Consider the following 56,208-nt stretch of genomic DNA (forward strand, 5'->3'; position numbering starts at 1 on the left):
AAGAAGGAAAAGGTAAGTACAAAGATGCCAAAATAGGCACTGTTGTTTTCGACTACTCGCGAAAGTCGTTTACTCTAATAACAAGCCAGCCCATTAGAAAAGGTGGGAACTCCCTCGGCAGTGCAAGACCTCTGCGAGCGATCCACGAGCACGGCAAGACTCCCTTGGAAGTTCTGGCTTTACAAACCTATCACCTCTCTCAACTTCATCCTGCCAGTGGCTTCCAAGCCTGTAGGCTGCCCTGGGTGCTCCATTTTGCCGACAAAAGCGGCAAGGAGTTCCAGCGCCTTGGCGATAACATCTTCAGTATCCTGCAAAACATAGATCGCCAGAAGTTAATTGCCGTCTAGCAAGGAAGGAGGCTCTCCCCTGAGGGCCCTGCTAGGATGGGGAAGGGTTTGGGATGCCGACTATGTTCACCAACAACGAGGTCTGGAAGACCTTTTTGAGTAACCCCGTTGTCTTCTGCGGGGGCTTCCTAAGCGGCCTGCTGCGCTTGGACATCAGGCAAGATCCGCTGCGGAGCTGGCTGGAGTCCCAGGGCTTGAGGGTAGAGGATCCGCCCGCCCCCACCCAAGGCCCTCAGTCTATTTCCATCGAGTAGGCGGACAGACAGGAGGGATCCCTTTGAAGAGTAAGGTAAGCTGATGTCCCCCAAACAGTCCGACCCGAGAAGGTGGCAACGGCAGGGATCCCTCGGCGGGGCGGTACTCCTGCTAGCAGGGCTGGTTGCCCTCCAGGCGGCGGATCTGGCCTTGGCCCAGTCGGATCCCGCTTCTCTCCCAAGCTCTGAGCAAGATCCCCAAGCTTGGCTGCAGCGCTACAACGCTGCTCTGCGCCAACTGCCACCTCCGCCCAACCTGCAGTACCGCCAGCAGGTGCGGGTGGAGGGATCCCAAACCTTTACAGCCACCTTGGATGTGCTCTATTGCCGCGACGGCAGTTGGCAGGCTTGGGTAGCCGAGGGGGATCGTGTTCGCCTGTTGGATTCGCGGCAACTGGAAGCGGTGAACCAATCGGACTTGCTCAAGCTGTATTCCGTGTACGTGAGCCGGCCCGAAGCGCTCCTGCCCTCGGTGAGCTTTCATCTAGAGGCTGATCCCAGCCGCTACCGCGTCCTCTCCTCAGAACGGGTAACTCTGGCGGGATCCCCTGTCCAGCATCTGCGTTTAGAGCCTCTCCAAGAGGGCCAGGTGCGGGAGCTGTGGCTGGATCCGGAGTCGGGGCTGCCGCGGCAGGTGCTCTTGTTTTTGTCGGGGGTGTGGGGACAGGCCTATGCCCTGATAGGGTTTGCGGCAGTGCCGGATCCCCAGGCAGGGGTTAGCTACTGGCTGCCGGAGAGCACCCGCATCAATTTGGCCTACGGGTTTTGGACGCTGGAGGGCCTGACCCGCCGCCTGTTCAGGGGATCCCTTTCCATCCGGCACGACTACCAGGACTACCGCATCCTGCCGGAGGGGGTGCAGCTGCGCTTTTTGCCCTCGCAGCCGCCGGTGGATGCGCCGCCGGTGGTGGCCGGCCTGCCGGAGAGCACGCCCCCAGTGGAGCTAGGAGATGTGCAGGTTTTGGGGGTGGATGAGCAGGGAAACCAGCAATTTAGCATTGGCCTAGGCCGACGCAGCGAGGCCAAGACCCCCTTGGAAGACCGCATCGCCGCCTTTAACCTCACCCGACCGGCCAGCCGCAACGCCCTTACCCAGATCGATACCCTAGCCTTCTTGCCTTTGGGGAGCAGCCAGTTGCCTATCTACCTCTTTCAATTCGACACGGGTCGCCCTCTCTATCCCCTGCAAGGGGTGGAGCGCCCGCGGGTGGATCCCAACGGGGTTTTCGATCCCAGGCCGCCCGCCATCAAACTCTTTGGAGACTAGCTCCCCATGCTGACCGATGCCGCCTACGGCGTAATCCCGATCCTGCCCCTCCCGCCCGCCCAGGGATCCCATCTCTACCTGCTCATCCAGCATCAGAAGGGGCACTGGGCCTTTCCCAAAGGCCACAAAGATGAGGGGGAAAGCGACTTGGCGGCAGCCCAGCGGGAGTTGCGGGAAGAAACCGGCCTAACCGACTACCAGCTCCTGACCCTGCCCGGCCAGCCTGGCCCTTTGACGCTGCAAGAGGCCTACACTTTTATAGATCCCGAGGGAAACGCGGTGGCCAAGACCGTCACCTACTACGTGGCTCTGCTGCCACCCCAGTTTCCTCCCCCTGAGCTGCAGGTGCAGCCAGAAGAGGTGGCCGCCTACCGCTGGTGCTCCTACCCCGAGGCGTTGGAGCAGATCAGCTTTGAAGAAAGTCGCCAGCTCCTGCGCCGCTGCCAAGCCCATTTGGAGCAGCTTTGGAAATTGGAGAAGACCTAAGTTCCGTATTTTTACGGAAGAGGTTTATCGGGGTTACCTTTACTATCTTGTCCTGCAGGCTTTCCGTGGGAAGTTCCCGAGTAAGAAAGCCAGCAGACAATCTGAGGGATAGCCTTCACCTTTAGAGATTGGCTGATGAGCAATAGTCATCGATCTCCCCAGGAGGAGAGTTTTTCTGAATACGGATTGAACGCTGAAACTGCCTTTGAGTTCGTGCAGCCTTGGCCGTCTTGTTGGGCTTGGCTCATCTAAAGATCTCGTCTGGGTCAGGGCTGGGCTTGAACTGTATTCTGGAAAGCATTTTTTCACCGGCTTGTGGGGTAGCTAAGACTTCAGTCGTGTCATCAACCTCAGCGCAGGAAATTGTCCGAGCACGTCCTCTCGACCCATGAACCGTCCCCCCGTCTGTACAGAAGTCTCGGCCCATCTGCTGAACGCAGAGGTCAGCTTCACAGGAGTTGTTCGGTATTTCAGTGCCTTGGACAAAGGGGAGGGGCTGGGCACTTGGTCATTGGTGTTTCACCAAGGTCGCCTGGGGTTTGCTCACCACAGCTTGGAGCCCTTGGAGCGCTTGGATCGCCACCTGCGTCGGCTCAGCCATCAAGTCTTTTCTCTGACTCGCCAAAATTGCCTACGCATCCATCGGCAGGTGGAGGCGCTATTGGCTCAGGAGACTGGGCCTCTACCTGCAGACCTTCTGGGGCTGAGTTGGATGGTAACGGAGCAACTGCTGCCTTGGGAAGCTGCGCGCAGGTTGAATGCTTGGATCGGCGAGGAGGTGCTGCAAAATCTGTTGCTGGTTCCAGGGGGCTTTCAGCAGGAGATCATCCCACTGGACAACGTGCCCACCCTGGGCCAGTGGGATGGGGGATCCCTGCTCGACCTGATCCAAAAGCGGCTACGGGCATGGCAATCTTTGGGGCCTGAGATCACCTCCCCCTACCAACGGCCCTACTTTGCCAGCCGGGCCCAGGCAGAACGCCTTCCCGCCGAGCAACAGGAACGGCTAGGCCGGTTACTGAAGGGGTTTAGCTTCCGCCAGTTGAGCGCCCTTCTCGATCAAGACGACCTCCAGATCGCTCGCCGCCTACATCCTCTGGTCAAAGCCGGTATCCTTGTCCTGCGGGATCCCCAGCCCCCCTTTGATCGGCTGCCCAAAACCTACTCGGCCAAGCTTGAGACAGAATCACAGCCCTCAGAAACTCCCACCGTCCCTCTTCACCTGGCCAACGGGCTTGCAGATCTAGGCCCATCTCCCCAGGCCTCGAAAACCTGGATTGTGGCCTGTATTGACGACAGCGAAGCCATGCTCAGCGAGTTGCAGCGGTTGTTGGAAGGGCACAACCTGGTCATTCACACCATCAGCGACTCTTTGAAAGCCCTGATGAAGCTGACCACCCTCAAGCCAGATTTGATCCTGCTGGACGTGGGTATGCCCAACGTGGATGGCTACCAATTGTGCAGCCTCATCCGCAAATCCTCCGTGTTAAAGGATGTGCCGGTGGTGATGGTCACAGGCCACAAAGGTCTGATCGATCGGGTGAAGGCGCGCCTGGCCGGTGCCACCGATTACCTGACCAAGCCCTTTCGGCAGGAAGAATTGCTGCAGATGGTGTTTCGCTATCTCAGCTAGGGATCCCTCTAAAGGTTCGTCGAAAAAGAGATAAGGAGATGTCGATCATGGTGAAAGTTCTTGTGGTGGAAGATGTGGCCTCGGAGCGACAGCTCATCAGCGATTACCTCCGCTCAGAAGGCTATCAGGTGGTAGCGGTGGCCAACGCCCAAGAGGCATTGCAGCAGATCCGCAACGACAAACCCGATGTGGTGCTGACGGACTTGGTCATGGAAGGCATGAGCGGGCTGGAATTGTGCCGCCAAATCAAGAAAAACCCGGAAACCCAAAAGTTGCCCGTTGTGGCCTGTACTTCTAAAAATCAAGAGCTGGACAAACTCTGGGGCATGAAGCAAGGGATCGATCTTTATCTGACCAAGCCTTTTACCCGCGAAGACATTTTGCGGGCCGTGAAATCAGTAGTGCTCAGCCCGAGCTCATGATTTTTGCCACTCCTGTCCTTGCTGAGCTGCGCCTCCAGTTAGGATCCCTGTGATTATCACGAATTGTTCTTAGGAGATGTCTTAGAATTGGCAGAGCGAGAACGGCAATGGCGGTAGCTTTCTCCCCACACAGCCCTACTTCTACCCGTACCGGCGAGCTGTACTTACATCTACAGTTGGGGGTAGACTGTCGGGCCCTTTTGCCCATGGCATTTGCCCAGGAAGCTCTAATTGTTGGCCCGCACCACTTTACCCTTCTCCCCAACCAGCCCGCATGGGTGCTGGGCTTGTTCAACTATCGCAATCGCATTCTCTGGGGACTGGATCTGCCGCAATTTCTCGGCCTAGAGCCCTTGGACTTTGGGCAGCCCGAACACCACTTGGTGGTGATGCGCCCAGAATTTGGGGGCTCTGCATCGCCAGTGCGAACAGGCTTGGGCCTGGCAACCCAACACGTGAAAGGAGTAGCTCGAGTGCCCGCCGAGGAGATCCAACCCTTAACAAAAGCCCAGGCAGCACAAAACAACTTTCGACTGGAGAACTTCTACGACTCTTGCAAAGGGCTGGTGTTGGAAGGGGATGAGCCTCTCTGGGTGCTCGACCCTCTTGCCATTGTCCAAAAGCTCAACTCAGTTGATTCCTCGGCAAACCCTTGATCTTGGCGACCTTTTCCCCGACTTACCCTCACTTAAAGGCAAAATTCTATGGTTTCCTTCCGTCCCCTCTTTCTCAGGCCTGCTCCATCTTCCCGGCCCCAACGCAAAGTCGCGGGATCCCGCCTGGCCCTGGCAATCAGTTTTCCTCTGGGCATCAGCTCCCTGCTGTTTGCCGTCTCTGCCGGCAGCGTAGCCCGCACCTATTTCGAGTTCGAGCCGGCGATCTCGCGGCAGTTCACCCTGCAAAACCTGAGCGATCAGGTGATCTATTTGGATGAAGTCTTGACCATGTCTGCCCGCATGGCCGCTGCCAGCGGGGATCTGTCCTGGGAAGAGCGCTACAACATCCATGTCCCTCAGTTGGATGAGGTGCTGGCGGAGATTCAGCAATTGGATCCCGCCTCTTACGAAGCCTATGCAGCCAAAACCACAGCAGCCAACATCAAGCTGGTGGAGTGGGAAGTGCAGGCTTTTGATCTGATTCGGGCCGGCGAGCAGGAACGGGCTTTCAACTTGCTGCACAGCCCTGAGTACGAAGAGCAAAAGCGCATCTACGCCGAAGGGATCAACCAAACCCTGGAGGCCATTCGCAGCAACATTCAGGCCAGCGTCCAGCTTTACGAGCAAAATCTGCTGCAGGCTTTGATCTTTTCCGGCATCAGCTTCCCGATTCTGCTGCTGAGCTGGGGGATCATTTTGATCCTGGTGCGCAACTTTGTGCGGGAACGCAACGCCACCTACGAGCGACAAGTTTCCGACACCCGACTGGCCCAGCGGTTTGCCGATATTGCCCGGATTCGCCAAGAGCAAGAGCTGATCGATCCCCTAACTGACTTGTTGGGCGAGATGCGCCAGCGCTTCGGTGCCGAACGAGTGGCCTTCTATCGCTTGACCGCTCCCGAAGAGGCGCAGGTTATCGCTGAATCTCACGACAGCCGCCTGCCCGACACCTTGGGCACCCTCCTCCGCAGGATCCCGGCTCCGATCCAGCAGGCTCTCCACGGCGGGCAAGTTTACGCTTTTGGCCCGGTGCCTAGGCCAGATCTGGGCGCCGACTACCTGCAGAGGCTGGCCACAGCCCAACTGAAAGCCGAGATGATAGCGCCGGTGGTGCGTGGCGATGAGCTTTACGGTTTTTTGGCAATAGGCCGCGCCCAAAGCCAGAGCTGGTCTGACGAAGAACAGAAAACCTTGGCAGAGCTGGCCAACCGCCTGGGTCAAGCTTTGGGTAACCTGGGGGCGCTGGAGCAAAAAGCCGTGGCCGCCCAGGAACGGGAGCGGTCGGAAGCGCTGCAAAGAGAGCTGCTGCAGCTTATCAGCGAGGTCACAGAAGCCTCGCGGGGGGATCTCACGGTGCGGGCGCAGCTAACAGCCGGACAAGTTGGCATCATGGCGGACTTTTTCAACGTCATTATCGAGAGCTTGCGCGACATCGTGATTCAAGTGCAGCAGGCCGCCGGTCAAGTCAACCAATCCATTGGTCGTGACGAGGCAGCCATTCGCGAGTTGGCCGAAGCCGCTCTCCGACAGGCCACCCAAATCGAAGAGACCTTGCGCTCTGTCGAGCAAATGACGCTCTCAATCGAGGAGGTAGCCGATAAAGCCCAACAGGCCGCCACCGTTGCCGAATCTGCCGCCGCCACGGCCATCAACAGCAGCTTGACTATGGATCGCACAGTGCAAAACATCCTGCAACTGCGGGAAACGGTGGCCGAAACGGCCAAGAAGGTGAAGCGGCTGGGGGAATCTTCCCAGCAGATTTCCAAGGTGGTGTCCTTGATCAACCAGATTGCGCTGAAAACCAACCTCTTGGCGGTGAACGCCAGTATCGAGGCAGCCCGTGCCGGCGAAGAAGGGCGAGGTTTTGCGGTGGTCGCCGAGGAAGTCGGGGCACTGGCGGCCCAGTCGGCAGAAGCCACCCGCGAGATCGAGCGCATTGTGGAAGGGATCCAACGGGAAACCGGCGAGGTGGTACAGGCGATGGAAACCAGCACCGGCCAGGTGGTGGAGGGAACCCGCTTGGTGGAAGCAGCCAAGCAGAGCCTGGGACAAATTGTGGAAGTCTCGCGGCAGGTGAACCAGCTCTTTCAGGCCATTGCCCGCTCCACCGATGCCCAGGCAGATGCATCTCAAACGGTGCGCCAGTTGATGCAGCAAATCGCCAACATTGCCGCCCAGACGGCGGCAGCCTCGCAGCAGGTGGCCAACTCTCTCCAGGCTACGGTGGCGGTTGCCCGTCAGTTGCAGACTTCTGTGTCCACCTTCAAGGTGGGGGAGGCGGTTTAGCATGGGGCCGAATCCCACTTCCCTCGACCCACGCGAGTGGCAGGTTAGGCTGCAGTTTTTGGACGAAGCCCAGGCTTACCTCGACACCCTGGAGGCAGGGGTGTTGGGCCTGGGATCCCAGAGTTTGGATCGCCCCCGTTTGGATCGCTTGCTGCGGGCTGCTCATTCCATCAAGGGCGGGGCGGCCATGATGGGCTTTCCGGTGCTTAGCGACTTGGCCCATCGCCTGGAAGATGGTTTCAAGATCTTGCAGGTGGATCCCCAAAAAGCCGACCCCGCAGTGGAGCGCAACCTCTTGGCGGCGTTGGATTGCATGCGCCAAATAGCCCAGCAGCACCGCCAGCAGCGGCTTTTGGACGAATCTTGGCTGGCAGAGCGGGTGCAGCCTCTTTTCGATCAATTGCGAGAGCAGTTGGGAGAGTTGCAGCCTGAGGACAACGTCCAAGTCCTGGCAGCAGAGGCCGGGGGCGATATGCGGGTGCTGCTGTTTGCAACCGAGGTGGAGGCCTGTCTGCAGCGGTTGGAAGGTGTGCTGGCCCACCCCGAGCAGCCCTGTTTGCGGGAGGAGTTTCTCATTGCTGCCCAAGAGCTGGGGGCGCTGGGGGAAATGTTGGATCTGCCTGCCTTTGCCACCCTGTGCGGCTCAGTAGTCCAAGCTCTGGAGACGCTGCCGCCAAATGCCAAGGAGCAGGTGTTGCCCGTTGCTCAGGCGGCTTTACAAGCTTGGCGACGCTCGCAGGCCCTGGTGCTGGTCGGTCAGGTCGCTCTTCTCCCCAGCTCCTGGGATCCGGCAGAGCCTCCAGTTTCCCCCCCGCCAGAAGCCCCTCCCCCTGCAATGGCAGGAGCCACCGAGCTGCCGGATTCGATTCCAGCCGGGGCCAAAAGCGCTGCCGAGATGCTACGGGTGCCGGCTCGCCCTCTGGAACAGTTGGGGGAGCTGTTGGGAGAGCTCATAGGGGAGCGCAACCGCTTAAACAGTCGCCTGCAACGGCTGCGGGAGCTGGTCAGCTTGTTCAAACGGCGGGTTCGCACTCTAGAAGAAACCAACAGCCGCCTGCGCAGCAGCTACGACCGCGTCGCTGCCACCGTGCCTGCTTCCGTGCTCTTGAAAAAAGAAGGGGATCCCGGCCTGACCTTGGCCGATACCTTTGACCTCTTGGAGATGGATCGCTATGGAGAGATGCACCTGCTGACCCAAGAGGTGATGGAAACCGTTGTGCAAATTGATGAGGTAACCCACGATATCGACACCACCCTGCAGGAGACCGAAGGCAGCGCCCGCCAGCTCAGCCGCCTCTCCAGGCAAATGCAAACCCGTCTCGACCAGGTGCGCATGCAGCCTCTATCGGATTTGACGGATCGCTTCCCCAGAGCGCTGCGGGAGCTGAGCTTAGCCCATGGCAAGCCCGTGGAGCTGCGGGTCTTGGGGGGATCCACCCTAATCGAGCGCTCGATTTTGGAGGCCTTGGCGGATCCCTTGTTGCACTTGGTGCGCAACGCCTTTGACCACGGCATCGAGGCTCCAGACACCCGCCTGGCCCAGGGCAAGCCGGCCAAGGGCCTCATCGAAATTGCCGCCAGCCAACGGGGCAACCGCACTCTGATCACGGTGCGAGACGATGGGGCAGGGATCTGTCTGGATAAAATCCGGGCCCGCGCCTTGCAGATAGGGTTTTCCGCTGCCGACCTGGCTGAGGCCAGCTCCCAGGAGCTGCTGGAGTTGATCTTCCAGCCGGGCTTCAGCACCGCCGAGCGAGTCAGCGAGCTATCTGGACGGGGAGTGGGTCTAGACGTGGTACGCACCAACCTGCAACGAATTGGCGGCCAGGTGCAGGTGGAATCTTGGCCGGGACGGGGCACGCTGTTTACCCTCACTCTGCCCGTTTCTTTGAGCGTCACCCGCGTGCTGCTGACAGAATGCCAGGGGTTGATGTTGGCTTTTCCGGCCAACGCAGTGGAAGAATTGCTTATCCCCCCGCAGTTGCCTGCCGATTCCTTTCTCTGGGAAGGGGAGCAGATCCCTTTAATTCCTGTGGGCCACTGGTTTCGCTTCGCGCGCTGGCAGCCTCGCCGGGAAATTGACGAGACCCCCCTTCTCGACCGACCTGTGGTGCTGCTGGTGGTAGAAGACAACCGGCCCTATGGCCTGTTGGTGGATCGCTTTTGGCGGGAGCAAGAGGTAACTCTGCGCCCGGTGGAGGGAGGTCTGCCTCTGCCGTCGGGATTCTCCGGCTGTACGGTTTTGGCCGATGGGCGAATCGCTCTTTTCGTGGATCCGCCTGCCCTCTTGAGCTGGCTGCTCGCCCAGCGGGATCAGCCCTGTCAGTCGGCAAGGGATCCCCTTCCCCAGCCCAGGTTTGCCGCCCAGCCCACCCTGCTGGTGGTGGAAGATTCGGTCAACGTGCGCCGCTTCTTGGCCATGACCCTAGAAAGAGCAGGGTTCCGGGTTGAACAGGCTCGCGACGGACAAGAGGCCCTCGAGCACTTGCAGAGAGGAATTCCCATCCGAGCGGTGATTACCGACATTGAAATGCCGCGGCTGGATGGCTTTGGCTTGCTGGCCCAGATTCGTGCCCACCCCCTGTATGACCAGCTTCCCGTGGTCATGCTCACCTCCCGCAGTGGCGAGAAACACCGCCAACTGGCCCAGCGGCTGGGAGCCAGCGCCTACCTCTCCAAGCCCTTCCAGGAACAGGAGCTGATCCAAAAGCTGCGGCAACTGCTGCAACCAGCCTCTTCGGCACCTTCCACCGGCGTTTTGATGGCGAGGTAGTCCATGCCCCTGCTTTCCCCTCTGCGCCTGCGTCGTCTGGCTCGGCAAGAACAACTGAGAAACCGGCAGACCTTGATTACTTTCCAACTGGGCTCCTACTGCTTCGGCCTCCCTGTTGATCGGGCGCGGCGAGTTTTTAGCTGGGCAGAGTTTCAGCTTGCTCAGGAGGGCGGCCCCCAGCTTTTGGATACCGGTCGTTTGTTGCTGGGCCGAGGGATCCCTTTTCAACCGGAAGGGGTTATTCTGTTGCAGCCAGGCAGTTCTGAGGACGGATTGTCCGACCAGATCGACAACCCAGAAACAGGGGCTCTGCCCATTCCCACTCAGCCCCTCCTGCGCCGTCTGCCCTCTTCCCAGTTGCAGCCTCTCCCCAGCCGCTATGCAGCTCAGGCCCGCCAACGGGGTATTGTGCAGTGGATCCCGCCAGCCGAAGGCCAGCTCCCCCTGTTGGTGTTCGACCCTCATCTCTGGCCTGCCTGTTCTTGAGAAGGGAGAGGGGGCAGTTGCAGCTCTGGATTCTCCACGCGGGTTAGCTCCCAGCGAAAGGGCTCCCCACCCCGTCGCTGCCAATTCAATTGGAAGGGTTGCTCCAAGGCGTTCACCTGATCCCGCGTCAGGTTGGCCAAGGGGCCGCCGGAGCCCTCGATAACAAACCAGAGGGTGGCCCGTCCTTGGCGACTGGGATCCCCTAGGTCGAGCTGCACCTGCAGCGCTTGGGGTTGGAGGCGCAAGCGAAAAAATTGCCCGAAGATCTCGCGGCTGTAGGCCAGCGCCCGCTGCTTGTTCAGGCCCCAACCATCGCTATAGGCCTCAGATACCAACATCTCCACCTGATCCCAGTTGCGCTGCTCCACCGCCCGCAGCAATCTCTCCGTGTGGACGCGGATTTGTCGCTCAGGCCGCCCGTATTGCCAAAAGGCTCCCACCCCGATAGCCAAGACGACGGATCCCACCACCCCCCAGCGCAGCCAGGGGGGAAGGGGTGAAGAGGGGGAATGGAGAGAGGCAGACAAGGGATCCCTCTTGGGCAGTAGGGGGATTGCTCCCTCTAGCCTACGGGATCCACATGTGAGAAGATCAAAGTCCCATCCCCAAATCTGTGCAGCCTTTGCCAGGCACAGCACGCCCCCGAAGTTTAGCCAACCGGTCATGACCAAGTCCACCGATCGCCTGCTGCTGGAGTTTGAGCAGCCTGTTGCCGCCCTGGAGCAACGAATTCAAGAAATTCGGGCCTTGGCCGAAGAAAACGACATCGACGCCTCTGAGCAGATTCGCCAACTAGAGGCCAAAGCCGAAGAGCTGCGCCGCGAGATCTTCAGCCAGCTCACCCCCGTAGAACGGCTGCAGGTGGCCCGCCATCCCCGCCGCCCCACCACCCTGGATTACGTACAGACCATCTGTGACGACTGGTTTGAGCTGCACGGGGATCGCCACGGCCAAGACGATCCGGCCATCGTCGGCGGCCTGGCCAAACTGGGGGATCAGCCGGTGATGATCCTCGGCCACCAAAAAGGCCGCGACACCAAAGACAACATCCACCGCAACTTCGGCATGCCCAACCCCGCCGGCTACCGCAAAGCCCTGCGGCTGATGGAACATGCCCACCGCTTCGGCCTGCCCCTATTGACCTTTATCGACACGCCGGGGGCCTACCCAGGGGTTAAGGCAGAAGCCGAGGGCCAGGGGGAAGCGATCGCCACCAACCTGCAGACCCTGTTTCGGCTGGAGATCCCCATCATCTGCACCGTCATCGGCGAAGGGGGATCCGGGGGGGCTTTGGCCATTGGCATTGGGGATCGCATCTTGATGTTTGAGCACGCCGTCTATTCGGTGATCTCGCCGGAAGGCTGTGCGGCCATCCTTTGGAAAGATGCCAAGAAAGCGCCGCAAGCAGCGGCAGCCCTGCGCATTACCGCCCAAGACCTGCTGCAGCTAGAGGTCATTGACGAGATCTTGCCGGAGCCGGTTGGCGGCGCCCACCGCGCCCCCCTGGAAGCTGCCCAGACGCTGAAAGAAGCTCTCCTGCGGCATCTCAAGGAGCTATCTGCTCTGAGCGGGCGGGAGCTGCGGGAGGAGCGCTACCAGAAGTTTCGCCGCATGGGGGCCTTTCTGGAGCTGGCTCAAGAGAGCTAGACCGGATCCCTACCAGGTGACCCGATCCCGCAGTTGCTCAATCCGGGCCGGCCCGATGCCCTTGACCCGCTGTAGATCTTCCAAGGAGGAAAAGGGACGGGCCTCGATGATGCGCTGCGCCAGGGCCGGGCCAATGCCGGGCAACTGCTGCAGCTCTGCTGCGGTGGCGGTGTTTAAGTTCACGCGGGAAGCTTGCGGGGTAGCCGGCTGGGAAGGGGATCCCCTGTCAGGAACGGAGATCACCTCGACTTCCAGCAGCTCCGGCTCTGCTTCAGATGAGGAGAGGGCGACGGGGACAGGGCTGGGGCAGAGGCGGGCTCTCTCTTCCGCCTGTTGCTGCAGGCGGCGGCTGGGGCCAAAGCGGGCCTCGGCAATGAGCCGCTCGAACTCGCGCACAAAGTGATCCACCACCCGCTCATTACGGATGATCAAAAGGTTTTCGTCGTTGATGTGGTTGGCCGCCATTGACCAGTTGTGGGATCCGGTGATCACCGTGGCCTGAGGAGTGCCGGGATCGACGATGGCGAACTTGTGGTGCAGCTTGTCTCCCGGGGCGAGGTTGGGCACGCCCACGGATGAAGCGGGCACTGTCCAAGGCAGGCGGGCCGCGTCCACCCGGCAGTTTTCGTCCGGGAGCAGCAGCCCCCACATCTCCAGGGTGCGGCTGTAGTCGCGAAAGGCAAAGCCGGGATCGAACACGCCGCGGATCAGCACGTTGCGCTCCTGGCGCAGTTGCCTGAGCTGGTTGGCAATGCCTGAGTCCGTAAAGACGAACAGGGCCAGATCCACCTGCTGCTGCGCTTGGGCCAGGGTGGCCGCGATGATGCCGTTGGAAGTGGCCTCGTAGGGCAGGGAGCGGCTGCTGGGAGAAAAATGTACCCCCACGATGGCATCGCCAAGGTAAACCGTCTCCAGGGGACGCTTGAGCTTTTGCACCCCGAAGCGGCTGTCGGGCAACCCTCCCGGCCCATCTCCCCACATGAGGTTGAACTCCTCGGTGTAGAGGCGAGCCAGCTCGGGGCTATCCAGCAGCAGCAGGTGGTTGGCGTTGCCCACACTGCCGGGGGCATCGAAATCCCCGTGGATATCGGAGAGGGTAAAATTGGCCGATCCGGTCAGCACCCGCTGCCCGTCGATAATCACAAACTTGTGGTGCATCAGGCCGCTGCCCTTGGAGCCGTCGGCGGTGTCGTCCAGCCAGGGCACCTGCCCCCCATCGAGCAGGGCATAGACATCCCGCGTGGCGATCTCTTCTGGGGAGAGGCGCCCATCCCGGTTCACATCCACCAAGTTGCGGTACTCCTCGTACTTGCGGCGGCTGCGCTCGTCCAACGCCCGCACTTCGGCAGGGGTGAGCTGGTGCCAGGCCCGCACATAGGTATTTTCGGTAATCACCCGCACCGGGATCCCGGCCTGGCGCCGCTCGGCCAGGGCCTGGGCAATCAGGGGCAGGTTCAACTCTTGCACCGCCACATCCAGCGACTGCTGGGCGGAGCGGATCTGGGAGAGGATCAGCTCCTCCAGGTTGTAGCCGTAGCGATAGACCTGGCGATAGGGATCCCGATAGGTGCTCTCGCGGCTTTGGTTGAACGCCACCCGGATGCGGGGGTGCTGCGGCAGAGGGGCCAGGGTGGGCAGCTCTGGCTCTTGGGGATAAGGCCGAGGTCGGGGGCCCACCCAGTAGCCAATGGCCACCAGGAGCAGCAGCAGGGCAGCCCAGGGCAGCCAACGACGCAGTTGCCGCCGCCAAGATGGGATCCCGATCCCGTTCATCCCCTTTCTCCCCTCCAGCAACCACACCCAGAATACCGAACTTTACCGTAGCCACTTCTACGCAAAAGTGACCCCTGCTCTGCTCTAGGGCCACCCGTGCGAGAACGGCTTTTGACCCTAAGATGGAGACGAATGTTTTGAGTTATTAACTTTTGTTATGAATCGCAAAGCCCTCACCCTTGGACTGACGGCGGCCACCTGCTTGGCCTTGGTCGGTTGTGACAGTTCCAGCAACGATACAGCCATTGCCCTGCCGACGCCCACTCCGACTCTCTCTCCCAGCCCTACGCCGCTGCCCAATATCGTCGCCGTTGCCGCTGCTAACCCTAACTTCAGTACCTTGGTGACGGCCCTGCAGGCAGCGGGCTTGGTGGGGGCTTTGCAGCAAGAAGGCCCCTTCACGGTCTTTGCTCCCACCAATGCTGCCTTTGCCGCTTTGCTCCCTGGCACGGTGGAAGCCTTGCTGCGGCCTGAGAACCGGGCAGAGCTGGTGCGCATTCTCACCTACCACGTGGTTCCCGGCTTGGCCCCCTCCAGCGCCCTCAGATCCGGCCAGCAGGTGACGACTTTGCAGGGATCCCCTGTCACTGTCACCCTTCTTGAGGGCGGACGGATTCGCATCAACAACGCCAACGTGATCACCGCGGATATTCAAGCTGCCAACGGCATCATCCACGTCATCGACACCGTCTTGATCCCACCTCGCTAAGGCTTCAGGCATTATTAAGAAAGAAGATCAAGTCCGGCAGTGATTGGGAGGCCCAGCGTGGAACGGCCCAAGTGGGTAGCCATTATGACGGGAGCTTTGGCCATTGCCCTGGGGGTGGGCTATTTGTTGTTGGTGCAGCTATTGGACTACCGGGGGGGCGAGTTTTTGCCAGCGCCGCTGGAGCCGCCGGCGGTTTTGCCAGGGATCCCTGGCCTTTTTGGCCACTTGGGCTGAGGGCGATCTCGATTGGCGTTTTCTGTCTTCAGCTTCTGGTTTTGCCGGTGGGTAGCTGTTCCTAAACAAAGCTTCTTGCAAAAACTGTATGCCCAGCTGCAGCTAGCCCTATGCTAGAGAAGCGGCTGCGGAGCCCGCTTGCGCCGGGGTTGCCAGCGGAGAGGGTTCAGCCGTCCTAAATTCGCGAACGCTTCTCTCGCCTTTGCAGATCTCTAGACTAGATAGATCTTCAGGGTTTGCCTGGGGATCAGGATCTGTTCCCGATTGGGCATTTGGGCAAGCTGTGGGTTGGCATGGTGTTGTCGCGCTCCACTTGGCTGTGGTTGTTGACGGGGCTGGGCTTGGCGGCTCTCAGCCAATACCTGCAATGGGTTGAGGGCATCTACAGCTTTGTGGCTCCCTATTCGGTGCCGCTGGCGGATCTGGCGGTGGCCGGCATCCTGGGCGGAACAGTGGCGGCAGGGCTGGTGGCACGCCATTGGTGGCAACAGGTTCGCCGACCGCAACAGGATCCCACCCCAGCGGCCAAGCCGCGGCGGCGGGTTAAGTTGACGCGGGATCAGGTGCAAGCAGATCTGCAGGATGTCGATCGCCTTATCCAGAAGCTGCAGGACGACATTAGCCGTCGCGCCTTGCAGGCCAAGGCGCGGGAGATCGATCGACGGCTGGCCCAGGAAGAATTGCACCTGGTGGTGTTCGGCACCGCTTCTGCCGGCAAAACCTCTCTCATCAACGCTCTGCTGGGGCAGCCTGTGGGGGAAACCGCTCCCACCCTGGGCACCACCCAGCAGGGATCCATTCACACCTATCAACTGGAGGGCTGGAGTGGCCCCATCTCCCTCACCGATACCCCTGGCCTGCTGACCATCGGCGGCGCCGGCGAGGCGGAGGCCCGCGCCCTGGCCCAGAAGGCGGATCTGTTGATTTTGGTGGTGGCCGGGGATCTGCTGGCCTCAGAATATGCCGAGCTGCTCGAGCTGGCCCGGCTGGGGAAATCCACCATCCTGGCCCTTAACAAGACGGATCAGATGTTGCCGGAGGAGGTGGAGATCATCTTGGCCCACCTGCGCCAGCGCACCGCCGGCGTCATTCCCCCTGAGCAGGTGGTGGCCATTGCCGCCGACCCGGAGCCCTTGAAGGTTCGCTACTGCTTCCCCGATGGCTCCAGACAAGAAACCTGGGAGCCGCAGCCCCCCGATACAGGCGCCCTGGTCCAGCAGATGGCCCGCCTGCTGCAGCAAAAGGGATCCCATCTGCGCCTGGCCAACGCCCTGTTGCAAACCCAAACCTTGAGCGAGGCCGTCCAACAGGCCCTGCGGGAAGAGCGCTACCACCAGGGTCGCCAGATCGTGGAGCGGATGCAGTGGGCCACCGCTGCTGCCCTGGCCGTGACCCCCCTTCCGGCTTTGGATATGCTGGCGGGGGTGGTCATCCAGGCGCGCATGATCGGGGAGCTGCATCAGGTGTTCGATCGCCCCATCACCCTGCAGCAGGCTCAACAAATGGCCCACAGCCTGGCGCAAATGATCGTGCAGCTTGGGGGACTGGAGCTGGCCACCCAGGCCCTGGGCTCTGCCCTCAAAGCCAGTCCCTGGATGCTCATGGGGATCCCGCTGCAGGCGGCCAGCGGAGCCTATCTGACGCGGGTGGCGGGGCTGAGCTACCTGGAGTGGCTGCAATCGGGGGATCCCTGGCAAGAGGAGCTCCTGCAAGAGCGGCTCAAGCAGCAGCTTCACAGCCGTTATCCGCTGGCCTTTCTCAAGCAATTGGCTCGCCAAGCCCACTCCAGCAGCTAGCCGAACAGCCCAAGCTCAGCTAGGGCCATTTCAAAAGCAAAAAACCCGTCGCTAGCCCAAAGCAACCCCCTCGGCGGCATGGCCATTCGCCGGCAACTGGTTGAGATCCAACTGCCAAAGCTGAAATTGCTGCGGCTTCCCGGCCTTGGGCACTTGCAGCCAGACCAGTCCCCTTTGCCCCACCTGCAACACCTCGGATCCGACGGGCACGGCCACCTGGGCCAAGGGATACCCCCCCTCGCTATACAGCCAGAGGGAAGAGAACTCCTCCCCCTCGCGACACAGGAGCAGCACGCCCCAAGGGGCCTTGGCCATTTGCAGGGGCCACCCCTTCAAAAACCAGCGGCGCAGCCGCAGCGGGTTGACCTGCACCGAGCAAAGGTGGGGGCAGCATCCCTGGCCTCCTCCATCCCCGCCGGCAAAAAGCAGCCGCTCCCCCAAGCTGAGCACTCTCCCCCTGGGATCCAGGGGTAGGCGATAGCGCAGCGGCTGGGAGCCCGTCTGCGGAGGCCAGGCCGCCGGATAGGGCAACACAGTCATTTCCACCCACTGCCGCCCCAATCCCGCCAACAGCACCAGATGCTCCGAGAGAGCCAGCAAGCGGAGCAGGGATCCCGTTGGCACCTGCCAAGGCCAGCGAAAGTAGCAGTGGAACTCCGGAAAAGGTTGAGCTACGGTTGGCCCAGCCGGCAGCCATTGCACTGCCCCAATTTCTTTGGCAGTGGCCCAGACCAACTCCTGCCGCTCCGCCAGCCAGGTGGCTCGCCAATCCTCCGCAAAACTCAGCAAGGTACGGACGCGCGCGGGACTCAGGTGCAAAAGGTTGCTTTTGGAAAAAGCCAAAGCCTCCGGGAAGCTCGGCAAGGGCAGCACTTGCTGCAACGGTTCGGCCAAGGAGAAACAGGCCAGAGGCGGCGCTCCTGAGGCAAGGGTCTGCAGATCCAGCCACTCCAGCCGCTGAGGGGTTACCCGCAGCAGCAGCGGGGATCGGGAGCCGCTCGGATCTTCACAGATGCAGAACTTTTGCTCAGGCAGGGACTCCATCCCGCCCTCGCCAACAAAACCCGGATCCGGCAGATCCCAGACCTGCAGGCCGGGAGGTGACCGCCTGGACAGGCGAGGGCCGACCCAACAACCGGCTGGCTCCTGCCACTCCCGGGCAAAGGTTGCCAGGGCCGAACGCATCTGGGCCGCGGTGCGAAACCGCCGCAGGGGCAACTTGCGCAACGTGATCTCCAGCAGTTCCTGCAGCGGGGCCGGGATCCCTTCCGGACAGACAAACGGCTGGTTGAGGTGGGCGTGCATCAACTGGCTGGGGGAGCCGGAAAAGGGTCGCCGGCCCGTCAACAGCTCCAGGAGGATGATCCCCACCGCGTAGAGGTCAGAAGCGGGGCTGAACTGGCCGTAGAACCGCTCTGGCGCCATGTAGGCGGGGGAGCCGGTGGCAGAGATCTCGCCGGGAGCAGGCTGGGGGTGACGAGCGATGCCAAAGTCCGTCAGCTTCAGTTGCCAACCCTGGGGCGTGGGCTTGAGCAAGATATTCTCTGGCTTGACATCGCAGTGGATTACCCCCTGTCGATGGGCATGATCCAAGCCGGCCAAGATCTGATCCACAAAGCCCAAAACCTGCTTGACCGGCAGCCACAGCCCCCGCTCCACCTGGTCGATCAGCTCCCGCAGCGTGCCCCCTTCGCAGTACTCCAACACCAAATAGCGCCCCTCACGGGCATGTTCGAGGGCGTAGCAGCGGGTGATGTTGGGGTGGTTCAATGTCAGCAGGTAGCGCAGCTCCCGCAGCAGGTTGGGGGTGGGAAAGCGCTCTGCCGGCAGCTCCTTGAGGGCCACCAGATCCCCCCCGTGGCGGGGCCGGGCACAGAACACGCGCCCATACTGCCCTTGGCCGGCCAAACCCAAAATTTGGTAGCTGTCGTGAATCGACTTGGTGGTACGGGTGCGTCGGGACACGGCCCCAGGGGAATCCATACCGGCACTTTGTATCGTTATATCCCCTGCCCGCTCTCTTCTTGTCCTAATCTCGGCACGGGAACGCTGGACACCTAGGCACCTTTGCCGACAGGGCTGCTCCCCCTGCACCCCCCAACAGAGAGCTTAGGAGCCGGTTAACTGCTTGAGCAGCTCCGCCGCGTGAGCCTCCACCTTGACCTTGGTGATGATGGCCTCGATCTTCCCCTCCGGATCGATGACAAAGGTGGTGCGGTGAATGCCGTTATAGACTTTGCCCATGAACTTTTTCGGGCCATAGACGCCGTAGGCGCTGGCCACCTTGGCCCCCTCGTCCACCAGCAGCGGAAAGGGAAGCTGCAGTTTTTGGGCAAACTTTTGGTGGGAACGGGCGTCGTCGGCGCTCACCCCCAAGACGTGGATCCCGTGCGCCTGATACTCGGCGTAGGCATCGCGAAAGCCACAGGCTTCTCGGGTGCAGCCGGGAGTGTTGTCCCGCGGGTAGAAGTAGAGCACCACCCGCCGGCCCCGCAGCTGGCTCAGGCTGACCAAATTGCCCTCGGCATCGGGCAGGGTAAACTCCGGCGCCGGATCCCCAACAGCAAGAGCCATAGACGGGATCCCTCCTCAGGTGGATTTTTTGGGGGAGAGGATCATCGTGATGTTTCGCCCTTCCTTTTGGGGGGGCTGCTGCATTTCCGCCACGCCTTCTAGGTCTTTGAACAAGCGCTGCAGCAACTCTTCCCCCAACTCGGCGTGCTGGGCCTCGCGACCGCGAAACATCACCGTGGCTTTTACCTTGTCTCCATCCCCCAAAAACTGCTGAGCGCTGCGCAGGCGGACGTGGTAGTCGTGCTCGCCGATGTTGTAGCGAAACTTCACTTCCTTGATCTCGGCGGTGTGTTGTTTTTTGCGGGCCTCCCGTTCTTTTTTCTCCTTCTCAAACTTGAACTTGCCGTAGTCCATGATGCGGCAGACGGGAGGATCCGCCTTGTCGCTGACCAAGACCAAGTCCAGATCTTTTTCTTCGGCCAGGCGCAGGGCTTCGCGCGGGCTCATGATCCCCAACTGGGTGCCATCGGTGTCGATGAGGCGAATTTTGGGGAAGCGGATGCGCTCGTTGATGGCCGGCAGCTCTGCGCGCTGCTTGCGGGGCAAGCGGTCAAGTGGACGTTCTACGGACAAGTTTTCCTCTCTGTGAACAACAACCTAGATGGTAGTACTCAGAGAATAGCAGCCTCTTTTGCGCCGTTGCTGGCCGACGGACTTGCACCCCCAAGTGGTCTATCGGCCAGGAGGGCAAGGCATGCTGCACCTATACTAGCCGGCATTTTTTGTTTTCTTCTAGGGGTTCGCCGACCCACTGGAAGGAAGAAGGATGCTGGATTGGGGCAGCAACCGCGGTAGGATAACCAAAGTGGCGCTCCTGCCGGTGAGAGGGCAGGGGGGGGGCTTGTTTTCCGGTTAGCAGGGAGGGCAAAAGTGGTGCAGCTCGGTTTAACGGAACGGGAACTGAAAGAGTTGGCCCAAAAGTCGGTGCAACTGATCCTGAGCCCGCGAGAAGGAGATAGCGAGGCGCTGGCTCAGTACAAAGCCTCGGCCGAATTCCGGGCAGGAGTTCATCTGGCCTGCGCGGCCATGGTGCTCGTCTTGGCGGAAAACAACGAGCGGATTAGCCAGCAGTTGGCTGCTCTCCAGGAAAAGGGATCCCTACCTCTACAGGAACCTTCCCAAAAACCTGCCAGCTAGAGCTGTGCCATGGTTCCAGAGACAGACCCACTGCAAGTGCGCAGCGAGCGGGACGCGATGGGGGAGCGGCAACTGCCGCAGTCGGTGTACTACGGCATCCAAACCGCCCGCGCCCTGGAGAATTTTCCCATCAGCGGCCTCAAGCCGCTGCCGGAGTACGTGGAGGCCTGCGTGCTCATCAAAAAAGCGGCGGCGGAGGTCAACGGCGAGCTGGGCTGCATTCCCCCCGACGTGGCCAAGGCCATTGTCCAAGCGGCAGACGAGATCCTCCAGGGATCCCTGCGGGATCAGTTTGTGGTGGATGTGTACCAGGCCGGGGCGGGCACCTCCCACCACATGAACGTCAATGAGGTGTTGGCCAACCGCGCCCTGGAGATCCTGGGAGAGCCCAAGGGGCGCTACGAGCGGGTCAGCCCCAACGACCATGTCAACTACGGCCAATCCACCAACGACGTCATCCCCACCGCCATTCGCCTGGCGGCCCTGCTGCGGGTGCGGCGGGATCTTTTGGGCACGCTGGACAACCTGGTGGCGGCGCTGGAGCAGAAAGCACAGGAGTTCCACGGCATTCTCAAGGCGGGCCGCACCCATTTGCAGGATGCTGTCCCCATAAGGCTGGGAGATAGCTTCGGCGCCTATGCGGCCATCTTTGCCCAGCACCGCCGCTGGATCGAGGAGGCCAGCCAGGCTCTGGGCAGCTTGGGGCTGGGGGGCAGCGCCGTCGGCACCGGCCTCAATACCCATCCCCAGTACCGGCAAAAGGTGGTGCAACGGCTGGCAGAGTACACCCAGTTGCCCCTTACCCCGGCCCCCCATCCCATGGCGGCGATGCAGAGCATGGCCCCCTTTGTGCACCTGTCGGGATCCCTGCGCAACCTGGCCCAAGATGCCATCAAAATGGCCAACGACCTACGCCTGATGGATTCCGGCCCCAAGACTGGCCTCAAAGAGATCCAACTGCCGCCGGTACAGCCCGGCTCCTCCATCATGCCCGGCAAGTACAACCCGGTGATGGCCGAGATGCTGAACATGGTCTGCTTTCAGGTGATCGGCCTGGACACCGCCATTCTCCTCGCCGCCCAGGCAGGCCAATTTGAGCTCAACGCGATGATGCCGCTGATTGCCTATAACCTCCTGCATAGCTTGCAGATCCTCAACAACAGCCTGCGCGTCTTTACCGAGCGCTGCGTCCGCGGCATCACCGCCCAGGCGGATCGCTGCCGCAGCTATGCTGAGGGGACGCTGGCTTTGGTGACTGCCCTCAATCCCTACATTGGCTACCTGCAGGCGGCAGAGGTGGCTAAGATCTCCCTGGAAACCGGCAAGCCCATCCGCCAGATCGTGTTGGAGCGCAACTTGATGAGCCCGGAACAGGTGGCCAAGGCGTTGAATCTGGAGGCGATGAGCCAGATGCGCTCTTAGCCCCTCCGCGAAAAGGGCAATTAGCCCTCTCGCCTGCCCCTTCCCCCTAGACTAAGTAAGACTCTCCTTTGCCAAGGCAGGCCATGACCGGAGAACGACTGAGCTTGCGGACGAAGCTGGCCTATGGGGTGGGGGATCTGGGCACGGGCATGACGGCCAATATCCTCATCTTTTTCCTGCTGCCCTTTCTCACCAATACCGTCGGCATGGCGGCAGGCTTGGCCGGCAGCATCTACGCCATCACCCGCTTTTGGGATGCCGTCAACGATCCCATCATCGGCATCCTCAGCGACCGCACCCGCAGCCGTTGGGGCCGTCGCCGCCCCTGGCTGCTGTTTTCGGCCATCCCCTTTGGCCTGACTTTTGCAGCTCAGTGGTGGATCCCTTTTCCCGGTCAGATGGGCCCCCTTTTCGCCTACTACCTGGGGGTGTCCCTGCTGTTCAACACCTTTTATTCTGCCGCCAACATCCCCTACGCCTCCCTGACGGCGGAGCTAACCCAGGATTACGACGAGCGCACCCGGCTCAACCAATTTCGCTTTGCCTTCTCGGTGGGGGGCAGCATGGTTGCCGTGGTTACCTTTCCGCTGCTGTTTAACCTGCTGCCGGATCGGGCTGCCGGCCATCTGCTGGCGGGGGCTTGTTTTGGGGCCATCTCGGCTGTGCCCCTGCTGCTCTGCTTTTGGGGAGTACGAGAACGTTTTCAATCCCAACGGGATCCGCTGCCTCTGCTGCAGCAACTGCGGGTGGCCTTCAGCAATCGCCCCTACCTGTTTGTCAGCGGCATCTACCTGTGTTCTTGGCTGGCCTTTCAGTTCACAGCCACGATCATCCCCTATTTCATCGTCTTCTGGATGGGCCTGCCCGAGGTGTGGATTTCTCTGGTGGTGTTGGCGGTTCAGAGTGTTGCCGTGCTGACCCTGTTTGCCTGGACATGCCTGAGCGCTCGGCTGGGCAAGCGCGCCATGTACCTGATCGGGGCGGGGTTTTGGCTCATCTCGCAGGCGGGCCTATTTTTCCTGCAGGCCGGCCAGGAGCGGCTCATGATTGCACTAGCCCTGTTGGCAGGGATCGGGGTTTCCGCCACAGTGTATCTTGGCCCTTGGTCAATGCTGCCGGATGTCATCGACCTGGACGAGCTGCACACTGGGGAGCGGCGGGAAGGGATCTTCTATGCCTTCATGGTGTTCTTGCAAAAGGTGGGCCTGGCGCTAGGGCTGTTTTTCGTGGGACAAGCTCTGGATTGGGCCGGCTTTATCCCTTCGGTGGCCGGAGAGGCCCCACCCCTCCAGCCAGAATTGGCCTTGCTGGCCATCCGCCTCGCCATCGGCCCCCTGCCGGCAGTGGCTTTAATCGGTGGGATCCTGCTGGTGTGGCTGTACCCCATCACCCGGCAGCGCCACCGGCAGATCCTAAGGGAATTGGAGGCAAGACGAGCGGGAGCTGCTCCTGAGGGATCCCCTTAGACAGGGGGCCGCTTCCCGTCTGTCAGTTGAGGATGATGCGCAAGCCACTGCCGGAGGGCTGCACCGGCTCGGAGTTGGGCAGAATCCGCAGGCCGCTGCTGGAAGGCTGGATCACAGGGTTGTCAGTATTGACGAAGAAGGTGTTGGAGCGGCCATCCCGCTCGTAGACCACCACGTCGTTGGGGTTGAACTGGGAGCGGCAGATGATGGGAGAGTTGTCGGCAGCGGTGGCGGCGCTGCAGCGGTAGCCAGGGGCAGAGACCACTTGGCCCTCTGCATCGAGGGAAAAAGGAACTCCCCCAGGCGGGATCGGAGCCAAGAGCGGCTGGTCGGGGTTGAGGATGACCGAGCCACCGGTGCTGGGTTCGACCAGGATCCCGCGCCCGTCGATGACGATCCGCTGGGCTTGTGCAGGGACGACCGCCCCCAAGAGCAGAGCCAGGCTCAGGCTGAGTTGGAGGGGAATAGACAGCTTCATCGGATATCTCCTTTGGCCCAGGGCCATCCCACTTTTTGGGATCCATCGGCCATCCCCGATGGGATCCTGACTTGATCTTGGCCCAGGCAGAGGGAGCACCCCAGGGCGGAAGCCGTCACCTCGGTTGCCAGGATGGGCACTTTGGCCTCGGCTCGACTACCCCAGCCCCAAGCGGCCCAGCGCCAGCCCCACCACCAGCATGCCCAACACCAGAAAAGGCTGAGCGCTGGCCTGGTATTTGACGTCGTTGTTGAGGGGATCCCGCAGCAGGTACATGTCTTGGAAGGTGATCTGCGGGATAATCAGCAGCACCAAAATTGCGGCGTAGAGCTTTAGGCCAGCTCCCAGCAAAAACGAGGCCATGCCGAACTGAAACAGGTCGATCATCAGCGCCGCGATCCAGGCCGCCCCCATGGCCCCAAACATCACCGGCAAGGAGGCGAGGCCAAATTGTCTATCCCCCTCCATGCTTTTGAAATCGTTGACCACGGCGATCCCCAGGCCGGCCAAGCTGTAGATCAGGGTCAGAATGCAGATTGTCCAGTTCAGCTCGCCAAAGAGGGCATGTCCCGTCCACCAGGGCAGGGCGATGTAGCTGGCCCCCAGGGCGTAGTTCCCCAGCCAGCCGTTGCGCTTTAGTTTCAGGGGCGGCGCCGAGTAGATGTAGGCAATTAGGGCTCCCGCCAGGGCAATGCAGGTGATCACCGGAAAGTCGTGGCCGGTGTACCAATCCAGGGCATAGGCCAACGCCAGCCCCAGGATCAGCAGCACCCAGATTTGGATGACCACCCGCCGCAGGGAGATGGCCCCGGAAGGGATGGGGCGATAGGGCTCGTTGATGGCGTCGATGTCGCGGTCGTAGTATTCGTTCAGGGTCTGGGTGTAGCCCGTCATCAAGGGGCCGGCCAGGATCATGCCCACCAAGATGAGGGCCACGTTTTCCCAAGTCCAGGTGAAGTGGCCGGAGGAGGCCGCTCCCGGAATCAGGCCCCACACCAGCGGGATCCAGGTCACGGGCTTCATCAGTTGCAGGTGGACTTGCCAAACGGAGCGAGACTCCACCTCTGCCCCTTTCATGCCCAAGAGTTGGCGGACACGCCGGGCGGCGGATCCCTTGTCGGCTTCAGGAGCCGGGGCGGTTTCTGCGCCAGGACCCACAGCAGGGGCCATTTCGTCTGCCGTCGGCGCCCAAGATGGCTCTTGAGAGGTGCTTTCGCTCATGGTGGGGTGCGCAATCAAACTTCAACAACGGGGATACCCACCCCCATTCTGAGGCATCTTCCCACATTCCTCAAAACTTTCCTCTACACAATCTGCGCTGCCACGAATAGGGAGTGGTGCTGGGCCGGGATCCGCTCTTTCTCGGCTGCCGGGATCACCAGGGGGGGCTGTCGGGTATAGTTGACGGGATCCCGGAACCAAGGTCGGCTGTAAGTGTTGTAGAGGAGGGGCCGGGGAGCAGCAGAACGATTGGGCCGGCCCAGGTGAATCAAGCGGTAGTCGAACAGCAGGCAGGATCCCTTGGCCAGCGGCGGATCGACAAAGGGCATCTGCCGGGCCAGCTCGGTGTAGTGGGCCTCGAAAACAGCGTGGCTGCCAGGCCAGAGGCGGGTCATGCTGTTCTCTTCGTTGACCTCCACCAGCGGGATAAGCAAATTCAGGGCATAGCAGGGGACGATGGCATCTAGAATTGCGTCGCCGAAGAGGTGGGAGAGATCCCGGTGAACCTGTTGGTCGGCGGATCCCGGCAGAGAAACTACCACCCCCAGCCCGCTCAGGATCAGGCTTGATCCCAAGATTCGCTGCAAGATAGGCAGGATTAAGGGATGGGCATAGAGCAGGGGATCGTTAAAGGGCCCCTCCAGGCGCACCGTCACCATCACTCGTCGATTGCCCACCAACAGGGCGTCGGGGTGGTTTTCGTGGGTGCAGTAGCGGCTGTAGGTGGTCAGAAAGCTACTGTGTAGCTTGTCGATGAGCGCCGTGGGGAAGATCTCCGGCAGCACCAGGTAGCCCTCGGTGGAAAACAGGTGAAACGCCTGCTCTACGGTCTCTGGATCCGGCTGCCGGCGCTCCCGCTCGGCATGGCTAAAGTGCACCTGGGCTAACACGAGCCTTTACTCCTTCTGCAAGCTGGCCACTGCCATGAGCATGCCCCGCGCTTTGTTCAGGCATTCTTGGTACTCCCGCTCCGGATCCGAGTCGGCCACGATGCCCGCCCCGGCTTGGATGCTCACCTGGTCCCCCTGAACCAGCAGGGTGCGGATGGTGATGGCGGTGTTCAGTTGGCCGGCAAAGTCGTAGTAGCCATAGGCGCCGGCGTAGGGGCCGCGGCGACACCCTTCCAGCTCGTGGATAATCTGCATGGCGCGGATCTTGGGAGCGCCAGTAACCGTGCCGGCAGGAAAGGTGGCCCGCAGCAGATCCCAGGCGCTGTAGCGGGGATCCAACTGCCCCACCACATTGCTGACGATGTGCATCACGTGGCTGTAGCGCTCGATCTGCATCAGGTCGTCCACCTGCACGGATCCCAGGCGGCAGACCCGCCCCAGGTCGTTGCGGGCCAAGTCCACCAGCATCACATGCTCTGCCCGCTCCTTGGGATCCGCCAACAGCTCCTGCTCCAACTGGCGGTCTTGGGCGGGGGTGGCGCCGCGGGGGCGGGTGCCGGCGATGGGACGCACGGTGGCGATGCGCTCTTCCCCTATCCGAGTGAGCTTGACCATCACTTCTGGGCTGGAGCCGACAAGGCAGAGATCGCCAAACTGGAAAAACGCCATGTAGGGGGAGGGGTTAATCAGCCGCAGGGAGCGGTAGAGCCGGAAAGGATCTCCAGCAAAAGGGGTGGTGAAGCGCTGCGAGAGCACCACCTGAAAGATCTCGCCAGCCCGGATGTAGGCTTTGGCCTGCTCCACCGCCTGGCAGTAGGCGGCGCGGCTGAGGGTGCTGGGGGGAATGGCATCGGGCAGTTGCGGCTTCCAGTCGAGGCTGAGGTGGGCAAGAGAAAGGGGGGCGCTGAGCTGTTGCACCAACTGTTCCACCCGCCGGCAGGCTTGGGCGTAGGCCTGCTCCGCCGGCTGCTGGCGTGTGTCGGCAAAGGCCACCACCCAGATCTTGCGCTTGACCTGGTCGAAGATCAGGATGCTGTCCACCTGCATGAGGATAGCGTCGGGGGGATCCCCCGGCTGCAGGGGGTGAATGGGCACCTTGGGCTCGATCCAGCGAATCAGCTCATAGCCCCAGTAGCCAAAGAGCCCGCCGATGCTGCTGGGCAACTCCGGCAGGTGCACCGGCTCATAGGGCTGCAGGCAGCGGGCCAAAACGGCAAAGGGATCCCCTTGGTGCTGCTCTCGATGCCCATCGCGGTGGATCTGCAAGGCCTGATCCCCGCGCACCTGCAAAACCCACAAAGGGTCGCAGCCGAGGAAGCTGTAGCGGGCCACCTGTTCCCCTCCCTCCACCGATTCCAGCAGAAAGTTGTAGGGCCGCCCGGCACAGACCCGGTACCAGGCAGAGACAGGCGTTTCCAAGTCCGCCACCCATTCTTGGTAGACCGGGATGAAATTGCCCTGTTGGCTGAGGGCGAGGAACTCCTTCAGAGAAGGGGAGATCATGGCCTGCACCTTCGCTTGCCCCTCTGACTTTACCTTAAGGGGGGAGCTCCAACAGCACCGCCACCGATTAAGCTGAGGGGGGCCTTTCTCTGAGCAACCTTGCCATGCACACCCCATCGCAGATCCTTCGCGAGCGCCTGCGCTTTCAAGGCCACAAGTACACCTTTGTCAGCCAGCGCTTGCGCTTTCCCAACGGCACCGAAGGGGAGCGGGAGTACCTCCTCCACCCCGGCGGCGTGGTGGCCGTGCCGGTCACTGCCGAAGGCAAGTTCGTCTGCATTCGCCAATATCGCTTTGCCGTCGCCGCCTACCTCTACGAGTTTCCCGCCGGTACCGTCGAGCCAGGGGAACATCCTGATGAAACCATTCGCCGCGAGCTGGAAGAAGAAACCGGCCTGCGCGCCCACCGCTGGGATCCCCTCGGCCAATTTTATCTGTGCCCCGGCTATTCCAGCGAGATCATGTACGCCTACCTGGCGCGGGATCTGGAAGTGCTGGATGCTCCACCGGCCAAGGATGAAGATGAAGACATTGCGGTGGTGGAGCTTTCGCCTGCCGAACTGACAGAAATGGCCCGTTTTGGCCTGGATTTCGACAGCAAATCCATCACCTGCTTTTGGCGGGCCCAGTTGTTTTTGGCAGCGGAAAATGCGGCCTTTGCGAGCAGGAACAAGCCCTAGGCATGGCCATCCTGCGCCTTGCCCAGCCCCCCTCTCCCCCTGGGAGAAGGGAGCGGGGGATCCCTGCCGCCAACAGGCTTAACCTCTACAGCAAAGTGGCGGCATAGTGGGCAGCCCCTATCAAGCCCACCTGGGCGTTCACCACCACCTGCACTGACAGTTGCTCCAGCAGCGTGCGCATCCGTCCCTTATCCAAAAAGGAGGGCAAAAACTCTCCCTCCCGCAACAGGCGCAGGAGCTTGGGCGCGATCCCGCCGGCGATGAACAGGCCCCCACGGGGCAGCAGGTGCAGGGCAAAATTGCCGACAGCGGCCCCATACAAGCTGGTAAACAGCCGCAAACACTCCACCGCCAAGGGATCCCGTCCCTCCAGGGCGGCATTGGCAATTTGGGCGGCTGGGTCGACGGGGCTGGCTCCCCTTTCCCAGGCGGCAATTTGGGCCAGCAACTGCTCCTCTCCCTGGCCCCAGCAGCTATCCCGCAGAAATTGATAGATGGCCACGATCCCCTGCCCCGAGACCACCCGCTCGGTGGAGACGCGCCCATGTCGTTGTTGCAGATACCGCAGCAGCTCCCATTCCAAAGGGGTCCGTGGAGAAAAATCCACATGCCCCCCCTCGCTGGCATGAACCTGGTAGCCGCCTTCTCCCCAGGTGAGGTAGGCCTGCCCCAGCCCTGTGCCCGCCCCGATGACGCCGATGGGCGCCTGGGGCTGCCGCTCTCCTGTCTGCAGCGTTTCCAGATCCTGATCTCGCAGGGCCAGCACCCCATAGCCTACGGCGCTGAAGTCGTTGATCAACGCTAGGCGGGGGATCCCCAGCTCCGCCGCCAACTGGCTTGAGTGCAGGCTCCAGGGCAGGTTGGTGATTTTGGCCCTCTGTCCCCCGGCTCCTGGACTGCTTTTTTCTTCCACTACGGGGCCGGCCACAGCAAAGCAGGCGGCAACCGGTTGGGGATCTCGCCCCAGCTCCTGCCGTGCCTGGGCCAGAAACTCCAGCACCACCGGGGTGAGGTTGGGATAGCTCTGGCTGGCGTAGCGGCAGTGGTAGAGGCTGTGATCGGGATCTTGGGCATTGAAGAGGCTGAGGCTGGTCTTGGTGCCCCCGATATCTCCCGCCAACAGCAACTCCATAGTGTTTTCCGGGCAGCGCGTTATTCTCACCCTGACATTTTCGGCAGTACCCTGGCAACGCCGGCCCCTCTCGGCCGGGGCGGGAAAGGGCAGGGAAGATGCTATGTTAACTGATGTAAAAGTTTCTAAGATTGCGTTTTGTTTCCTACCTCTTGTTCGCCGCCTCTCCAAGAAGAGCCTTCCCTGGCCTCCCAGGGCCCAGTCGGACGGGAGATTCCCCGTTCTTCTCTGCGAAGGCGGTTTCCCTCTCACCACGCCATCGGGGGAGCGGCGGCTGTGCTGGTGTGCCTACCCGTTTTTGTGGCAGCGCCCCTGGTGCGCTATAGCCCTTGGCTGAGCTTGGCGATGACTCTAGGCTGGCTGGGCCTTAGCTGGCGGCTCTACTCGCGGCCCCGCACCCGCATCTGGGGGGATCTGCTCTACGGCTTCACGCTGACTTGGCTGGCAGGATCCCTGTATTGGGGATGGCTGCGCTTTGAGCCTCTTTGGCACATGCCTGTGGAAGCCTTGGGGATCCCGATTGTCTGGTGGGGGACACGGCGACGGTTTGCCCGCATCGGTACCTGGTTTTATCTCGGCTCCTTGTGGGGCACAGCGGTTACAGATCTTTACATTTACTCGGTGGGGCTGTTGCCGGAGTGGCGGCAGGCGATGCGGTTTGACCGGCTGGATCAGGCAACCGTCCCGTTTATGGCTGCGCTCGACAAAATGGCCGCCCCTTGGGGGGTAGCTTGGGGCATCGGCTTAAGCCTTCTGCTCCTTGGGGTTGGCCTGTGGGTCATTCAGGGATCCCGTCGCTTGCACCACTGGGCCTTTGCCGGAGCAGTGCTGAATACCCTGTTGGTGGATGGGCTCTTTCTGTGGGGGGCGGCCTTGCTTCGCTGAGCCAACCACCTCTGCGGTGCTGACCCAGAAAATGGCGGCGCAAGGGACAACATTGAGGCCTGCAGAGGAGCCTGCCTACCGTTGTTTGGAGTTTCTACGTAGCGCTTTGTTGTGGCCAGGTAGCCGCGAAGGATCTCTTCCTCCCCAGGGAAGGTAGCTGACTTCTCCGGTGGGAGCAGTCCTCCAGCCTAGGAAAGAGTTCTCTGGCTTACCCCTGGGCGAAAGCCAGCTATAGGGGCGGGGAGAGCGTCAAGGTCAGTCGGGTGTCGGTACGCCTGTTCGGCAGGAGGCAGCTCCGGCAGCGGTGCCGGCTGGGGGAAAAAGTCGATGACCTCCCAGCTCTTGGCATCGGGAGAGGGATGGGCCAGTAGCCACCGTTCGGGCAGGGTTTTGGGCTGCGCTCCCCCAGGGGAAGGGGAACTTTGCGCCTTCTGGTGGGCCAGGGTGAGCTGGAAGGGATCCCCCTTGCGGCGGTAGGGGCGGCGGGATCCCGGTGGCTTGACAATTACGGTATAGGTGCCGCTGAGGTGGTGGCCTTCCAGTTTCTCTCCTGAGGCCAACAGCAGGGGTTCACGGCGATCCTGACGAATTTGGACATCCTGCACTTCCAAACGGCCTGCTAAGCGGTCGCTGCCCACCAGCGAGGCAACCGGCTCAGCCGGGTGGGAGATCTGGTAGGCCAGAGCCTGCTGCACAACCGACTTGGGAGGTCGGGGGCCACAGCCCCCCAGTAACCCCAACAGCCCAATGGCCAGGAGGCTCATCAGGCAACGCAGGCTATTGCGCAGGGCCTGCCCCCTATGGCGCCGGCTTCTCTCCGGTTTTGCCATGGCCTCCTCCCTAAGCAATCTCTGTTGGCATCGTGGCCAAGCCCCTCAGACGACTGCCACGGTGGGGTGCTGCTTCAAGTACTCGGTATTGACTCCCGACTCGCGGGTGAGAGCTACCAGGCCGGTGCGGGCAATCTCCCGAATGCCGAAGCTGGTTAACATCTTGATGATGGCCACCATTTTGCCCGGATCCCCTGTCACTTCCAAAGTCAAAGACTCTTCCGCCACATCCACAATCCGGGCACGGAACATCTGCGCCACGTCCATGATGGCCGAGCGAGTTTCGATGCTGGCGTTGACCTTGACGAGCATCAGCTCCCGTTCTACACAGGGGACATGGGTAATGTCGGTTACTTTCAGCACGTCGATCAGCTTGTAGAGCTGCTTGGTCATCTGCTCCACATCGTGCTCATCCCCCTGCACCACCATGGTGATGCGGGAGATGCCAGGCCGCTCGGTGGGGCCAACGGTGAGGCTGTCGATGTTGAAGCCCCGGCGGGCAAACATGCCGGCGATGCGGGTTAAGACCCCGGGCTGATCCTGCACAAGAGCGCTGAGGGTGTGTTTCACGGCAGCCACAGAAGGAGGTGGGAAAAATCCAACTGCAGATCAGGGGAATTGAGATGGCGATAAGCAAATTTTACGCCAGTTTCGCGGCAATGTTCTGAGGGGATCCCTTCGACCTCGCTAGCCAAAGGCTCCGGGATCTCCGTCCAAATCCTGGAGCTGCCGCAAAGATCGATGCGCCTGTTCCTGCAAAACTAGGTTGTGGTGTTGGCGGCTGACCTGCAAAGCGGCTTGCCAACTGGAAATAGCCGTTGCCCTATCTCCCATATTTCCGTAAGCCAGCCCCCGACCGTACAAGCCGTACTCGTCGGTGGGATCCCCGAGGTTGCCGTCGGCTTCCAAGCGAAAGGCCTGGTCGTAATCGTCGAGGGCAGCTTTGATCTCCCCCAGCTCGTAGAGAAGATTGCCCCTGATGTAGAGAACGTGGGGTTGGCAGGGTTCTGCCTCGAGGCTGCGGCTGAGGTCGGCAATGGCCTCGTCATAGCAATCGGCCCAAGCATAGGCAACGCCCCGCCCATAGTGGTGGGCCGGACAGGGATCCCAGCGGATGGCCTGGGACCAATCGGCCACAGCCGCCTCCCATTCTCCCAGGTAGCCGTACACCGTAGCGCGGCAGGCATAGGCAGGCGCCGAGGTGGGATCCCGACAAATGGCCTCGTCCAGGTGAGCTAGAGCTGAAGGCAGGGATCCCTGTTGCCTGAGCAGGTTGGCCAAGCGGAGGTGGTGGGGGGCGCTAGGATGCCGGCGTACTACCTCGGCAAGCTCGGCTATTGCCCCCTGCAAATCCCCCTGCAACTGAAGAAGGAGGCCGCGGTAGAGATAGGACTCTGGCCGGCGCGGGGCCAACCGGGTGGCTTGGTCGAAGTCCGCCAGCGCCTGGGGAAGTTGGCCGAGTTCGAGGTAAACCTGGCCGCGCAGAAGGTGGGCGTTGGTCAGACAGGGATCCTGCTGCAGCGCCAGGTTGAGCTGCTCGACAGCCCCTATCAGATCCCGGTTCAGCCACCGTTCGCGACCCCGGTTGTAAGCCAAGATGGCGGGGCGGGTGAAGGCTGAAATGGCTGCCGCACTGGCCAGACCCATCACTGCCGAGAGGCGATCCTGCCGCCAACTGGCCAAGCCCCCCAACAGCAGGGCAGCCGCGAGCAACAGGCGCAAACCGGCCGAGTCGTGGGCTTTGAGCATGGCATCAACCCGGAGCTGGTTTCTCTGATTCTGCCTGATTGGGCAGCGAGAAACACCCATCCGCACGAATTTGGGGAGTCTCTCTTGTTCAGGCTGGATCCGCATAGGAAGGGGATCCCTGCTGTTCCCCTTCCTTCTCCCTTTTGGGTGGAACGGACATTCTAGGCCCAGAGCATCAGCCGCAGCTCATAGGGATCGTGCATGTCAGGATGAAAGGGCAGCAGGCGGATGGCCAGCCCCTGCAAGCCGCTGGCCTCGTAGCGAATCTGGCCGGAGAAGATGGCCCGATCCTCCACCGTCTCCACGTAGCGCAGGGGGGTTGCTTGGCCGTTCCGGATCTGGCCGTTGTCGTCCACCGGCCCCTGGTAGGCCTGGACGATGACATCCTGGGGTTGCAGGGATCCCAGCCGCACCTCAACGGTCACCGTGAGGGGATCGCGGGCCATCACCACTTGGTCGTTTTGCGCCGAGGGGAGGCCGGCGGCGGAAGCTTTCTTGGGGGGTTCGACCTGGACATTGACAACCCGAATGTTGTACCAGTTCTCCTGCAGATGGCTGCGCCAGCGGGTAAACTGGCGAGCCGACTCGAAGTTATCGCGGCGCATGCGGTCGAAGTAGTTGCTGAGGGGAATGTAGGCCCGCTCGGCATACTCCAGTACCATGCGCTGGGTGCTAAAGCGGGGGCAGTTGAGCTGAATGGCCTGCTTCATGCGCCGAATCCAGGCGTGGGGCAGGCCATCGCTACCGCGCTGGTAAAACAGAGGGGCAACCTCCTGTTCCAGCAGGTCGTAGAGGGCGTTGGACTCCACCTCGTCTTGGTAGGCGCGATCCTCGTATTCCTCGCCGCGGCCAATGGGCCAGCCGGTCTGGTAGTAATCGGCCTCATCCCACCAGCCATCCAAAATGCTCAGGTTCTGTCCGCCGTTGGCCGCCGCCTTCATGCCACTGGTGCCGCTGGCCTCGCGGGGGCGCAGGGGGGTGTTTAGCCACACATCCACCCCGGCTACCAGCAGGCTGGTGATGTACATGTCGTAGTCTTCGATAAACACCAGCCGCTGGCGAAACTCCGGCTGGCGCGACACTTGCACAATTTGCCGGATCAGCTCCTTGCCGGGGTTGTCGCGGGGGTGGGCTTTGCCGGCAAAGATAAACTGCATCGGGTAGCGGGGATGGTTGAGCAAGGCTTTGAGCCGTTCCAGGTTGTGAAACAAGAGGGTGGCCCGCTTGTAGGTGGCAAAGCGGCGGGCAAAGCCAATGGTGAGCACTTCCGGGTTGAGGGCTTCAGAGGCCCACTGAATTTCCACCGCTGAGGCCGCCCGCTTTTGCAGTTGCTCCACCAGGCGCTCGCGAACGAAGTTGATCAGGCGCGAGCGGCTGCGCTCGTGGGCCCGCCACAGCTCCCCATCCGGGATCCGATCCACTTTCTGCCACAGGGGATCCGAGGGGGGAGCCTCCGCCCAATCCGGCCCCAGGTAGCGATCGTAGAGGGCCTGGTTCTCTTCCCCCACCCAGGTGCGGGCATGCACCCCGTTGGTGATGGAGGTAATCGGCACTTCCTCCAGCGGGATCTCGGGCCAGAGGCGGCTGAACATCTTGCGCGAGACCGACCCGTGCAGCTTGCTGACGCCGTTGACAAACGAGGCCATGTTGATGGCCAGCACTGCCATGCTGAAGGGGGATTGAAAGTCGCCGGTGTTTTCGCGGCCCAGGGCCAAAAAGCGCTCCCGGCTCAGGCCCATCTGGCTGTAGTAGAAGCCGAGGTAGTAGTCGATTTTGTCGGGCGGGAACAGGTCGATCCCGGCAGGTACCGGCGTGTGGGTGGTAAACATCTGGCTGGACTTGGCCACCTGCCAGGCTTCTTCAAAGCTCAACCCCTGCTCCACCATCAACAGGCGGATGCGCTCCACCGCCAAAAAAGCCGAGTGCCCCTCGTTCATGTGGTAGACGGTGGGATGGATGCCGAGGGCGCGCAAAGCCCGCACGCCGCCGATCCCCAACATGATCTCCTGGTGGATGCGCACATCCTGGTCGCCGCCGTACAGCTCATCGGTGATGTCCTGGTCGTACTGGCTGTTGGGCTCGATGTTGGTGTCCAGCAGGTAGAGGGGCACCCTCCCCACCGTCACCTTCCAAATGCGGGCGAACACCTTGCGGTTGGGATAATCCACCTCAATGCGAATTTCGCGGCCCTCCGCATCTCTCTGCAGCTCCAGGGGCATGTTAAAGAAATCGTTAACTGGGTAGCGTTCCTGCTGCCAGCCGTCGGGGTTGAGGTACTGGCGGAAATACCCCTTTTGGTAGAGCAAGCCCACGCCCACCAGGGGCAAGCCCAGGTCGCTGGCCGCCTTGAGGTGATCCCCGGCCAAAACCCCCAAGCCGCCTGAGTAGAGGGGTAGACAATCCGCCAAACCAAACTCGGCCGAAAAATAGGCATAGCATTCCCCCTCCACCGCTTGGGCCGAACGATACTTGCGATACCAAGTGTCCTCCTGCAGGTAGCTCTGCAGTTGTTGGCTGGCCCGTTCCAACTGGGCCAAAAAGCCGGGATCCTCCGCCAACTCATCCAGCCGTTCCTGCCGGATCCGACCCAGAAGAGCCACCGGGTTGTGGGCACAGGCATCCCACAGATCGGGATCCATGCGCCGGAATAGGCTGCGGGTTTCTACGTTCCAACTAAAATGCAGGTTGTAAGCCAACAAGCGCAGACTTTCCAGCGGAGTAGGCAGGTAGGGAGTGACCTTAAACGTGCGTAGCGGCTTCATAAAGACTGGGAGGAGCGTTGTTTCCACTGTCAGGCTACCTTGCCCTCAGCCTGAGGGCGTGGCTTTTTAACTTGAATGTCGATTTGTAATCCAGTGGATGCCGAGCTGTAATCCAACGGCTGCTCGAACTCCCTCAGGGCTCTATTTGGGATGGATCCGACTGCGCCCCTGGCCGATACGATCGCTGCCATTGCCACTGCGGTGGTGCCTGAACAGGGCAGCGTGGGGATTGTGCGCCTTTCCGGGTCACGAGCCCTTCCCATTGTCCAAGCCATCTTTACCCCTGCCCGCCGCAACGCAGTCTGGGAGAGCCATCGGCTCCTCTACGGCTGGATCCGCGACGAGAAAGGCCAAATCCTAGACGAAGCGCTGGCTGTTTGGATGCAGGCCCCCCGTTCTTACACCCGCGAAGATGTGGCAGAGCTGCATTGCCACGGTGGCATCATGGTGGTTCAGGCCACGTTGCAACAATGCCTGCGGCAGGGGGCGCGGTTGGCCCAGCCGGGGGAGTTTAGCCTGCGCGCTTTTCTGAATGGCCGCATTGACCTCACCCAGGCCGAGAGTGTGGCCGATCTGGTGGCGGCCCGCTCCCCTCAGGCGGCCCGGATGGCCCTAGCAGGCTTGCAGGGTAAGTTAGGGGGATCCATTCGCGCCCTGCGCCAGGAGCTGCTGGGTTTATTGGCAGAAATTGAGGCTCGCATCGACTTTGAAGAGGATCTGCCCCCCTTGGACGTTGCTGCTTGGCAGGCCCGGCTCCAAGCTATACAAACCCAGATCCAAGCTCTGCTGGCCACGGCAGAACGGGGACAACTGCTGCGCACCGGGGTGAAGGTGGCCATTGTCGGGAGGCCCAATGTGGGCAAGTCCAGCTTGCTCAATGCCTGGTCAGGACAGGATCGGGCCATCGTCACCGATCTGCCCGGCACCACCCGCGACGTGGTGGAATCCCACCTGGTGGTGAAAGGGATCCCCGTTCAACTGCTGGACACTGCCGGCATCCGCGCCACCGAAGATCCGGTGGAACGGCTGGGGGTGGAGCGCTCCCAACGCCTAGCCCAGGCTGCCGATGTGCTGGTGCTGGTCATCGACGCCCAGGCCGGCTGGACGGATGCCGACGCCGCCATCTACGCGTCCATCCGCCACCGCCCCCTCATCCTGGTGATCAACAAAACCGACCTCGCCCCCGCCGACAAGATCCGCCTCCCGCCCGAGATCGCCTACCGCGTCCCCGCCGTCGCCGCCCAAGGCCAAGGGATCCCGGAGCTGGAAGAGGCCTTGGAGCAGCTTGTGACTCAGGGGCGGCCCCAGCCCAACCTGGAGGTGAGCCTCAACCAACGCCAGGCCGCCGCCCTCCGCCAGGCCCAAGCCAGCCTGGAACAAGTCGTTCAGGCTATGCAGGCGCAGCTCCCCCTCGATTTTTGGACCATCGACCTGCGCGGCGCCCTGCACGCCCTTGGCCAAATCACCGGCGAGGAGATCTCCGAAGCGGTGCTGGATCAGATCTTCAGCCGCTTCTGCATCGGCAAGTAAGCGCTTGCTAACTCATACTCATTCCGAGTTTGTGTTAGTATGGACTCAGTCGGGAATCAGCAGGCCCCAGAGCCGAGGCGGATCCCAGATAATGGAAACACAACTTAGGAGGTTGGCTATGGTTACCGCCGCAAAAACCCGTCTCTACCCCACCCAGATCGACTTGCCGGCGGAGGCCCGCGCGCAACTGGTGGAGCTGCTCAACCAGTCCTTGGCGGACACGCTGGATTTGAAAACTCAGGTGAAGCAGGCCCACTGGAACGTCAAAGGCATGAACTTCATCGCCCTGCACGAGATGTTCGACACCTTTGCCGGCACTCTGGAGAACTACGTGGACATGCTGGCGGAGCGGGTTACAGCTTTGGGGGGCATTGCCCGCGGCACGGCCCGCATCGTCGCCCAAACCTCAGCCTTGCCGGAGTACGACCTGACGGCTGAAGACGGCCGGGCTCACCTGCAGGCTTTGGCGGCCCGCTACGGCCAGTATGCCGCTTCGGTGCGCCGCAACATCGACCGCAGTACCGAACTGGGGGACGCCGATACCGCCGACCTGTTTACCGAGATCTCGCGCCAGATCGACAAAGATCTTTGGTTGATCGAGGCTCACCTGCAGGCGTAACGCTGGCAAGGCAAATCTGAAGAGGCAAGCGGGATAGGCAAAATGGGCGTCAACGCTCCCCTCCTGTACCTGGTGGCTTTGGCCGGTATCCTCAGCGTGGTGGGCTACTTCGTCCTGCGCGAGGTGCTGCGGATACGGGCCCAGGAAAGAGTCATCCGGCAGCTCCAGCCCCGCCTGAGCAAAGGCAAGGGATCCCCGCAGGAGCACTACGAGTTGGGCAGCGTCTATCTGCAAAAGCGCCTCTACGACCAGGCCATCGTCCAGCTTAAAAAAGCTCTAGAGGTGGCTGGGGAGAACATTCCCCCCGTCTGCAACGCCCTCGGCTTTGCCTACTTCAGCCAGGGGCAATACGACTTGGCCATCCGCTACTACAAAGACGCGGTGGCAGCGGATCCCGGCTATGTAACCGCTTGGAACAATCTGGCCCATGCCTACGAGAAGAAAAATCTCTACGGCCCTGGCCTCGAGGCCTACGAGACGGTGCTGCAACTGGATCCGAAGAATGCCATTGCCAAGCGCCGCGCCGAGTCCCTGCGCAAACGTTTGCGGCCCAGCCCCCGCGGCTGACCGTGTTTTATCTGGGTAGATGTCTGCGCAGATATGTATAAATATGTATAAATACTTATGGCAGCTCGCCTATCGATTGGCGGTAGCTGCTCAATCCCGACTATTGGAGTTGCTTCTTTTCCCCTCACAAGAAAGGTGAAATCTTGAGAGGGAATGGAGGATTCGGTATCGTATTGCCTGGGCTGGTATTATGTCTTAAAAAAAGAGAGGCCATTTCATGGATGCACAATCGGTGGCACCTGTGGTTCTGGTAATCCTGGATGGCTGGGGTTATCGCGAAGCCCCTGAGGGCAATGCGGTGCTGGCCGCCCGAACCCCTGTCGTGGACAGCCTATGGGCTACCTACCCCCATACCCTGCTGCAAGCTTCGGGGCGAGCCGTGGGCCTGCCGTCAGGGCAAATGGGCAACTCAGAAGTGGGCCACCTGACCCTGGGGGCGGGGCGGGTGGTGCCGCAGGAGTTGGTGCGTATCAGCGACGCCATCGAGACGGGATCCCTTTTTCACGAGCCCCTCTTGGTGGAGGTTTGTCATCGGCTCAAGGAGCAGGGGGGCCGTTTTCATTTCATTGGCCTCTGCTCTGAGGGGGGGGTTCACTCCCACATCGACCATCTCTACGGCTTGCTGAAGCTGGCAGCCCAGGCGGGGATCCCTGCCTATGTCCACGCCATCACCGATGGCCGCGATACCTTGCCCCGCGATGGAGCCAGGGTTCTGGCCGCTCTGGAAAAAGAGCTGCAATGGCTGGGCAGCGGCGTCATCGCCACCCTGAGCGGCCGCTACTACGCCATGGATCGGGATCGCCGTTGGGAGCGCACCCAGAAGGCCTACGAGATCCTGACGGAAGACGGCCCTGGCTGTGGCCGCAGCGCCGCCGAGGTGATGGAAGACTTTTACGCCCAGGATATTACCGACGAGTTTATTCCCCCCACTCGCTTGGCTCCGGGGGCGGTGCAGTCGGGAGATGCGGTCATCTTCTTCAATTTCCGCCCGGATCGCGCCCGCCAGCTTACCCAAGCTTTTGTCTGTCCCGACTTTTCCGGTTTTCAGCGCCGTCTGATTCCGGATCTCACCTTCATCACCATGACCCAGTACGATCCGACCTTGCCGGTGCAGGTGCTTTTTAAGCCGCAGAACCTGGATCACCTGCTGGGCCAAGTGGTGAGCGAGGCCGGCCTCAAGCAATTGCGCATTGCCGAGACGGAAAAGTACGCCCACGTCACCTACTTTTTTAACGGCGGCATTGAGCAGCCCTTTCCCGGCGAAGATCGCATCTTGGTTCAAAGCCCGCTGGTGGCCACCTACGACCAAGTGCCGGAGATGTCAGCGGTGGAGGTGACCGACAAAGCCATCGAAGCTATCGCCCGCCGCGAATACAGCCTGGTGGTGCTCAACTACGCCAACCCCGACATGGTGGGCCACACCGGCAACTTCAAGGCCACGGTGCGGGCGCTGGAGACGGTGGATCGCTGCCTGGGCCGTCTGCTGGCGGCGGTGGTGGACGTGGGGGGAACCACCTTAATCGTTGCGGATCACGGCAACGCCGAGCAGATGTGGGACGAGCAGGGCAACCCTTGGACGGCCCACACCACCAACCCCGTGCCCTGCATCCTGGTGGAGGGGGAAAGGCGCAAGATCCCTGGTCGCGGTGGCGATGTCAAGCTGCGCTCTGGCGGCACCCTGGCCGATGTCGGCCCCACCCTGCTCGAGATCCTAGGCCTGCCTCAGCCCCCCGAGATGACAGGGCAATCTCTTCTGCAGCCGGCAGAATACACCATCCTGCAGCGCCAGCCCAGTCCAGTGGGGCGCTGAGACCGGGAATTGCTCACTCGGCCACGGGGATCCCTTCTTGGATCAGCCAAGCCCTCAACTCCTCCCAGGTTCGGTAGAGGGCCAAAACCTGCGAGCGCTCAGGGTGATAAGGAGCGCTCAGGCGCTCCAGTTGCAAAAAGCGAGCCTGGGGAGGGATCACCGCCACTTCTGGATCGGGGGGCGTAGCCCGCTGCAGGGAGCAGCTATAGCCACGGTAGATCAGCACCAAATCAGCTTCCCCCTCGCTTTCCACCTCCACCCGCAGCACCTCCTGGGGGTGGGCCTGGCTGTAGCGCTCCAGAGCCAGCGGCCAGGGCAGAGCACTCATGCCAGCTCCCCCCTGTCTGCGCCAGGCCGCAGCCGCCAGACAAAGTAGACGCTGTAGAGCAGGTAGGCCACCAAGCCCCAGGCCCCCACGCTCCCCAGCAGCTCCGGCGGCACATTGGGATGGAAAATTTCTCGAAACCCCAGCGGCGGCTCAAACCAAGCTCGACACTCTGCCGATAGGGAAGCCCGGAAGGCACAGGGCACAAAGGCCCCCGAAAAGAGGATCCCAATCCCCATGTAGCCAGTCAAGATCCAGCGCCAGAGCAAAAAAGCTCGCGCCGCCCCGCTTCTCGACTGCTCAAGGGCAGTGCTCCAATCCTGCCAGAACCACAGACCCATTGGGATCAACAGCCGCGCCATCGCCCCGCTCAAGAAACTGATGGGCAGACCGCCGATCATCAAATACACCGTCACCGCCAATAGGCTGGATACCCGCCAGTAGACGATCAAGAGCTGAATCAGAGGACGCAACCCCACCGCAAAGGCCCAAATTAGGAGAGCCAACGGCAGCACCACCGTCAGCGCTACAGCCAAGCTGTAGTCCACCCAGATCGCCTTGACCAGCCAACTCACTGGGATCATCCTCGCCCTTTCTTCTCACTGCCCCATAGTATATAGAGCAACAGAATCGGCGGGATCCACCTCAAAACAACAGGAGGTAACAGAAGATTGCAGCTTCTCAGCCACCCCAGGCAAAACTTTACATCCGCGGTCTTTCAGAAAGTTTTCCATTTTTGCCGTTGCCGATCCACGAAGGTGGTAAATTCTTAGAGGAACATCTCCGTCTGTCGAAGGGCTAGTCGTCTTTCGAGGCGATAGTTGCAAGGTTCCATCCCGCCCTGGCCTCGCCCAACTCGTTAAGTATTGTTACTTAGTCGTGTTATTTTGGGTTAAGGCCAGATCCTCAGAGGTGGTGACCTCATTCCCATGGCACGTTCTTCCCGACTCCTCTCCCACAGTCCTGCCCGTTGGAAGGCGACCCCGTGGAAGCCTAAGCCTTTGCCGCCCCTGGAGGAGGCGGCGCCTCCGCCACAGCAGGAGGCGGGTCTGGGCTGCCAGAGTGCGTTGCAGCCGTCGCTTGCCCCGGGCAAAGCGGATTTGCGGGAGAAGGCGACAACGGCTGGCAGGAGCTATGAAGCACTGCAGCTATGGTTGGTGCTGGTCACCTTGGGGGTGAGCCTGGCCATTGCGGTGGGGGTGGCTTTGGTTTACTCGCCGGCGGTGGCTGCCAATTATTTGCTGGGGGCAATCGTCGGCGTAGTCTATCTGCGCATGCTGGGCCGCGGCGTCGCGGAACTGGGCAAAAGTCGCAGCCGACTGGGGGTAACGCGTTTGGCTTTGTTTGTCGGGCTAATCGTCCTGGCCACCCAGGTGAAGTCTTTGCAGATTTTGCCCATTTTCTTGGGGTTCATGACCTACAAGGTCACCCTGCTGATTTATCTTGTTCAGACCTTGACCCGTTTATCTTCTTCTGCGTGATGCTCATGAACCTGTTCTTCTCCGCTCCTCCTCTGGTAGCAGAACTTGAGGTTGGTCATCACCTTTACTGGCACCTGGGCAAATTTACGGTTCACGGGCAAGTTTTGATTGCCAGTTGGATTGCCATCGCCCTGATCTTGACCGTGGTGCTGTTGGGGACTCGTCAACTGCAGCGGGAGCCCGCTGGTCTGCAAAACTTTATCGAGTACACCCTGGAGTTTGTCCAAAGCATTGCCCGTGCCCAGATTGGTGAGAAAAACTTCCGGCCCTGGGTGCCCTACGTTGGCACCTTGTTCCTGTTTATTTTTGTCTCCAACTGGATGGGCAATCTCTTCCCCTGGAAGTTGATTCCCCTGCCGGAAGGAGAGCTGGCCTCTCCCACCAACGACATCAACACCACCGCCGGCTTGGCGCTGCTCACCAGCGTCATGTATTTCGTGGCCGGTATCAGCAAGCGAGGGCTGTCTTACTTTAAGAAGTACATCGAGCCCACGCCAGTTCTGTTGCCCATCAACGTCCTGGAAGACTTCACCAAGCCCCTCTCCCTGAGTTTCCGTCTGTTCGGCAACATCTTGGCAGAAGAGCTGGTGATTGCGGTGTTGGTGTTGCTGGTGCCGTTGTTGATCCCGGTGCCGGTGATGATCCTATTTCTGTTTACGGGGGCCATTCAGGCTTTGATCTTCTCCACCCTCTCGGCCGCTTACATTGGAGAGGCGCTGGAAGGTCATGGGGGTGGGGATCACCACGATTGACCTGCGGAGGGAAGGTGGGGACTTCTACCCAGTTCAACGCCCCCTCTCCTTCAAAGGTCGTCGCAAGGGATCCCTTCTCTGGTAAGGTTTGTTGGGGCCGAGGGCTTGAGCCTGGAGGCCGCCGACAAAGAGGCGATCGGCTCGACTACTCCGGTCAGATCACCTCAAGCTCAAGACGCTGTTGCGTTCGTGTCAACATCTGTTTTGTAACGACAAGGAGCATCTTGCTATGGATCCGTTAACCTCTGCTGCTTCTGTGTTGTCTGCCGCTCTGGCAATTGGCCTGGGATCCCTGGGCCCGGGTCTGGGCCAGGGGAATGCTGCTGCCGCTGCCATGGAGGGGCTGGCCCGTCAGCCGGAAGCAGAAGACAAAATCCGCGGCAACCTGTTGGTTAGCCTGGCCTTCATGGAAGCCCTGACCATCTATGGCCTGGTGGTGGCGCTGGTGCTCTTGTTCGCCAACCCCTTCGCCTGATGTCTCTGGGGGCGGCCCGGATCAATAGCTCTGTTGCGCCGGTTCGCCCCCTGCCTTGTTCGATGTTGGATCCCGTTTCTGTTGGTGCGGCCCCATGATCTGTTCAACCCTGTTGGCCGTTGAAGCTGCCGAGAAAAATGGCCTCTTCGATCTCGACGCCACCTTGCCCATCATTGCCGTCCAATTTCTGTTGCTGGTGGCCGTGCTCAACTCCCTCTTCTACGAGCCGGTTACTCGGGTTATCGACAGCCGCAACGACTACATCCGCACCACCCAGGCGGAGGCCCAGGAGCGGCTGGACAAGGCGATGGCCCTGACCCGCCAGTACGAGGCTGAGATCGGCCAGGCCCGCCTCCAGGCGCAGCAGGTGATCGCCGAGGCGGAAGCGGCTGCGGCCCGTATCCGTTCGGAGAAGCTGGCGGCGGCCCAGGCGGAGATCCAAGCTAAGCTGGAGGCGGCGCGGCGGCAAATCGAGCAGGAAAAGCAGACGGCGCTCGAACAACTGCAGCAGCAAGTGGATGCCATTGCCGCCCAGATCACCGAGAAGCTGTTGGGCAGCGCCCGTTAAGTGGCCAGTTGAACATTCCTTTGGAGTAGCGCGTGATGCTGGTGTGGAGCCTTGTGCCCGCTTGGCTTTTGGCCGTTGCCGAGCCGGTGACGGAAGCCACTGAGGGTTCTGCAGAAAAGGGGATCCTGGATGCGATTCTGGAAAGCAACTTAATCAACATCGCCATCATCCTCAGCCTGCTGTACATTTTGGGCCGCCGGGTGGTGGGGGAAGCTCTGGCCAAACGGCGAGAAGGCATCCTCGAGGAGCTGCGCCAGGCGGAGCAGCGCAAGCAGGAGGCGATCGAGAGGCTGGCGGAGGAGCAGCAAAAGCTGGCGCAGGCTCAGCAGGAGGCGGAGCGCATTCGCAAACAGGCGGAGGCCAATGCGGAAGCCCGCCGGCAGGAGCTGTTGCAGCAGGCGGAGGGGGAGATCGAGCGGCTGCGCGCCAACGCCGAAAGGGATCTCTCTGCCGAACAAGAGCAAATTCTCCAGGAGCTGCGCCGCCAGATCGTGCGCCAAGCCCTGAGCAAGGTGGAGCAGGAGCTGCCGCAACACCTCAACGAGCAGGTGCACCAGCGCCTGATTGAACGGGGGATCCAGATGATTGCCCGCTAGGAGGAAAGGGGAAGTTATGATCAGCAGCACCATGGCCGCCAGAGTGGTGGATCCCTACGCCGAAGCCCTTGTTTCGCTGGCCTCTGCGCAGGGATTATTGGATACCTTTGAGGCCGACATCCGTTTCATTGCCGCGGTTGTGCAGGCCACGCCGGAGCTGGGCCAATTCCTCGCCAGTCCCCTGGTCAAGGCGGAAGCCAAGAAAAACCTGTTGCAGCAGGTGTTTGCCGACCAGATCCACCCGCTGCTGCTGAACGCGCTCAAGCTGTTGAGCGACCGTCGCCGTATTATGTTCCTCGGGGCCGTCTGCCAGCGGTTCTTGGAGCTGCAGCGGAAGCTCAAAAATATCGTCCTGGCCGAGGTGACCACAGCGGTACCTTTGACCGAGGCGCAACAGCAGTCGATCCGCGAGCGGGTGAGGGACTTCACACAAGCCAGCGGCGTGGAGCTCCAGACCAGCCAAGATCCCACGTTGCTGGGTGGAGTGATCATTAAGATTGGATCCCAGGTGATCGACCTTAGCCTGCGCGGCCAGTTGCGCCGGCTGGCGCTGCAGTTAGCCTAGATTGGCCGAGCGTTTTTCCTTAATTTTGGATCCCTTCCCATTCCCTCGAGAGGACTGCCATGCCTACAATTCGCCCAGACGAGATCAGCACCATCATCAAGCAACAGATCGAACAGTACAACCAGGAGATGCAGATCTCCAATGTCGGCACCGTCCTGCAGGTGGGGGACGGCATTGCCCGCATCTACGGCTTGGAGAAGGTGATGGCCAGCGAGCTACTGGAGTTCGAGGATGGCACGGTGGGCATTGCCCTCAACCTGGAGGAAGACAACGTCGGCGCGGTGCTGATCGGCTCCGGGCGCAACATCCAAGAAGGATCTATCGTCAAAGCCACGGGCAGAATTGCCAGCATCCCGGTGGGAGAAGCCCTGCTGGGCCGCGTGGTGGATCCCCTCTGCAATCCCATCGATGGCAAAGGGCCGATTCACTGCACCGAGACGCGCCTCATTGAGTCGCCGGCCCCTGGCATCGTCGATCGCCGCTCCGTCTACGAGCCCCTGCAGACTGGCATCACCGCCATCGATGCCCTGATCCCCATCGGGCGGGGCCAGCGGGAGCTGATCATCGGCGACCGCCAAACCGGCAAGACCACCCTTGCTGTCGACACCATCCTCAACCAAAAAGGACAGGATGTCATTTGCATCTATGTGGCCATCGGCCAGAAGCAGAGCAATATCGCCCAGGTGGTGAACATCCTGAGCGAGCGAGGGGCGATGGACTACAGCATTGTGGTGGCTGCCGGCGCCGACAGCCCGGCCCCGCTGCAGTGGCTGGCCCCCTATTGCGGCGCCACCATCGCCGAGTACTTCATGTACCAGGGCAAGCATACCCTGGTGGTCTACGACGATCTGTCCAAGCAGGCGGTGGCCTACCGGCAGATGTCGCTGCTGTTGCGGCGCCCACCTGGACGGGAAGCCTACCCAGGAGATGTGTTCTATCTGCACTCGCGCCTGCTGGAGCGGGCCGCCAAGCTGAACAGCCGGCTGGGCGAGGGATCCATGACGGCGCTGCCGATTGTGGAAACCCAGGCCAACGACGTGTCGGCCTATATTCCCACCAACGTTATCTCCATTACCGATGGGCAGATCTTCCTGGAGTCGGATCTGTTCAACGCCGGCATTCGCCCGGCCATCAACGTCGGCATCTCTGTCAGCCGCGTCGGCTCGGCAGCCCAGACCAAGGCGATGAAGAAAGTGGCCGGCTCGATCAAGGTGGAACTGGCGCAATATCGCGACCTGGAAGCCTTTGCCCAATTTGCCTCCGACCTGGACGAAGCTACCCAGAAGCAACTGGCCCGCGGCCAACGGCTGCAGGAGATCCTCAAGCAGCCGCAGTACTCGCCCCTGTCTTTGGATCAGCAGGTGGCCATCATCTACGCCGGGACGCGGGGGTATTTGGACGACATTCCGGTGGAGAAAGTCTCCAGCTTTAAGCAGGGCCTGCTGTCCTACTTGGGCACCGCCCATCCCAAGTATGGCGAGATCGTCCTCTCCACCAAGCAGCTTACCGACGAGGCGGAAGAGATCTTGAAAACCGCCATCGCGGAGTTCAAGCAAAGCTTCCTGGCCAAGGCGGCCTAGTTGCCGGGGATCCCCATCCAGTGACCACAGCAGAGAGGATCGGTTATGGCAAACCTAAAGCGGATTCGCGACCGCATCAAGGCGGTGAAGAACACCCGCAAGATTACAGAGGCCATGCGCCTGGTGGCCGCGGCGCGGGTGCGACGGGCTCAGGAGCAGGTGATGGCCACCCGTCCCTTTGCCGATCGCCTGGCCCAGGTTTTCTACCGCCTGCAGACGCGGTTGCGGCTGGAGGATGTCGACCTGCCCCTGCTGAAGCAGCGGCCCATTGAGACCGTGGGCCTATTGGTGGTGGCCGGGGATCGGGGCCTGTGCGGCGCTTACAATGCCAACGTTATCAAGCGCACCGAGGAGCGGGTGCGCGAGCTGCAGGAGACGGGGCAGCAGGTGCGGCTTTACCTGGTGGGCCGCAAGGCGGTGCAGTATTTTCAGCGCCGCTCTGCCCCCATCGCCAAGACCTACGTGAATCTGTCCCAGATCCCCACTGCCGCTGAAGCTGCTCAAATTGGGGATGAGCTGCTCTCCGCTTTCCTCTCCGAGAAGGTGGATAAGGTGGAGCTCATCTACACTCGCTTTGTCTCGCTGATTAGCTCGCGGCCAGTGGTGCAGTCGCTGCTTCCTCTGGATCCCACGCGCCTGGCTGCCCGCGACGACGAGATTTTTAACCTTCTGGTGCGCGGGGGAGAGTTCACCGTCGAGCGCAGCAAGATCGTGGCTGCTGTTTCCGCTCCGCCGCCGGACATGATCTTCGAGCAGGATCCGGTGCAGATTTTGGACGCGCTGCTGCCGCTGTACTTGAATAACCAGTTGTTGCGGGCTTTGCAGGAAGCAGCGGCCAGCGAGTTGGCGGCCCGCATGACGGCCATGAGCAACGCCAGCGACAACGCCACCGAGCTTATCCGCACACTGGGCCTTGCCTACAACAAAGCTCGGCAGGCGGCCATCACTCAGGAGATCCTGGAGGTAGTTGCCGGGGCTGAGGCCCTGTAAACTTCCCTCCAGTGACCCACTCCTGCACTCAAGCTGACGCATAGAGGGCAGCCTTCTCTAGCCCAGAAAAGCCAAGCGCCTCGCGCCGCGACCCTCACCCCCAACCCCTCTCCCTCTAGGAGAGGGGAGTAGGGAGACGTTTCATTTCATTTGAGGAGCCTAGATTGCGTCGCTGGGCTATCTGGGCGTTGAGCAGGATCACCGGCAAAATCCCCACCAGGACAATCGCCAAGGCAGGAGCGCCGGCCTCGGCCAGCCGTTCGTCGGCAGCCATGCGGTAGGTGTGGACGGCCAAGGTATCGAAGTTGAAGGGGCGTAGCACCATCGTTGCCGGCAGCTCCTTCATTACATCCACAAACACCAGCAGCATCGCCGCCAGGATCCCGCCTCCCATCAGGGGCAGGTGCACCCGTAGCAAGGTGCCCAGGGATCCCTGCCCCAAGCTGCGGGCTGCTTCATCCAGGCTGGGAGGAATGCGCGCTAGCGTCGCCTCGACCGTGGCCAGGGCAACGGCCAAAAAGCGCACCAGGTAGCCAAACACCAACGCCACAATGGTGCCGCTGATCACCAAGCCGGGCGGCTGTTGCAGTACCACCTGCCGCAAGTCGCTCAGCAGTTGATCCAGCCGCCCTAGGGGAATCAGAACCCCCACCGCGATCACCACCCCGGGCAGCGCGTAGCCCAGAGAAGACAGCCGCACCGCCAGCCGCAGGCCCCGGACAGATCTCGCCTGCTCGAACCCTTGCAGCCGCAAACCGTACAGCACCACCACCGCCACCAAGACGGCAATCACCGCCGTGATCGTCGAGAGGAGAAAACTGTTCTGGGCGTAGCTCCAAAAGCGGCGGCCCAACTCTCCCTGGCGCAGAGTCATGTTGAGCAGGATCAGGGCCGGCACGACAAAGCCCAGCCCAATCGGGATCCCACAGGCCAGCCACGCCCCCACCGCCCGCATCCCCTGCAGACGGTAGCGGGTGAGGGACGGCTTGAACCCTTGGCGATAGTAGCGCGCCCGCCGGCGGGAAAATTGCTCCAGGGCCATCAGCAGCAGCACCAACAGCAGCAGCAGCGCCGAGAGCTGGGCGGCAGCCACCGGATTGCCCAAGGCCGTCCAGGTGCGGTAGATGCCGGTGGTAAAGGTATCGACCCCAAAGTAGCTGACCGTCCCAAAGTCGTTCAAGGTCTCCATCAAAGCCAGCAGACAGCCGGCCACGATCCCCGGCCGCGCCAGCGGCAAGGCCACTCGGAAAAAGCTGGCCCACGGCCCATAGCCCAAGGAGCGGCTCACCTCCAAACAGGCCACCGACTGTTCCTGGAAGGCCAGCCGCGCCGAGAGATACACATAGGGGTAAAGAGTGAGGACGAGCAGCAGGATCGCCCCCCACAAGGAGCGAATGTTAGGGAACCAGTAGTCGCCGATGCCCCAGCCGGTGACCCGCCGCAGCCAGATCTGGAAGCCGCCGGTTACTTGCAAAAAGTCCGTGTAGGCGTAGGCCAACACATAAGTAGGAGCTGCCAGGGGCAACACCAGCATCCACTCCAGCCAGGCCCGCCCCCAAAACTCGCACATCGTCACCAGCCAGGCGGTGCCGCTGCCGACCAGGATAACGCCCACTGCCACACCCACCATCATCACCAGGGTATTGCGCACATATAGCCCCAAGACCGTGTCGGCCAGGTGCTGCCAAACCTGCCGCTCATCGGCAAAGAGGCTGAGCAGCACCGTCAGGACGGGAAGGAGGATGAGGCCGCTGAGGGTTAAAGTCAGGAGTGCCCATCCGCTGAGAGGGGGGAAGCCAACTTTTTGCAGAGATTTGCTCAACAACTTTAGCCCAGTTCCTGTGTGCATCTCAATTTTTCAGGGACACCTGCTCCGGCAAGCTCTGAGAAAAAAGGGAAATCCGTAGGGAATTTCCCCCTTTTGACAGCTAGGTTCTCTTTCAAAACAAACCCTTTGGCAACTTAACAAAATAGACAATGTTCTCGTCTAGCTTGTTGTCTAGGTAGGGCATCTTTTTCTCCTGAACCACGCCTTTTTCCGAGACAATGCCGAAGTCGTCATCGTTCACTATCGCCAGAGTATTTGCGTCGAGAATGACCAATCCCTCTGGCTTATCGTGGAGATAATTGGGGATCGACGTGATGTCAAAGACTTCTTCTTTGGCAACAGGCTTGATCCCTGCTGCGGCCTTTTCCTCTTGGGTCAACTGCTCCAGCGTTTTGCCGTCGACCAACCGGCCGTTTGGGCCAGGATCAAAGACATCGGTAGCGCCAGAGATGTCAATTTTGTAGATTTTCTTGGTTACGTCTTTGTCGGCTCCCGGAGTTTTGCCGTCCCGCTCGAGGACTAGGAAAGTCGTGTCTGTGATGGCGGCAATTTCGCTAACGGCCGTGCCTGTTCCCTCCAGAGGGTAGAGGTATTCCCTAAACTTGCCCGTGGTCAGGTCATAGAAGAGTATTCTGCAAACGGTCGCAGTCTTTTGAACGTCTTTGTTTGGGTTCAAAAGCGGCGACTGCATGATGCCAACCAGATAGTTCTGATTGGGCGTCAGCGTCAGCCCCTCCATGCCGCGATTGGGGCGCCGATGTTTGTAGACTTCTGGCAGCTTTTTGCCACCGACTCCGCTCCCAAAAGGATTTAGCCACTCGATGGCCTTGCCGTTGGCGTCGAAGTGGATCAAGTGAGGTCCATATTCGTCGGCAACCCAAAAACTGCCATCTTTGGCCACCGCAATGCCTTCTGGATCGATGCCCTTGAGATCCGGCGCTATCTGTTTGCCACTGAGATCGTAAGCTTTTTCTCCTGTTCCCCCCAAATCAGATGGATTGGGGATCCCCGTGAGATTTTTGCCGGTTTCGTCTTGCAGCAGGATGACTTTGTCTAACTTGAAGCCCTCGCCCTCCAGGGATAATCTGGCAACTTGAGGGGTAAAGTCGGGCTTAGGAAAGATCTTGTCGTTGGATTCAGCTCCGTCGATATTGGGGCCGCGATCGGTGAGAGCATAGAAGTACTGGCCATCAAAGGCAAGGCCAGAGCCAAACCCGCCATTATAGATTTTGACGCCGTTTTCCGTGGTTAAAAGCAGATCCCGCTTGGGAACGGGAGCCTTTTCGGGGAGGCTTTCAATGGCCTCTGCCGGGCTACTGCTGTAGGAAGAAGTTAAAAAAGGGAGGAGCAAAAACAAGACTGCAGTGCGCAGTTGCTTCATTGGCTGAGCCTCCAGAAACCTTGAAAAAGTATAGACAAAAGGCCCGAGCGGCCTCGAACGGAGGCAACGCCGTCCTAGAGTATCAACGTTTGGCCAAAAACTGTCAAGCTGCTTAACGTTTGCGGCTCTACCAACGGGAGGCTGCGCTCAGGGCCTGTCCTGGAGGCATGATCTACTTCCAACCGGCCCGATCCATAACCATCAGGGCATCGGGGGTCACGCGACCGATGCTGGCGGCGTTGATCGTGTCTCCCTTGAAGGTGCCAAAGCTGGCCACCACCGAGTCGATCTCAGCCCCCGGCAGCACCGGGTACTCGTTGTTGCTTTGGGCAAAGATAGCCTGCGCTTCTGGGCCGGAGAGGAACTCCAGAAACTGGATGGCCGCCTCTTTGTTGGGAGCAGTTTTCAAAATTCCGGCGCCGCTGATGTTGACGTGCGTGCCGCGATCTTCTTGGTTGGGGAAGAAGACGCCCACCTTTTCCGCTACGGCCCGATCTTCAGGATTGTCGGATTTGATCAAGCGCGCCAGGTAGTAGGTGTTGGCTAAGGCTACATCCCCCACGCCAGCAGCTACGGCTTTGATCTGATCGATGTCTCCCCCTTCCGGCGGGCGGGCAAAGTTGGCCACTAGGCCGCGGGCCCACTTTTCGGTTTCCGGGATCCCATGCGCCAAGATGATCGAGGCCGTCAGAGATTGGCTGTACACATTGCTGGAGGAGCGGGTGAGCACCTTGCCCCGCCACTTGGGGTTGGCCAGATCTTCGTAGGTGGAGAGCTCCTTGGGATCCACCTTGTCCTTGTTGTACATGATCACCCTGGCCCGCTTGGTGAGGCCAAACCAGTAGCCCTCCGGATCCCGCAGAGACTCGGGAATATTTTTGGAGAGCGTCTCCGACTGAATGGGCTGAAAGAAGCCTTCGTTCTGGGCACGCCACAGTCGGGCGGCATCCACTGTCATGAAGATATCAGCGGGGCTGTTGGATCCCTCGCTGCGGATGCGCTGGACGATCTCGTCGGCTTTGCCCTGCACCCAGTTCACCGTAATGCCCGTTCTCTGCTTGAAGAGGTCGTACAATTTTTCGTCTGTGCCGTAGTGCCGAGAGGTGTAGAGGTTCACCTCCCGGTTGGCGCCGCGGGCCGGACGCCCCAACGAGCCTGCCGCCAAGGCTACAGAGCCCAGAGCGGCCCAGCTGACAAATTGCCGTCGCGATAAGCGCATACCCAACTCCTAAACTCAAAAACATTTCAAGAAAGGCTGCTGCATTGACCCAGTCAGCAATGCCTTTACCCGAGAAAGCACTTGAAAGTCCCTCCCCTGAAAGCAGGGGAGTTTTCCCAAATGCCGGCCTTTTGATCTTTGTCTAGGCCAAGCTTATTGAGATTTTTATTCAAGAATTTTGCTCTGGGGCAATGATAGAGGATCCTAAGTACCGAGTCAAGCTGTTGGGAGTTGTTCTCATCTTTGAACCGTTTGGCCTCAGATCCGCCAACTCTCGCTGGAAACAAGAGCCAAGGTCGCTCCTCATGCGGCTGGCCGGGCAAGGGGATCCCTTACTGGAATATTTTGGGTAGGTCGGGGTTTTAGAGCTGCCTTGGGTATAAAGGGAGCAGGGTGGATGGTGGAGTATGGTGGGCTCCCCTTCTCAAGGGCCGGATGAGCAACTGCAAGACAATGGCCGGGATCCAGGTGCTTTCCTCCTAGTCTGTGGCTACAACGACTTGGCAGCGTTGACGCTGCAGATTCTGGAAGACTTTGGACAGCGCGCGGTGGTGGTGGCTCCTGGCCCGCGGCCTTCTTTGTTAAAGGAACCGTGGCAATACGTAGAGGGGGATCCCCATCAGCCGGAGGTGCTGCGCCGGGCTGGGATCGAGCGGATCAAGGTGGCGCTGCTGCTGGAGGACAACGACCAGGCCAACTTCGAGCTGGCCCTCTTGATTCGAGATCTCAACCCGCAGGCGCGCATTGTCTCTCGTCTGTTTAACACCGGCCTTGCCCGCTACCTGGACTCGATTTTGCCGCAGCATTTTTCCCTATCGGTTGCCGGCTTAGCGGCTCCGGCCTTTGCCCTCAAGGCTGTCTCGGACGAATTTGTCGGCTACTTCGAGCTGCCCCAGTTGGAGGCTCAGCCGGCCACGATGCCGCCGGAGCTGGCCGATCCGCTTTATTTGGGCGCCCCCCAAGAGACCACCCTCTGGAACGTGGTGGAGCTGACCATCGGCTACAACTCCCGTCTGCTGCACATGCCCCTCGCGGAACTGGAGGAAACCTTTGGGGCGCGGGTGCTGTTCCACTACCCGGTGGACGGGCTGTCCGACTTTTCCGAGTTTCGGGTTTTCGACGATTTCGACCACGAGGCAGAGCTGCTGGAGGGGGATCGCATTTTGGTGATCTGCGACCCCAGATCCTATCTGCAACTGTTGGAGCGCAACGGGCGGCGCGGCTCTTCGCGGGCCCAACGCTGGGCCAGCGGACAGGCGCAAGACAGGCGACAACAACGGCGAGGCAAGTCGTTCGGGCGGGGCCTCCTATCTTGGCTGCGCAGAAGCCTGCAGGGACTGCTGCAGGTCAAGCCCATCGTGCATACCCTCACCTTCACCTTGGGGGCGATGTTGGTGCTGGGGGTCATTAATTTCAGAATTATCGGCAAATCTGTGGTTGACGGGCTGCTGCTGACCATCGTGGTGTTGACAGGGGGGTATGGCGACATCGAGGCTTTTCAGCAGGCGGAGACGCCGCTGGGGGTGAAGGTGGTGGCGGTGGTCATGACCTTGGTGGGAGCTGCCCTGGTGGGGTTGATCTACGGGTTGGTGACCGACAAGTTGGTGAGCAGCCGCTTTGGCTTGGGCCGAGCCGCCCGTATGCCCAAAGCGGATCATGTGGTGATTGCCGGTTTGGGGCGGCTAAGCTACTTGGTGCTGCAGTTGTTGCGGCAGATGGGCTATGAGGTGGTGGTGGTGGAGCCCGACAGCGACAACCCTCTGGTGGAAGCGGCGGAACGGGAGGGGGCGGTGGTGATTCGGGGCAACTACGCTCTGGCCAGCACGCTGCAACAGGCTCGCATCCAAAGCAGCCGCTGCCTGATCTGCACGACGCCTGACGATCTCACCAACCTCGAGACCGCCCTGACCGCCCACAGCCTGCAACCGGGGATCCGCACCATCTTGCGGGTTACCGATCCCCAGGTGGCGGCGCGGATGCAGCGGCATCTGCAGACGCTGGGAACCAGCTACAGCACCACCGCCCTGGGGGCGCGCGCTTTTGCCACGGCAGCGCTGGTGGGATCCGTTTACGGCACCTTAACTTGGGAGGGGGAAACGCTGCTGGTGACGCTGCTGGAGGTCTCGCCTTCCAGCCCTTACCTGGGGCTGTCCCTGCGGCAACTGGCCCAGGATTACGACCTGGCAATTTTGCTGCATCACTCCCGACCGGGCCGGCCCTGTGTTTTCCCCAAGATCTGGCAGAAAGAGGGCGAGACGGTGTTGAAGCGGGGGGATCGCCTGTATGTGATGGGGACGGTGGGATCCCTGATTCGCCTGGCCCAGGGACGCCCTCTGCCGCCGGAGCTGTATCAAGTGCGCCTTTTGGAATGTCGCAACCCCTACTTTGAAGACGAGATCCTCTCCACCTTGGCGTTTTATGCGCGGCTGCCCAAGACGGCCCTGAAGCCGCTGTTGCGCTGTCTGCCGGCGGTGGTGAGCCCCCCTCTCCCCCGCGACAAGGCGATTAAGTTGGCCCGCCAACTGCGCAAAATGAGCACCGAGGTGCAGGTGTTTGCCCAGGTGCAGTCCGGCGAGCGGCGGATCCTTGAAGTCCTCTAGGGCTTTTCGGCCACAAGACGCACAAAGCGATTTTGCCCGTAGAGCTCCTGGGCCACGACTCTTAAACCAACCTTCTCCAACAGCCAGGCCAAGTCCTCGGCGCTGAAGCGGTTGTGCTCGTAGAAGTGGGTAAATTGATCCACCAAGGTATCTAGGGGGGTGTCCGGCTGAAACAGTTGGGCCTCGGTGGCGGCATCGAAGTAGAGGCTGAGGGGGGCGCGCACCCAGTCCACTAGCAAAAATCGTCCCCCTGGCTTGAGTAGACGCCGCACCGCTTGCAACAGGCGCACCGGCTGCACCATCTCGTGGATCACCACCACCGCCTGGGCCGCGTCAACGCTGCTATCGGGCAGGGGCAAATGGGGATCGTGGAGGTCCGCTTGCAGCAGTTGGATGCCGGGGATGTCTTTGAGGTCGGCTTTAGCCCGCTCCAACATGTAGGGCATCAGATCTACGCCGATCAACTGTCCGCCGGGGTAGCGCTGGGCCCACTGCCGGAGGACATACCCCGGCCCCGTTCCCAGATCCAGCAGGCAGGGCGCAGCAGGCAAGCAAGGCTCAACGTGCTGCTGCCAAAACCGCCAAAAGGCCTCGTTGAAGCGCCCAGGAGCCGTGGCCAGCATGCGCTCGCAAAAGCTGGGGCCACGGTGGTGCTGGTAAAGAAGCTGAAAGGTATCGAGGCCGGTTTGGGGCATGGCTGAGCATTCTCAACGAATCCTGGGAACCAGGTCAGCAGCGCAGGAAGGGCATCGAAGCAAATCAAAAAGGAATGTCGGCCTAGCGAGCGGAAGAAGCGGTGGAGAAGTTGGCGATGCCCGTCTCTAGGTCGTCAAAACAGGTCAAGACCTTTTCCATGGAGGTGAGGCTGAGGACAAGGGAGACACTTTCGGGAACGCAACAGAGGCTGAGGTTGCCGCCGGCAGCCCGGCACTTGCGCAAGGCCGAGATCAGCACTCCCAGGCCGGAGCTATCCATAAAGGTAACCGCCGACATGTCGATCAACAGGTTGTGGTAGCCAAAATCCAAAACCTGCTGCAGCAACTGCCGGACTTCAGAAGCGGCTTTGGCGTCAAAGCGACCCTCTAAGGGCACGATTGCCAGCTTTTGCCCCTGGGGGGTTTCGGCAGTACGGATGCGCAGCTTAAAATCCATCGTTTCCAGTCAAGACCTCATGCCCCACCTTAGCACCATCGGTTGCTGCTATTACCCCCTCGGCAGGAAATCCCTCTTATGCAGAAAGAGAGGGTATCCCTCTTTGCCATGGCAATTTCCAACTGGTTGAGATTGTCTGCGGGGCCCAGCGTTGAGGCAGCTACCCTCACTTCCTCTTCAGACGGGGAGCAATCCCTCACCCCCTACCCCTCTCCCTTTGGGAGAGGGGAGCTAGCCGCTCCGCCTGCAGGCAGAGGGATCCAACCTTGGCTCCCCATCTCAGATCCTGGCCGGATCGAGCGCATAAGTCGGCTCGAGGGCGGGAAGGGACATACGCAGGCGAGGACGGTGCATGGCCAGCAACTGGGCCAGGCGCCTGCGCAGCTCGGTTCGCGGCACAATTGCGTCGATGAGCCCGTGGGCCAGCAGATATTCGGCCGTCTGGAAGCCCTCCGGCAGCTTGCCCTTGCCGATGGTTTGCTCAATAACATTGGGCCCGGCAAACCCCACCTGGGCGCCGGGTTCGGCCAGGATCAAATCCCCCAACATGGCAAAGCTGGCAGTCACCCCCCCATAGGTGGGATGGGTGAGCACAGAGATGAACAATTGCCCGGCCTCGCGGTGCCTTTGCAGAGCGGCTGCCGTTTTGGCCATTTGCATCAAGCTGAG

At 61.0% G+C, this 56,208-nt stretch carries 54 protein-coding genes (2 of these 54 only partly in view); 32 read left to right on the forward strand and 22 right to left on the reverse strand.

Annotation, left to right across the window (positions count from 1 at the left end; translation table 11 throughout):
* From NW848_RS17295 to NW848_RS17340, 10 genes are all read left to right on the forward strand, one after another.
* On the forward strand, positions 1-350 hold the 3' portion of the coding sequence (locus NW848_RS17295; protein WP_414402883.1) for an argonaute PAZ domain-containing protein. Its footprint begins 1,840 nt before the window's first position; only the last 350 of its 2,190 coding nucleotides appear in the window; its start codon lies beyond the left edge, outside the window; its stop codon occupies positions 348-350.
* 53 nt (positions 351-403) lie between these two features.
* Positions 404-604 (forward strand): hypothetical protein, encoded by a 201-nt coding sequence (locus tag NW848_RS17300; protein ID WP_099834803.1) that lies wholly within the window; start codon positions 404-406, stop codon positions 602-604.
* Between the two features lie 43 nt (positions 605-647).
* Positions 648-1,871, forward strand: coding sequence for a hypothetical protein (locus NW848_RS17305; RefSeq protein WP_414508259.1), 1,224 nt, complete (start codon positions 648-650; stop codon positions 1,869-1,871).
* Positions 1,872-1,877: 6 nt separating this feature from the next.
* A complete protein-coding gene (locus tag NW848_RS17310; protein WP_011430977.1) occupies positions 1,878-2,357 on the forward strand; it encodes a bis(5'-nucleosyl)-tetraphosphatase in 480 nt (159 codons plus the stop codon).
* Between the two features lie 388 nt (positions 2,358-2,745).
* Positions 2,746-3,990, forward strand: coding sequence for a response regulator (locus NW848_RS17315; protein ID WP_011434290.1), 1,245 nt, complete (start codon positions 2,746-2,748; stop codon positions 3,988-3,990).
* Positions 3,991-4,037: 47 nt separating this feature from the next.
* Positions 4,038-4,412 (forward strand): response regulator, encoded by a 375-nt coding sequence (locus NW848_RS17320; protein ID WP_011434291.1) that lies wholly within the window; start codon positions 4,038-4,040, stop codon positions 4,410-4,412.
* 206 nt (positions 4,413-4,618) lie between these two features.
* The gene (locus NW848_RS17325) at positions 4,619-5,068 is read left to right on the forward strand and encodes a chemotaxis protein CheW (protein ID WP_240527341.1); all 450 of its coding nucleotides are present in this window, start codon (positions 4,619-4,621) and stop codon (positions 5,066-5,068) included.
* A 48-nt stretch (positions 5,069-5,116) separates the two neighbouring features.
* Positions 5,117-7,354: a methyl-accepting chemotaxis protein gene (locus NW848_RS17330; protein ID WP_414402785.1), complete on the forward strand. Its 2,238-nt coding sequence runs from the start codon at positions 5,117-5,119 to the stop codon at positions 7,352-7,354.
* Between the two features lies 1 nt (position 7,355).
* Positions 7,356-10,127, forward strand: a complete 2,772-nt coding sequence (locus NW848_RS17335; RefSeq protein ID WP_011434294.1) for a hybrid sensor histidine kinase/response regulator — start codon at positions 7,356-7,358, stop codon at positions 10,125-10,127.
* A 3-nt stretch (positions 10,128-10,130) separates the two neighbouring features.
* Positions 10,131-10,613, forward strand: coding sequence for a hypothetical protein (locus NW848_RS17340; RefSeq protein ID WP_414329976.1), 483 nt, complete (start codon positions 10,131-10,133; stop codon positions 10,611-10,613).
* On the opposite strand, the gene NW848_RS17345 is transcribed toward NW848_RS17340, so the two are convergent.
* A complete protein-coding gene (locus tag NW848_RS17345) occupies positions 10,589-11,140 on the reverse strand; it encodes a hypothetical protein (RefSeq protein WP_414402786.1) in 552 nt (183 codons plus the stop codon). The genes NW848_RS17340 and NW848_RS17345 overlap by 25 nt on opposite strands.
* Positions 11,141-11,276: 136 nt before the next feature.
* Between NW848_RS17345 and NW848_RS17350 the strand changes: the two genes are divergently transcribed.
* Positions 11,277-12,260, forward strand: coding sequence for an acetyl-CoA carboxylase carboxyltransferase subunit alpha (locus tag NW848_RS17350; RefSeq protein WP_414508258.1), 984 nt, complete (start codon positions 11,277-11,279; stop codon positions 12,258-12,260).
* 9 nt (positions 12,261-12,269) lie between these two features.
* Here NW848_RS17350 and NW848_RS17355 read toward each other — a convergent pair whose 3' ends face one another.
* Complete coding sequence (locus NW848_RS17355) at positions 12,270-14,033, reverse strand: phospholipase D-like domain-containing protein (protein WP_414346710.1); 1,764 nt, start codon at positions 14,031-14,033, stop codon at positions 12,270-12,272.
* A 157-nt stretch (positions 14,034-14,190) separates the two neighbouring features.
* Here NW848_RS17355 and NW848_RS17360 point away from each other — a divergent pair, with 157 nt between their 5' ends.
* From NW848_RS17360 to NW848_RS17370, 3 genes are all read left to right on the forward strand, one after another.
* Positions 14,191-14,742 (forward strand): fasciclin domain-containing protein, encoded by a 552-nt coding sequence (locus tag NW848_RS17360; RefSeq protein WP_414402398.1) that lies wholly within the window; start codon positions 14,191-14,193, stop codon positions 14,740-14,742.
* Between the two features lie 57 nt (positions 14,743-14,799).
* Positions 14,800-14,976, forward strand: coding sequence for a hypothetical protein (locus NW848_RS17365; protein WP_011430963.1), 177 nt, complete (start codon positions 14,800-14,802; stop codon positions 14,974-14,976).
* Between the two features lie 236 nt (positions 14,977-15,212).
* Complete coding sequence (locus NW848_RS17370; RefSeq protein ID WP_414511372.1) at positions 15,213-16,772, forward strand: YcjF family protein; 1,560 nt, start codon at positions 15,213-15,215, stop codon at positions 16,770-16,772.
* A gap of 51 nt (positions 16,773-16,823) precedes the next feature.
* Here NW848_RS17370 and NW848_RS17375 read toward each other — a convergent pair whose 3' ends face one another.
* From NW848_RS17375 to infC, 3 genes are all read right to left on the reverse strand, one after another.
* Positions 16,824-18,755 carry a serine/threonine-protein kinase gene (locus NW848_RS17375; protein ID WP_414401724.1) on the reverse strand — a complete coding sequence of 644 codons (1,932 nt, stop codon included), beginning with the start codon at positions 18,753-18,755 and terminating at the stop codon, positions 16,824-16,826.
* Positions 18,756-18,881: 126 nt separating this feature from the next.
* The gene (gene bcp / locus NW848_RS17380) at positions 18,882-19,346 is read right to left on the reverse strand and encodes a thioredoxin-dependent thiol peroxidase (RefSeq protein WP_011430959.1); all 465 of its coding nucleotides are present in this window, start codon (positions 19,344-19,346) and stop codon (positions 18,882-18,884) included.
* Positions 19,347-19,361: 15 nt separating this feature from the next.
* On the reverse strand, positions 19,362-19,919 hold the full coding sequence (infC, locus tag NW848_RS17385; protein WP_011430958.1) for a translation initiation factor IF-3: 558 nt from the start codon (positions 19,917-19,919) through the stop codon (positions 19,362-19,364).
* 297 nt (positions 19,920-20,216) lie between these two features.
* Here infC and NW848_RS17390 point away from each other — a divergent pair, with 297 nt between their 5' ends.
* The 3 genes from NW848_RS17390 (at position 20,217) to NW848_RS17400 (ending at position 23,371) form a co-directional block, all read left to right on the forward strand.
* Positions 20,217-20,483: a hypothetical protein gene (locus NW848_RS17390; RefSeq protein ID WP_011430957.1), complete on the forward strand. Its 267-nt coding sequence runs from the start codon at positions 20,217-20,219 to the stop codon at positions 20,481-20,483.
* A 9-nt stretch (positions 20,484-20,492) separates the two neighbouring features.
* Positions 20,493-21,905, forward strand: coding sequence for an aspartate ammonia-lyase (locus tag NW848_RS17395; RefSeq protein ID WP_041438484.1), 1,413 nt, complete (start codon positions 20,493-20,495; stop codon positions 21,903-21,905).
* Positions 21,906-21,988: 83 nt separating this feature from the next.
* Positions 21,989-23,371: an MFS transporter gene (locus tag NW848_RS17400; RefSeq protein ID WP_414402399.1), complete on the forward strand. Its 1,383-nt coding sequence runs from the start codon at positions 21,989-21,991 to the stop codon at positions 23,369-23,371.
* 22 nt (positions 23,372-23,393) lie between these two features.
* On the opposite strand, the gene NW848_RS17405 is transcribed toward NW848_RS17400, so the two are convergent.
* The 4 genes from NW848_RS17405 to trpE form a co-directional block, all read right to left on the reverse strand.
* On the reverse strand, positions 23,394-23,849 hold the full coding sequence (locus NW848_RS17405) for a hypothetical protein (protein WP_414511373.1): 456 nt from the start codon (positions 23,847-23,849) through the stop codon (positions 23,394-23,396).
* Positions 23,850-24,005: 156 nt separating this feature from the next.
* The gene (chlG, locus tag NW848_RS17410; RefSeq protein WP_071813560.1) at positions 24,006-25,070 is read right to left on the reverse strand and encodes a chlorophyll synthase ChlG; all 1,065 of its coding nucleotides are present in this window, start codon (positions 25,068-25,070) and stop codon (positions 24,006-24,008) included.
* A gap of 83 nt (positions 25,071-25,153) precedes the next feature.
* The gene (locus NW848_RS17415) at positions 25,154-25,960 is read right to left on the reverse strand and encodes a phytanoyl-CoA dioxygenase family protein (RefSeq protein WP_414402400.1); all 807 of its coding nucleotides are present in this window, start codon (positions 25,958-25,960) and stop codon (positions 25,154-25,156) included.
* A gap of 6 nt (positions 25,961-25,966) precedes the next feature.
* Positions 25,967-27,463 (reverse strand): anthranilate synthase component I, encoded by a 1,497-nt coding sequence (gene trpE, locus NW848_RS17420; protein WP_011430950.1) that lies wholly within the window; start codon positions 27,461-27,463, stop codon positions 25,967-25,969.
* Between the two features lie 104 nt (positions 27,464-27,567).
* Between trpE and NW848_RS17425 the strand changes: the two genes are divergently transcribed.
* Positions 27,568-28,143, forward strand: a complete 576-nt coding sequence (locus tag NW848_RS17425) for an NUDIX hydrolase (RefSeq protein ID WP_011430949.1) — start codon at positions 27,568-27,570, stop codon at positions 28,141-28,143.
* A gap of 85 nt (positions 28,144-28,228) precedes the next feature.
* Here NW848_RS17425 and NW848_RS17430 read toward each other — a convergent pair whose 3' ends face one another.
* On the reverse strand, positions 28,229-29,275 hold the full coding sequence (locus NW848_RS17430) for a glucokinase (RefSeq protein WP_414402401.1): 1,047 nt from the start codon (positions 29,273-29,275) through the stop codon (positions 28,229-28,231).
* Positions 29,276-29,413: 138 nt separating this feature from the next.
* Between NW848_RS17430 and NW848_RS17435 the strand changes: the two genes are divergently transcribed.
* Positions 29,414-30,160, forward strand: coding sequence for a DUF3120 domain-containing protein (locus NW848_RS17435; protein WP_414511374.1), 747 nt, complete (start codon positions 29,414-29,416; stop codon positions 30,158-30,160).
* 188 nt (positions 30,161-30,348) lie between these two features.
* Here the strand turns inward: NW848_RS17435 and NW848_RS17440 are convergent, their stop codons facing one another.
* The 4 genes from NW848_RS17440 to glgP all read right to left on the reverse strand — a co-directional run bounded on the left by NW848_RS17440 (position 30,349) and on the right by glgP (position 35,501).
* A complete protein-coding gene (locus NW848_RS17440; RefSeq protein WP_414348416.1) occupies positions 30,349-30,990 on the reverse strand; it encodes a hypothetical protein in 642 nt (213 codons plus the stop codon).
* A gap of 45 nt (positions 30,991-31,035) precedes the next feature.
* Positions 31,036-31,560 carry an acetolactate synthase small subunit gene (gene ilvN / locus NW848_RS17445; RefSeq protein ID WP_011430944.1) on the reverse strand — a complete coding sequence of 175 codons (525 nt, stop codon included), beginning with the start codon at positions 31,558-31,560 and terminating at the stop codon, positions 31,036-31,038.
* A gap of 117 nt (positions 31,561-31,677) precedes the next feature.
* Positions 31,678-32,739 carry a tetratricopeptide repeat protein gene (locus tag NW848_RS17450; RefSeq protein WP_011430942.1) on the reverse strand — a complete coding sequence of 354 codons (1,062 nt, stop codon included), beginning with the start codon at positions 32,737-32,739 and terminating at the stop codon, positions 31,678-31,680.
* 161 nt (positions 32,740-32,900) lie between these two features.
* Positions 32,901-35,501, reverse strand: coding sequence for an alpha-glucan family phosphorylase (glgP, locus tag NW848_RS17455; RefSeq protein WP_414508252.1), 2,601 nt, complete (start codon positions 35,499-35,501; stop codon positions 32,901-32,903).
* A gap of 150 nt (positions 35,502-35,651) precedes the next feature.
* On the opposite strand from glgP, the gene mnmE reads away from it, so the two are divergent.
* From mnmE to gpmI, 4 genes are all read left to right on the forward strand, one after another.
* A complete protein-coding gene (gene mnmE, locus NW848_RS17460; protein ID WP_414508251.1) occupies positions 35,652-37,031 on the forward strand; it encodes a tRNA uridine-5-carboxymethylaminomethyl(34) synthesis GTPase MnmE in 1,380 nt (459 codons plus the stop codon).
* 118 nt (positions 37,032-37,149) lie between these two features.
* Positions 37,150-37,650, forward strand: coding sequence for a DNA starvation/stationary phase protection protein Dps (dps, locus tag NW848_RS17465; RefSeq protein ID WP_011430939.1), 501 nt, complete (start codon positions 37,150-37,152; stop codon positions 37,648-37,650).
* A 42-nt stretch (positions 37,651-37,692) separates the two neighbouring features.
* Positions 37,693-38,217: a tetratricopeptide repeat protein gene (locus tag NW848_RS17470; protein WP_011430938.1), complete on the forward strand. Its 525-nt coding sequence runs from the start codon at positions 37,693-37,695 to the stop codon at positions 38,215-38,217.
* A 217-nt stretch (positions 38,218-38,434) separates the two neighbouring features.
* On the forward strand, positions 38,435-40,027 hold the full coding sequence (gene gpmI, locus NW848_RS17475) for a 2,3-bisphosphoglycerate-independent phosphoglycerate mutase (RefSeq protein WP_414508250.1): 1,593 nt from the start codon (positions 38,435-38,437) through the stop codon (positions 40,025-40,027).
* A gap of 13 nt (positions 40,028-40,040) precedes the next feature.
* Here the strand turns inward: gpmI and NW848_RS17480 are convergent, their stop codons facing one another.
* A complete protein-coding gene (locus tag NW848_RS17480; protein WP_099812972.1) occupies positions 40,041-40,355 on the reverse strand; it encodes a hypothetical protein in 315 nt (104 codons plus the stop codon).
* On the reverse strand, positions 40,352-40,936 hold the full coding sequence (locus tag NW848_RS17485) for a DUF3177 family protein (RefSeq protein ID WP_099812974.1): 585 nt from the start codon (positions 40,934-40,936) through the stop codon (positions 40,352-40,354). The genes NW848_RS17480 and NW848_RS17485 overlap by 4 nt, the downstream gene beginning before the upstream one ends.
* Before the next feature lie 345 nt (positions 40,937-41,281).
* On the opposite strand from NW848_RS17485, the gene NW848_RS17490 reads away from it, so the two are divergent.
* The 8 genes from NW848_RS17490 (at position 41,282) to NW848_RS17525 (ending at position 47,359) form a co-directional block, all read left to right on the forward strand.
* Positions 41,282-41,833, forward strand: coding sequence for an ATP synthase subunit I (locus NW848_RS17490; RefSeq protein WP_228375272.1), 552 nt, complete (start codon positions 41,282-41,284; stop codon positions 41,831-41,833).
* A 5-nt stretch (positions 41,834-41,838) separates the two neighbouring features.
* On the forward strand, positions 41,839-42,585 hold the full coding sequence (gene atpB, locus NW848_RS17495; protein ID WP_011430933.1) for a F0F1 ATP synthase subunit A: 747 nt from the start codon (positions 41,839-41,841) through the stop codon (positions 42,583-42,585).
* 229 nt (positions 42,586-42,814) lie between these two features.
* Positions 42,815-43,060: an ATP synthase F0 subunit C gene (gene atpE, locus NW848_RS17500; protein ID WP_011430931.1), complete on the forward strand. Its 246-nt coding sequence runs from the start codon at positions 42,815-42,817 to the stop codon at positions 43,058-43,060.
* A 94-nt stretch (positions 43,061-43,154) separates the two neighbouring features.
* Positions 43,155-43,628, forward strand: coding sequence for a F0F1 ATP synthase subunit B' (locus NW848_RS17505; protein ID WP_011430930.1), 474 nt, complete (start codon positions 43,155-43,157; stop codon positions 43,626-43,628).
* Between the two features lie 35 nt (positions 43,629-43,663).
* Positions 43,664-44,224 (forward strand): F0F1 ATP synthase subunit B, encoded by a 561-nt coding sequence (locus NW848_RS17510; RefSeq protein WP_414402408.1) that lies wholly within the window; start codon positions 43,664-43,666, stop codon positions 44,222-44,224.
* A gap of 16 nt (positions 44,225-44,240) precedes the next feature.
* Entirely contained in the window at positions 44,241-44,789 is a 549-nt protein-coding gene (atpH, locus tag NW848_RS17515; RefSeq protein WP_011430928.1) for an ATP synthase F1 subunit delta, read from the forward strand.
* A 59-nt stretch (positions 44,790-44,848) separates the two neighbouring features.
* Positions 44,849-46,369 carry a F0F1 ATP synthase subunit alpha gene (atpA, locus tag NW848_RS17520; protein ID WP_011430927.1) on the forward strand — a complete coding sequence of 507 codons (1,521 nt, stop codon included), beginning with the start codon at positions 44,849-44,851 and terminating at the stop codon, positions 46,367-46,369.
* 45 nt (positions 46,370-46,414) lie between these two features.
* A complete protein-coding gene (locus tag NW848_RS17525) occupies positions 46,415-47,359 on the forward strand; it encodes a F0F1 ATP synthase subunit gamma (protein ID WP_011430926.1) in 945 nt (314 codons plus the stop codon).
* A gap of 115 nt (positions 47,360-47,474) precedes the next feature.
* Here NW848_RS17525 and NW848_RS17530 read toward each other — a convergent pair whose 3' ends face one another.
* The 3 genes from NW848_RS17530 to NW848_RS17540 form a co-directional block, all read right to left on the reverse strand.
* Positions 47,475-49,208 carry an ABC transporter permease gene (locus tag NW848_RS17530; RefSeq protein ID WP_099812977.1) on the reverse strand — a complete coding sequence of 578 codons (1,734 nt, stop codon included), beginning with the start codon at positions 49,206-49,208 and terminating at the stop codon, positions 47,475-47,477.
* A gap of 91 nt (positions 49,209-49,299) precedes the next feature.
* Positions 49,300-50,568: an esterase-like activity of phytase family protein gene (locus tag NW848_RS17535; protein WP_099812978.1), complete on the reverse strand. Its 1,269-nt coding sequence runs from the start codon at positions 50,566-50,568 to the stop codon at positions 49,300-49,302.
* Positions 50,569-50,740: 172 nt separating this feature from the next.
* Positions 50,741-51,793, reverse strand: a complete 1,053-nt coding sequence (locus NW848_RS17540) for a Fe(3+) ABC transporter substrate-binding protein (protein ID WP_414402403.1) — start codon at positions 51,791-51,793, stop codon at positions 50,741-50,743.
* Positions 51,794-52,194: 401 nt separating this feature from the next.
* On the opposite strand from NW848_RS17540, the gene NW848_RS17545 reads away from it, so the two are divergent.
* Entirely contained in the window at positions 52,195-54,387 is a 2,193-nt protein-coding gene (locus NW848_RS17545) for an NAD-binding protein (RefSeq protein ID WP_414508249.1), read from the forward strand.
* Here NW848_RS17545 and NW848_RS17550 read toward each other — a convergent pair.
* The 3 genes from NW848_RS17550 to accD all read right to left on the reverse strand — a co-directional run.
* The gene (locus NW848_RS17550) at positions 54,384-55,082 is read right to left on the reverse strand and encodes a class I SAM-dependent methyltransferase (RefSeq protein WP_099812983.1); all 699 of its coding nucleotides are present in this window, start codon (positions 55,080-55,082) and stop codon (positions 54,384-54,386) included. The two genes, NW848_RS17545 and NW848_RS17550, sit on opposite strands and share 4 nt — an antisense overlap.
* A gap of 82 nt (positions 55,083-55,164) precedes the next feature.
* Positions 55,165-55,539 (reverse strand): STAS domain-containing protein, encoded by a 375-nt coding sequence (locus NW848_RS17555; RefSeq protein ID WP_011430919.1) that lies wholly within the window; start codon positions 55,537-55,539, stop codon positions 55,165-55,167.
* A 279-nt stretch (positions 55,540-55,818) separates the two neighbouring features.
* Positions 55,819-56,208 carry the 3' portion of an acetyl-CoA carboxylase, carboxyltransferase subunit beta gene (gene accD / locus NW848_RS17560; RefSeq protein ID WP_011430918.1) on the reverse strand. Its footprint extends 555 nt past the window's final position, so only the last 390 of its 945 coding nucleotides appear in the window; its start codon lies beyond the right edge, outside the window — the gene reads right to left on this strand; the stop codon is at positions 55,819-55,821.

The sequence above is a fragment of the Synechococcus sp. RC10A2 genome (assembly GCF_047502605.1).

Coding starts and splice junctions, on each gene's coding strand:
- NW848_RS17300 (WP_099834803.1), top strand. CDS start 404: ATGCCGACTATGTTCACCAACAACGAGGTCTGGAAGACCTTTTTGAGT.
- NW848_RS17305 (WP_414508259.1), top strand. CDS start 648: ATGTCCCCCAAACAGTCCGACCCGAGAAGGTGGCAACGGCAGGGATCC.
- NW848_RS17310 (WP_011430977.1), top strand. CDS start 1,878: ATGCTGACCGATGCCGCCTACGGCGTAATCCCGATCCTGCCCCTCCCG.
- NW848_RS17315 (WP_011434290.1), top strand. CDS start 2,746: ATGAACCGTCCCCCCGTCTGTACAGAAGTCTCGGCCCATCTGCTGAAC.
- NW848_RS17320 (WP_011434291.1), top strand. CDS start 4,038: ATGGTGAAAGTTCTTGTGGTGGAAGATGTGGCCTCGGAGCGACAGCTC.
- NW848_RS17325 (WP_240527341.1), top strand. CDS start 4,619: ATGGCATTTGCCCAGGAAGCTCTAATTGTTGGCCCGCACCACTTTACC.
- NW848_RS17330 (WP_414402785.1), top strand. CDS start 5,117: ATGGTTTCCTTCCGTCCCCTCTTTCTCAGGCCTGCTCCATCTTCCCGG.
- NW848_RS17335 (WP_011434294.1), top strand. CDS start 7,356: ATGGGGCCGAATCCCACTTCCCTCGACCCACGCGAGTGGCAGGTTAGG.
- NW848_RS17340 (WP_414329976.1), top strand. CDS start 10,131: ATGCCCCTGCTTTCCCCTCTGCGCCTGCGTCGTCTGGCTCGGCAAGAA.
- NW848_RS17350 (WP_414508258.1), top strand. CDS start 11,277: ATGACCAAGTCCACCGATCGCCTGCTGCTGGAGTTTGAGCAGCCTGTT.
- NW848_RS17355 (WP_414346710.1), bottom strand. CDS start 14,033: ATGAACGGGATCGGGATCCCATCTTGGCGGCGGCAACTGCGTCGTTGG.
- NW848_RS17360 (WP_414402398.1), top strand. CDS start 14,191: ATGAATCGCAAAGCCCTCACCCTTGGACTGACGGCGGCCACCTGCTTG.
- NW848_RS17375 (WP_414401724.1), bottom strand. CDS start 18,755: ATGGATTCCCCTGGGGCCGTGTCCCGACGCACCCGTACCACCAAGTCG.
- bcp (WP_011430959.1), bottom strand. CDS start 19,346: ATGGCTCTTGCTGTTGGGGATCCGGCGCCGGAGTTTACCCTGCCCGAT.
- NW848_RS17395 (WP_041438484.1), top strand. CDS start 20,493: ATGGTTCCAGAGACAGACCCACTGCAAGTGCGCAGCGAGCGGGACGCG.
- NW848_RS17400 (WP_414402399.1), top strand. CDS start 21,989: ATGACCGGAGAACGACTGAGCTTGCGGACGAAGCTGGCCTATGGGGTG.
- NW848_RS17405 (WP_414511373.1), bottom strand. CDS start 23,849: ATGAAGCTGTCTATTCCCCTCCAACTCAGCCTGAGCCTGGCTCTGCTC.
- chlG (WP_071813560.1), bottom strand. CDS start 25,070: ATGAGCGAAAGCACCTCTCAAGAGCCATCTTGGGCGCCGACGGCAGAC.
- trpE (WP_011430950.1), bottom strand. CDS start 27,463: ATGATCTCCCCTTCTCTGAAGGAGTTCCTCGCCCTCAGCCAACAGGGC.
- NW848_RS17425 (WP_011430949.1), top strand. CDS start 27,568: ATGCACACCCCATCGCAGATCCTTCGCGAGCGCCTGCGCTTTCAAGGC.
- NW848_RS17430 (WP_414402401.1), bottom strand. CDS start 29,275: ATGGAGTTGCTGTTGGCGGGAGATATCGGGGGCACCAAGACCAGCCTC.
- NW848_RS17440 (WP_414348416.1), bottom strand. CDS start 30,990: ATGGCAAAACCGGAGAGAAGCCGGCGCCATAGGGGGCAGGCCCTGCGC.
- NW848_RS17450 (WP_011430942.1), bottom strand. CDS start 32,739: ATGCTCAAAGCCCACGACTCGGCCGGTTTGCGCCTGTTGCTCGCGGCT.
- glgP (WP_414508252.1), bottom strand. CDS start 35,501: ATGAAGCCGCTACGCACGTTTAAGGTCACTCCCTACCTGCCTACTCCG.
- mnmE (WP_414508251.1), top strand. CDS start 35,652: ATGGATCCGACTGCGCCCCTGGCCGATACGATCGCTGCCATTGCCACT.
- dps (WP_011430939.1), top strand. CDS start 37,150: ATGGTTACCGCCGCAAAAACCCGTCTCTACCCCACCCAGATCGACTTG.
- NW848_RS17470 (WP_011430938.1), top strand. CDS start 37,693: ATGGGCGTCAACGCTCCCCTCCTGTACCTGGTGGCTTTGGCCGGTATC.
- gpmI (WP_414508250.1), top strand. CDS start 38,435: ATGGATGCACAATCGGTGGCACCTGTGGTTCTGGTAATCCTGGATGGC.
- NW848_RS17480 (WP_099812972.1), bottom strand. CDS start 40,355: ATGAGTGCTCTGCCCTGGCCGCTGGCTCTGGAGCGCTACAGCCAGGCC.
- NW848_RS17485 (WP_099812974.1), bottom strand. CDS start 40,936: ATGATCCCAGTGAGTTGGCTGGTCAAGGCGATCTGGGTGGACTACAGC.
- NW848_RS17490 (WP_228375272.1), top strand. CDS start 41,282: ATGGCACGTTCTTCCCGACTCCTCTCCCACAGTCCTGCCCGTTGGAAG.
- atpB (WP_011430933.1), top strand. CDS start 41,839: ATGAACCTGTTCTTCTCCGCTCCTCCTCTGGTAGCAGAACTTGAGGTT.
- atpE (WP_011430931.1), top strand. CDS start 42,815: ATGGATCCGTTAACCTCTGCTGCTTCTGTGTTGTCTGCCGCTCTGGCA.
- NW848_RS17505 (WP_011430930.1), top strand. CDS start 43,155: ATGATCTGTTCAACCCTGTTGGCCGTTGAAGCTGCCGAGAAAAATGGC.
- NW848_RS17510 (WP_414402408.1), top strand. CDS start 43,664: ATGCTGGTGTGGAGCCTTGTGCCCGCTTGGCTTTTGGCCGTTGCCGAG.
- atpH (WP_011430928.1), top strand. CDS start 44,241: ATGATCAGCAGCACCATGGCCGCCAGAGTGGTGGATCCCTACGCCGAA.
- atpA (WP_011430927.1), top strand. CDS start 44,849: ATGCCTACAATTCGCCCAGACGAGATCAGCACCATCATCAAGCAACAG.
- NW848_RS17525 (WP_011430926.1), top strand. CDS start 46,415: ATGGCAAACCTAAAGCGGATTCGCGACCGCATCAAGGCGGTGAAGAAC.
- NW848_RS17530 (WP_099812977.1), bottom strand. CDS start 49,208: ATGCACACAGGAACTGGGCTAAAGTTGTTGAGCAAATCTCTGCAAAAA.
- NW848_RS17535 (WP_099812978.1), bottom strand. CDS start 50,568: ATGAAGCAACTGCGCACTGCAGTCTTGTTTTTGCTCCTCCCTTTTTTA.
- NW848_RS17545 (WP_414508249.1), top strand. CDS start 52,195: ATGGTGGGCTCCCCTTCTCAAGGGCCGGATGAGCAACTGCAAGACAAT.
- NW848_RS17550 (WP_099812983.1), bottom strand. CDS start 55,082: ATGCCCCAAACCGGCCTCGATACCTTTCAGCTTCTTTACCAGCACCAC.
- NW848_RS17555 (WP_011430919.1), bottom strand. CDS start 55,539: ATGGATTTTAAGCTGCGCATCCGTACTGCCGAAACCCCCCAGGGGCAA.